The organism is Microbacterium jejuense, assembly GCF_039544225.1.
GTDB classification, from domain to species: domain Bacteria; phylum Actinomycetota; class Actinomycetes; order Actinomycetales; family Microbacteriaceae; genus Microbacterium; species Microbacterium jejuense.
Genome location: NZ_BAABLG010000003.1, coordinates 618,539 through 671,947, shown reverse-complemented (window position 1 = coordinate 671,947; position 53,409 = coordinate 618,539). Strand labels below are relative to the sequence as shown.

The 53,409-nt window shown below is 71.9% G+C and carries 47 protein-coding genes and 1 tRNA gene (1 of these 48 running past the window's edge); 24 read left to right on the top strand and 24 right to left on the bottom strand.

Features of this window, described 5'->3' with window-relative positions:
* Positions 1-125 precede the first annotated feature (125 nt).
* The 3 genes from dapE to ABEA46_RS07610 all read left to right on the top strand — a co-directional run bounded on the left by dapE (position 126) and on the right by ABEA46_RS07610 (position 2,704).
* Positions 126-1,202 (top strand): succinyl-diaminopimelate desuccinylase, encoded by a 1,077-nt coding sequence (dapE, locus tag ABEA46_RS07620; RefSeq protein WP_345543779.1) that lies wholly within the window; start codon positions 126-128, stop codon positions 1,200-1,202.
* 6 nt (positions 1,203-1,208) lie between these two features.
* Positions 1,209-2,435 carry a hypothetical protein gene (locus ABEA46_RS07615; RefSeq protein WP_345543778.1) on the top strand — a complete coding sequence of 409 codons (1,227 nt, stop codon included), beginning with the start codon at positions 1,209-1,211 and terminating at the stop codon, positions 2,433-2,435.
* A 95-nt stretch (positions 2,436-2,530) separates the two neighbouring features.
* Entirely contained in the window at positions 2,531-2,704 is a 174-nt protein-coding gene (locus tag ABEA46_RS07610) for a DUF3117 domain-containing protein (RefSeq protein ID WP_019179788.1), read from the top strand.
* A gap of 81 nt (positions 2,705-2,785) precedes the next feature.
* Here ABEA46_RS07610 and ABEA46_RS07605 read toward each other — a convergent pair whose 3' ends face one another.
* Positions 2,786-3,421, bottom strand: a complete 636-nt coding sequence (locus tag ABEA46_RS07605; protein WP_345543777.1) for an O-methyltransferase — start codon at positions 3,419-3,421, stop codon at positions 2,786-2,788.
* Between the two features lie 73 nt (positions 3,422-3,494).
* Here ABEA46_RS07605 and ABEA46_RS07600 point away from each other — a divergent pair, with 73 nt between their 5' ends.
* Positions 3,495-3,881 carry a twin-arginine translocase TatA/TatE family subunit gene (locus tag ABEA46_RS07600; RefSeq protein WP_345543776.1) on the top strand — a complete coding sequence of 129 codons (387 nt, stop codon included), beginning with the start codon at positions 3,495-3,497 and terminating at the stop codon, positions 3,879-3,881.
* 23 nt (positions 3,882-3,904) lie between these two features.
* Here the strand turns inward: ABEA46_RS07600 and ABEA46_RS07595 are convergent, their stop codons facing one another.
* The 3 genes from ABEA46_RS07595 to ABEA46_RS07585 are packed head-to-tail and all read right to left on the bottom strand — an operon-like array spanning position 3,905 to position 6,896.
* Positions 3,905-5,071: an Mrp/NBP35 family ATP-binding protein gene (locus ABEA46_RS07595; protein ID WP_345543775.1), complete on the bottom strand. Its 1,167-nt coding sequence runs from the start codon at positions 5,069-5,071 to the stop codon at positions 3,905-3,907.
* The gene (locus ABEA46_RS07590) at positions 5,068-5,598 is read right to left on the bottom strand and encodes a DUF1003 domain-containing protein (protein WP_345543774.1); all 531 of its coding nucleotides are present in this window, start codon (positions 5,596-5,598) and stop codon (positions 5,068-5,070) included. Before ABEA46_RS07590 ends, ABEA46_RS07595 begins: the two co-directional genes overlap by 4 nt.
* Positions 5,598-6,896 carry a magnesium transporter MgtE N-terminal domain-containing protein gene (locus tag ABEA46_RS07585; protein WP_345543773.1) on the bottom strand — a complete coding sequence of 433 codons (1,299 nt, stop codon included), beginning with the start codon at positions 6,894-6,896 and terminating at the stop codon, positions 5,598-5,600. The genes ABEA46_RS07590 and ABEA46_RS07585 overlap by 1 nt, the downstream gene beginning before the upstream one ends.
* Positions 6,897-6,936: 40 nt before the next feature.
* On the opposite strand from ABEA46_RS07585, the gene ABEA46_RS07580 reads away from it, so the two are divergent.
* Genes ABEA46_RS07580 through ABEA46_RS07560 form a run of 5 tightly spaced genes read left to right on the top strand, consistent with a single transcriptional unit; the run spans position 6,937 to position 10,929 of the window.
* Complete coding sequence (locus ABEA46_RS07580; protein ID WP_345543772.1) at positions 6,937-7,662, top strand: YflT domain-containing protein; 726 nt, start codon at positions 6,937-6,939, stop codon at positions 7,660-7,662.
* Positions 7,659-8,633, top strand: a complete 975-nt coding sequence (locus tag ABEA46_RS07575) for an ABC transporter ATP-binding protein (protein WP_345543771.1) — start codon at positions 7,659-7,661, stop codon at positions 8,631-8,633. The genes ABEA46_RS07580 and ABEA46_RS07575 overlap by 4 nt, the downstream gene beginning before the upstream one ends.
* Positions 8,634-8,638: 5 nt before the next feature.
* Positions 8,639-9,415: an ABC transporter permease gene (locus tag ABEA46_RS07570; RefSeq protein ID WP_345543770.1), complete on the top strand. Its 777-nt coding sequence runs from the start codon at positions 8,639-8,641 to the stop codon at positions 9,413-9,415.
* A complete protein-coding gene (locus tag ABEA46_RS07565) occupies positions 9,402-10,229 on the top strand; it encodes an ABC transporter permease (protein ID WP_345543769.1) in 828 nt (275 codons plus the stop codon). The genes ABEA46_RS07570 and ABEA46_RS07565 overlap by 14 nt, the downstream gene beginning before the upstream one ends.
* Positions 10,230-10,248: 19 nt before the next feature.
* The gene (locus tag ABEA46_RS07560) at positions 10,249-10,929 is read left to right on the top strand and encodes an alpha/beta hydrolase family protein (protein WP_345543768.1); all 681 of its coding nucleotides are present in this window, start codon (positions 10,249-10,251) and stop codon (positions 10,927-10,929) included.
* Positions 10,930-10,945: 16 nt separating this feature from the next.
* Here the strand turns inward: ABEA46_RS07560 and ABEA46_RS07555 are convergent, their stop codons facing one another.
* Positions 10,946-12,151, bottom strand: coding sequence for a citrate/2-methylcitrate synthase (locus ABEA46_RS07555; protein ID WP_345543767.1), 1,206 nt, complete (start codon positions 12,149-12,151; stop codon positions 10,946-10,948).
* A gap of 102 nt (positions 12,152-12,253) precedes the next feature.
* On the opposite strand from ABEA46_RS07555, the gene ABEA46_RS07550 reads away from it, so the two are divergent.
* Positions 12,254-13,399, top strand: a complete 1,146-nt coding sequence (locus ABEA46_RS07550; protein ID WP_345543766.1) for a citrate synthase — start codon at positions 12,254-12,256, stop codon at positions 13,397-13,399.
* Positions 13,400-13,431: 32 nt separating this feature from the next.
* Here the strand turns inward: ABEA46_RS07550 and ABEA46_RS07545 are convergent, their stop codons facing one another.
* Genes ABEA46_RS07545 through ABEA46_RS07535 form a run of 3 tightly spaced genes read right to left on the bottom strand, consistent with a single transcriptional unit; the run spans position 13,432 to position 17,741 of the window.
* Positions 13,432-15,228 carry a gamma-glutamyltransferase family protein gene (locus ABEA46_RS07545; protein WP_345543765.1) on the bottom strand — a complete coding sequence of 599 codons (1,797 nt, stop codon included), beginning with the start codon at positions 15,226-15,228 and terminating at the stop codon, positions 13,432-13,434.
* 5 nt (positions 15,229-15,233) lie between these two features.
* Positions 15,234-16,670 (bottom strand): aminopeptidase P family protein, encoded by a 1,437-nt coding sequence (locus tag ABEA46_RS07540; protein ID WP_345543764.1) that lies wholly within the window; start codon positions 16,668-16,670, stop codon positions 15,234-15,236.
* 48 nt (positions 16,671-16,718) lie between these two features.
* Positions 16,719-17,741: an endonuclease/exonuclease/phosphatase family protein gene (locus ABEA46_RS07535; protein WP_345543763.1), complete on the bottom strand. Its 1,023-nt coding sequence runs from the start codon at positions 17,739-17,741 to the stop codon at positions 16,719-16,721.
* 84 nt (positions 17,742-17,825) lie between these two features.
* Here ABEA46_RS07535 and ABEA46_RS07530 point away from each other — a divergent pair, with 84 nt between their 5' ends.
* Positions 17,826-18,689, top strand: coding sequence for a PHP domain-containing protein (locus ABEA46_RS07530; protein ID WP_345543762.1), 864 nt, complete (start codon positions 17,826-17,828; stop codon positions 18,687-18,689).
* Positions 18,690-18,749: 60 nt separating this feature from the next.
* Here the strand turns inward: ABEA46_RS07530 and ABEA46_RS07525 are convergent, their stop codons facing one another.
* Positions 18,750-19,187 carry an SHOCT domain-containing protein gene (locus ABEA46_RS07525; RefSeq protein WP_345543761.1) on the bottom strand — a complete coding sequence of 146 codons (438 nt, stop codon included), beginning with the start codon at positions 19,185-19,187 and terminating at the stop codon, positions 18,750-18,752.
* Positions 19,188-19,290: 103 nt separating this feature from the next.
* Positions 19,291-20,808, bottom strand: coding sequence for a DEAD/DEAH box helicase (locus tag ABEA46_RS07520; RefSeq protein WP_345543759.1), 1,518 nt, complete (start codon positions 20,806-20,808; stop codon positions 19,291-19,293).
* 195 nt (positions 20,809-21,003) lie between these two features.
* Between ABEA46_RS07520 and ABEA46_RS07515 the strand changes: the two genes are divergently transcribed.
* Positions 21,004-21,717 carry a ferritin-like fold-containing protein gene (locus ABEA46_RS07515; protein WP_345543758.1) on the top strand — a complete coding sequence of 238 codons (714 nt, stop codon included), beginning with the start codon at positions 21,004-21,006 and terminating at the stop codon, positions 21,715-21,717.
* Positions 21,718-21,781: 64 nt separating this feature from the next.
* On the opposite strand, the gene ABEA46_RS07510 is transcribed toward ABEA46_RS07515, so the two are convergent.
* Both ABEA46_RS07510 and ABEA46_RS07505 read right to left on the bottom strand, forming a co-directional pair.
* Positions 21,782-22,072 (bottom strand): hypothetical protein, encoded by a 291-nt coding sequence (locus ABEA46_RS07510; protein ID WP_345543757.1) that lies wholly within the window; start codon positions 22,070-22,072, stop codon positions 21,782-21,784.
* Positions 22,073-22,092: 20 nt separating this feature from the next.
* Positions 22,093-22,317, bottom strand: a complete 225-nt coding sequence (locus tag ABEA46_RS07505; RefSeq protein WP_018171265.1) for a DUF3107 domain-containing protein — start codon at positions 22,315-22,317, stop codon at positions 22,093-22,095.
* A 156-nt stretch (positions 22,318-22,473) separates the two neighbouring features.
* Between ABEA46_RS07505 and ABEA46_RS07500 the strand changes: the two genes are divergently transcribed.
* Together ABEA46_RS07500 and ABEA46_RS07495 are read left to right on the top strand one after the other, a co-directional pair.
* On the top strand, positions 22,474-25,698 hold the full coding sequence (locus ABEA46_RS07500; protein WP_345543756.1) for an ATP-dependent helicase: 3,225 nt from the start codon (positions 22,474-22,476) through the stop codon (positions 25,696-25,698).
* 5 nt (positions 25,699-25,703) lie between these two features.
* Positions 25,704-29,045: an ATP-dependent DNA helicase gene (locus ABEA46_RS07495; RefSeq protein WP_345543809.1), complete on the top strand. Its 3,342-nt coding sequence runs from the start codon at positions 25,704-25,706 to the stop codon at positions 29,043-29,045.
* Between the two features lie 18 nt (positions 29,046-29,063).
* On the opposite strand, the gene ABEA46_RS07490 is transcribed toward ABEA46_RS07495, so the two are convergent.
* Entirely contained in the window at positions 29,064-30,383 is a 1,320-nt protein-coding gene (locus ABEA46_RS07490) for a phosphotransferase (protein WP_345543755.1), read from the bottom strand.
* A gap of 76 nt (positions 30,384-30,459) precedes the next feature.
* Between ABEA46_RS07490 and nudC the strand changes: the two genes are divergently transcribed.
* Together nudC and ABEA46_RS07480 are read left to right on the top strand one after the other, a co-directional pair.
* The gene (nudC, locus tag ABEA46_RS07485) at positions 30,460-31,374 is read left to right on the top strand and encodes an NAD(+) diphosphatase (protein WP_345543754.1); all 915 of its coding nucleotides are present in this window, start codon (positions 30,460-30,462) and stop codon (positions 31,372-31,374) included.
* Entirely contained in the window at positions 31,371-33,146 is a 1,776-nt protein-coding gene (locus ABEA46_RS07480) for an ATP-dependent helicase (protein WP_345543753.1), read from the top strand. Before nudC ends, ABEA46_RS07480 begins: the two co-directional genes overlap by 4 nt.
* A gap of 768 nt (positions 33,147-33,914) precedes the next feature.
* Here ABEA46_RS07480 and ABEA46_RS07475 read toward each other — a convergent pair.
* Complete coding sequence (locus tag ABEA46_RS07475) at positions 33,915-35,354, bottom strand: zinc-dependent metalloprotease (RefSeq protein ID WP_345543752.1); 1,440 nt, start codon at positions 35,352-35,354, stop codon at positions 33,915-33,917.
* 144 nt (positions 35,355-35,498) lie between these two features.
* On the opposite strand from ABEA46_RS07475, the gene ABEA46_RS07470 reads away from it, so the two are divergent.
* Positions 35,499-36,623, top strand: coding sequence for a YlbL family protein (locus tag ABEA46_RS07470; RefSeq protein ID WP_345543750.1), 1,125 nt, complete (start codon positions 35,499-35,501; stop codon positions 36,621-36,623).
* Between the two features lie 82 nt (positions 36,624-36,705).
* On the top strand, positions 36,706-39,618 hold the full coding sequence (locus ABEA46_RS07465) for a UPF0182 family membrane protein (RefSeq protein WP_345543749.1): 2,913 nt from the start codon (positions 36,706-36,708) through the stop codon (positions 39,616-39,618).
* Positions 39,619-39,688: 70 nt separating this feature from the next.
* Here ABEA46_RS07465 and ABEA46_RS07460 read toward each other — a convergent pair whose 3' ends face one another.
* The 7 genes from ABEA46_RS07460 to idi are packed head-to-tail and all read right to left on the bottom strand — an operon-like array spanning position 39,689 to position 45,275.
* Positions 39,689-40,582: a prenyltransferase gene (locus ABEA46_RS07460; protein ID WP_345543748.1), complete on the bottom strand. Its 894-nt coding sequence runs from the start codon at positions 40,580-40,582 to the stop codon at positions 39,689-39,691.
* A complete protein-coding gene (locus ABEA46_RS07455) occupies positions 40,579-40,890 on the bottom strand; it encodes a lycopene cyclase domain-containing protein (protein ID WP_345543747.1) in 312 nt (103 codons plus the stop codon). The genes ABEA46_RS07460 and ABEA46_RS07455 overlap by 4 nt, the downstream gene beginning before the upstream one ends.
* Positions 40,887-41,240 carry a lycopene cyclase domain-containing protein gene (locus ABEA46_RS07450; RefSeq protein ID WP_345543746.1) on the bottom strand — a complete coding sequence of 118 codons (354 nt, stop codon included), beginning with the start codon at positions 41,238-41,240 and terminating at the stop codon, positions 40,887-40,889. The genes ABEA46_RS07455 and ABEA46_RS07450 overlap by 4 nt, the downstream gene beginning before the upstream one ends.
* A gap of 3 nt (positions 41,241-41,243) precedes the next feature.
* Entirely contained in the window at positions 41,244-42,806 is a 1,563-nt protein-coding gene (gene crtI / locus ABEA46_RS07445; RefSeq protein ID WP_345543745.1) for a phytoene desaturase family protein, read from the bottom strand.
* Positions 42,803-43,681: a phytoene/squalene synthase family protein gene (locus tag ABEA46_RS07440; protein ID WP_345543744.1), complete on the bottom strand. Its 879-nt coding sequence runs from the start codon at positions 43,679-43,681 to the stop codon at positions 42,803-42,805. Before ABEA46_RS07440 ends, crtI begins: the two co-directional genes overlap by 4 nt.
* Positions 43,678-44,727 (bottom strand): polyprenyl synthetase family protein, encoded by a 1,050-nt coding sequence (locus ABEA46_RS07435; RefSeq protein WP_345543743.1) that lies wholly within the window; start codon positions 44,725-44,727, stop codon positions 43,678-43,680. Before ABEA46_RS07435 ends, ABEA46_RS07440 begins: the two co-directional genes overlap by 4 nt.
* Positions 44,724-45,275: an isopentenyl-diphosphate Delta-isomerase gene (gene idi, locus ABEA46_RS07430; RefSeq protein WP_345543742.1), complete on the bottom strand. Its 552-nt coding sequence runs from the start codon at positions 45,273-45,275 to the stop codon at positions 44,724-44,726. The genes ABEA46_RS07435 and idi overlap by 4 nt, the downstream gene beginning before the upstream one ends.
* Before the next feature lie 82 nt (positions 45,276-45,357).
* On the opposite strand from idi, the gene ABEA46_RS07425 reads away from it, so the two are divergent.
* Positions 45,358-45,831, top strand: a complete 474-nt coding sequence (locus ABEA46_RS07425) for a MarR family winged helix-turn-helix transcriptional regulator (protein ID WP_345543741.1) — start codon at positions 45,358-45,360, stop codon at positions 45,829-45,831.
* Between the two features lie 20 nt (positions 45,832-45,851).
* On the opposite strand, the gene ABEA46_RS07420 is transcribed toward ABEA46_RS07425, so the two are convergent.
* Both ABEA46_RS07420 and ABEA46_RS07415 read right to left on the bottom strand, forming a co-directional pair.
* Positions 45,852-46,595, bottom strand: a complete 744-nt coding sequence (locus ABEA46_RS07420; RefSeq protein ID WP_345543740.1) for an SAM-dependent methyltransferase — start codon at positions 46,593-46,595, stop codon at positions 45,852-45,854.
* A gap of 106 nt (positions 46,596-46,701) precedes the next feature.
* Positions 46,702-46,775: transfer RNA gene (locus ABEA46_RS07415), tRNA-Met, on the bottom strand.
* A gap of 93 nt (positions 46,776-46,868) precedes the next feature.
* On the opposite strand from ABEA46_RS07415, the gene ABEA46_RS07410 reads away from it, so the two are divergent.
* Together ABEA46_RS07410 and ABEA46_RS07405 are read left to right on the top strand one after the other, a co-directional pair.
* Positions 46,869-47,387 carry a DUF6328 family protein gene (locus ABEA46_RS07410; protein ID WP_345543739.1) on the top strand — a complete coding sequence of 173 codons (519 nt, stop codon included), beginning with the start codon at positions 46,869-46,871 and terminating at the stop codon, positions 47,385-47,387.
* Positions 47,384-48,187 (top strand): carbon-nitrogen hydrolase family protein, encoded by an 804-nt coding sequence (locus ABEA46_RS07405; RefSeq protein WP_345543738.1) that lies wholly within the window; start codon positions 47,384-47,386, stop codon positions 48,185-48,187. Before ABEA46_RS07410 ends, ABEA46_RS07405 begins: the two co-directional genes overlap by 4 nt.
* An 18-nt stretch (positions 48,188-48,205) precedes the next feature.
* On the opposite strand, the gene ABEA46_RS07400 is transcribed toward ABEA46_RS07405, so the two are convergent.
* Positions 48,206-49,405, bottom strand: a complete 1,200-nt coding sequence (locus ABEA46_RS07400; protein ID WP_345543737.1) for an aminotransferase class I/II-fold pyridoxal phosphate-dependent enzyme — start codon at positions 49,403-49,405, stop codon at positions 48,206-48,208.
* A 115-nt stretch (positions 49,406-49,520) separates the two neighbouring features.
* On the opposite strand from ABEA46_RS07400, the gene ABEA46_RS07395 reads away from it, so the two are divergent.
* The 3 genes in view from ABEA46_RS07395 to ABEA46_RS07385 are tightly spaced (at most 48 nt apart) and all read left to right on the top strand, a layout consistent with a single transcriptional unit that may run on beyond the window.
* Positions 49,521-51,287: a S1C family serine protease gene (locus ABEA46_RS07395; RefSeq protein WP_345543736.1), complete on the top strand. Its 1,767-nt coding sequence runs from the start codon at positions 49,521-49,523 to the stop codon at positions 51,285-51,287.
* Positions 51,288-51,335: 48 nt separating this feature from the next.
* Complete coding sequence (locus ABEA46_RS07390; RefSeq protein ID WP_345543734.1) at positions 51,336-52,610, top strand: CDP-glycerol glycerophosphotransferase family protein; 1,275 nt, start codon at positions 51,336-51,338, stop codon at positions 52,608-52,610.
* Positions 52,607-53,409: the 5' portion of a CDP-glycerol glycerophosphotransferase family protein gene (locus ABEA46_RS07385; protein ID WP_345543733.1), read on the top strand. Its footprint extends 649 nt past the window's final position; 803 of the gene's 1,452 nt are visible here — the first part of the coding sequence; the start codon lies at positions 52,607-52,609; its stop codon lies beyond the right edge, outside the window. Before ABEA46_RS07390 ends, ABEA46_RS07385 begins: the two co-directional genes overlap by 4 nt.

Below are 53,409 nucleotides of genomic sequence, written 5' to 3'. Positions count from 1 at the left end.
CCTGTGGGAGAGTAGGACACCGCCGGACACCCATTCACGGAATGGCCACCCACACCCTGGGTGGCCATTCCGCGTTAACAGCATCTCCGTCAGAGGCGCACGACAGCCCTGGGTAGACTCGAGCAATGGCGTCGCTCGATCTCTCCGTCTCCTCTGTCGAACTCACGCGGAACATCTGCGACATCCCGAGCGTCTCCGGCGACGAGCGCGTGCTCGCCGACGCCATCTACGACGCGATCACGGCATTGCCGCACCTCGACGTCTACCGCGACGGCGACACCATCGTCGCGCGCACGAACCTCGGCCGCGCTCAGCGCGTCGTGATCGCCGGCCATATCGACACGGTTCCGATCAACGAGAACCTGCCGACCCGCGATCTGGAGGTCGACGGCGTCCCGATGATCTGGGGACGTGGCACTGTCGACATGAAGGCCGGCACTGCCGTGCAGCTGAAGCTGGCGGCGGAGCTCGTCGAGCCTCGCGTCGACATCACGTGGATGTGGTACGACCATGAAGAGGTCGATGCCGATCTGAACGGACTGACGCGGCTCGCCCGCACGCGTCCCGATCTGTTCCAGGGGGACTTCGCGATCCTCGGCGAACCGTCCAACGGCGCCGTCGAAGGCGGCTGCAACGGCAACCTCCGCGCCATCGTGCGCACGCATGGCGTGCGCGCGCACAGCGCCCGCGCCTGGGTCGGCGACAACGCCATCCACAAGGCCGCACCCGTGCTCGCCCGCCTCGCCGAGTACACTCCGCGCGAGGTCCCGGTCGAAGGCCTCGTCTACCGCGAGGGCCTCAACGCGGTGCGCATCCGCGGTGGGGTCGCGGGCAACGTGATCCCCGACCTGTGCGAGGTCGAGGTCAATTACCGCTTCGCTCCGAGCCGGAGCCTCGAGGAGGCGGAGCAGCATGTGCGCGACGTCTTCACCGGGTTCGAGGTGGAGGTCGTGGATGGTGCGGCCGGCGCGCGTCCCGGTCTCGACGCGCCCCTCGCGCAGGAGTTCCTCGCCGCTGTGAACGCGGAGCCACGTCCCAAGTACGGCTGGACGGACGTCGCCCGCTTCAGCGCCCTCGGCGTGCCCGCGGTGAACTACGGACCCGGCGACCCGAGCCTCGCACACCATGACGAGGAGCGGGTTCCTGTCGCCCAGATCGAGGCGATCGAACAGGGCCTGCGTGCGTGGCTCGCAGGCAGCTGAGCGCACGTGACTGACGGGCAGCTCGCCGCCGAGGCTCCTGCTGCGCCGGTGCGCCGCGGCGGTGCGGCCGTGCGCATCGCTGTGATCTACGTCGCCGCACGGCTCGCGACGACCCTGTTGCTGCTGCTTGCGGCGCAGCTGTCGGGGTTCGGCACGCGCATGGGCGCTGACGCCGACCTCGGCTCGACGATCGTGGCGTGGGACGGCACCTGGTACTGGCTGATCGCGTACTCGGGCTATCCGTCGCAGCTGCCGCTCACCGATGCGGGGCAGATCGCCGAGAACGCGTGGGCGTTCCTGCCGATCTTCCCCTACCTCGCACAATGGGTGTCGCTGCCGTTCGGCCAGTGGGCGATCGGCGCGCTGATCGTTTCGCTGGTGGCCGGGTATGCGGCATCCCTGGTCCTGTACCGGCTGCTGCGCCTGCGTCTCGACGAATCCGCGGCGCTGTGGGCAGTGGTCTTCTTCGCCAGCGGGCCGTTGGCCGCCCTCTTCCAGGTGGGGTACGCCGAGACGCTGAACCTGCTGTGGCTGTTCTGCGCGCTGTGGTGCGTCATGCGGCGGAAGTACGGCTGGCTCTATCTGCTCATCCCGCTGATGGCCTTCACCCGGCCGGGCGTGCTCGCGTTCGCGCTGTTCCTCGCCCTCTTCGGCATCTGGCGCTGGCTGATTCGCCGGCGCGAGCACCTCGGTGCACGCGAGATCGTCCACATCATCGTCCTGGGGCTGCTCGCGGTGGCCGCCGGATTCGCGTGGCAGGCCATCGCGGGATGGGTCACCGGGGATGCCGGGGCGTATCTGTCGACCGAGCTGGCGTGGCGGCGCAACTGGATCCTGGGTGATGCGAGCTTCGCGCCCTTCGAGGCGTTCGACGCCGGCATCCGATTCTGGTTCGTCACCATGTGGCAGCTTCCGCTCGTCTGGGGCTACATCGCGGTGGGCGCGGGGATCGTCGCGATCGCGGCTGCACTGCTGTTCCTTCCGCAGGTGAGGCGTCTGGGCGTCGAGATCCGGCTGTGGAGCGCGAGCTACCTGTTCTATCTGGTGCTCGTGTTCTTCCCGCAGTCCAGCGTCTTCCGCCTGCTGGTGCCGTTGTCGCCGCTGTGGGGCGCTGTCGCCGTGCCTCGGTCGCGCGTGTGGCGCGTGGGTGTGCTCGTCGCGTGCCTCGTGGGGCAGTGGTGGTGGATCTACAACATGTACGCGCTGGGGAACACGGCCTGGCAGGTTCCCTGATCGAGAAACAGGATGCCGCTTTCCACAGGCGTACCCCGGGGCGTGTGCCCTCACGATAAACTTGTCTGGCAGACCATCGATGTAAAGGAGCCGCAATGGCAGCCATGAAGCCGAGAACCGGAGACGGGCCGATGGAGGCCGTGAAGGAAGGTCGACTCATCATCGTGCGGGTACCGCTCGAGGGTGGCGGCCGTCTGGTCGTCTCTGTGAACGACGCTGAGGCAAAAGAGCTCTACGACGTTCTGGGTGGCGTCGTCAACGCCGCGTAAGTCGCATCGTCCGTGAAAGGCCGGTCTTCGGACCGGCCTTTCGCATGTCCGGCGCTGCCGGGGCGCCGCGGGTGGCGGGAATCAGGACGAGGGGACAGTGGTCAGCTGGAGCAGTCCCTCGCCGGTGATCGACAGCGCGCCGATGACGGCCGGGGAGCCCTGCGTCTCCTGGATCAGCGATCGGTACGCCGTGGTGACCGCATCACGCCGGACCGGATCGGCGACCGCGCCGCCGGCGAGCACACGGGGGACGAGCACCGTGCCGCCGGCACGCACCAGCCGCAGGCCGTGCTCCACGTACTCGATGACGCCCTCGGGGTCGGCATCCACGAGCACGATGTCGTACGACGCCTCGTTCATGCGGGGCAGGACCTCGGATGCGCGTCCGGTGATGAACCGAGCGCGTGCGGCCGGGATGCGCGCGTCCGCGAACGCCTGGCGCGCCGCCCCGAGATGCTCGGGCTCCTTGTCGATCGTGGTCAGCGTCGCGCGAGGCGAGCCGTGCAGCAGCCACAGACCGGACACACCTGCGCCGGTGCCGATCTCGACGATGCTGAGCGCCTGCGACGCCGCGGCGATCACGGCGCATTGCGCGCCGATCGCCGGGCTCACCGGAGCGGCGCCGAGCTCGAGCGCGTGCGCGCGCGCGGCCGCGATGTGATCGGGTTCACTCGTAGCTTCGTCGACGAACCGCTGGTTCGCGTTCTGCTCTCCCATGCGAATTCCTCCGCCCGCCAGCCTACGCGGCCGCGCGGCGCTGACTGAGCAGGCACGGCGGTAACCTGAAGTCATGATCTTCGGCCTCACGATCGAGAAGCTTCTGCTGATCGGCGTCGTCGCTGCGCTCATCCTGGGGCCCGAGCGTCTTCCCCGGTACGCCGAGTCCTTGGCGGCGCTGACCAAGCGCGCGCGAGCGTGGGTGTCGACGGCGCGCACGCGTGTGCGCGACGAGATGGGCGAGGACTTCGACGACGTCGACTGGCGGACGCTCGATCCGCGTCAGTACGACCCTCGGCGCATCATCCGCGAGGCGCTGCTCGACGACGCACCGGTGGCCCCTCGTGCCGCACCCGCCGCGACGGCGACGGCGGTGACGACGGCGCTCGAGCCGTCGGCACGCGAGACGTTCCGCGGCGCCGGCGACGGACCGCCGCCGTTCGACACCGAGGCCACCTGACCTGCAGTCGGCGGAGTCGCGCGTCAGCGCGGACGGAACGGCAGGCTGCGACCCGCGAGTCCCCGGGGCACGCGCGCGAGCGCGTCGGCGACCCCGGCGATGGCCTGCGCCGCCGGGTCTTCGGGGTGGGCCAGGACGGCCGGGATGCCGGCATCCGCGTCCTTCCGCAGCACCGGGCTGAGCGGTACCGAGCCGAGAAGCGGCACGGTGCCGCCCGCCTCGCCGGTGGTGCTCAAGGCAGCAGCGACCGCTTCTCCGCCGCCGTCGCCGAACAGATCGAGGAGCGTGCCGTCGGGGAGGGCCATCGCCGCCATGTTCTCGACGACGCCGATGACCTGCTGCCCGGTCTGCCGCGCGACGAGTCCGCTGCGGACCGCGACATCGGACGCGGCGGCCTGGGGCGTCGTGACGACGAGCACCTCGGCGTTCGGCAGCAGCTGGCCGACCGAGATCGCCACGTCGCCGGTGCCGGGCGGCATGTCGAGCAGCAGGACGTCGAGATCCCCGAAGTAGACGTCGGTGAGGAACTGCTGCACGGTGCGGTGGAGCATCGGGCCACGCCAGGCGACCGCGCCGAGCGGCGCGCCGTCACCCTCCGAGCGCCGCAGGAACATGCCGATCGAGATGACCTTCACGCCGTGCGCCACCGGGGGCAGCATGAGGTCGTCGACGCGGGTGGGCTGGGGGACGCTGCCGTCGGGACCGACGAGCCCCAGCTGGCCGGGGATCGAGAATCCGTGAACGTCGGCGTCGATGAGTCCCACCGCGAGCCCGCGCGCGGCGAGCGCCGCGGCGAGGTTCGCGGTGACCGTCGACTTGCCGACACCCCCCTTGCCGCTGGTCACCGCGATGACGCGGGTCAGGGTCCCGGGGCCGAAGGGCATCTCGCGGGACCGTCCGCCGCGAAGGCGATCGGTGAGCGCGTGACGCTCGGCGGGCGTCATGACGCCCACCTCGAGGGAGACCTCGTCGATTCCGGTGACGGATGCTGCGGCCGCCGTCACATCGGCGGCGATGTGATCGGCCGCGGGGCAGCCGACGATCGTCAGTGCGATGGCGACGTGCGCGACGCCGTCGGCGACGGAGATGTCGCGCACCATGTCGAGTTCGCCGATGGGGCGGCGCAGTTCGGGGTCGGAGACCGCGCCGACGGCGGCGCGGACGGCGTCCGCGGGGGAGAGGGCGTTCATCGTGCGGTGCCGCTCTCGGCCTCGGCGGCCGCGTCGAGACGGTCCAGCAGCGCCCGCAGCTCGGTGCGCAGCACCTCGCGGGTCAGCACCTGCTCGGAGTAGTCGCTCACCGCCATGCGCAGGGCGACGACCTCGCGGGCGAGGTACTCGGTGTCGGCGAGATTGCGTTCGGCGCGCTGGCGGTCCTGCTCGATCTGCACGCGGTCGCGGTCGTCCTGGCGGTTCTGCGCCAACAGGATGAGCGGGGCGGCATACGACGCCTGCAGCGACAGGATCAGCGTCAGCAGCGTGAAGTTCGTGGCCGCCGGGTCGAACTGGAGCTGGGGCGGCATGAAGATGTTCCAGCACAGCCACACCGCGACGAACACCGTCATGCCGATGAGGAAGCCGGAGGTGCCCATCGCGCGCGCGAACGCCTCGGAGAAGCGGCCGAACCGGTCGCTGGACTGCTGTTGCGGGGCGCGCTGCAGCATCCCCGAGCGACCGCGGGGGGCATCGAGCGACGGCTGGCGGGTCGTGCGTGCCATCAGCGCCTCCTGGGGATGCTCGCGGTCGTCGTGGGAACGGGGTCGGGGGACGGATGCTCATCGGCGGCATCCTGAGATCGCCAGTCCTCGGGGAGGAGATAGTCGAGCACGTCGTCGACGCTGACCGCGCCGACGAGGCGATGCGCGGGGTCCACGACGGGGAGCGACACGAGGTTGTACGAGGCCAGGAGACGTGCGACCTCAGCGGCCGACGCCGTCGCCGGAACCGGGTCGAGCGTGTCGTCGATGATCGCGCCGAGACGCTCGTGCGGCGGATACCGCAGCATGCGCTGGAAGTGGACGGTGCCCAGCAGCCGGCCGGTCGGCGTCTCGTACGGCGGCAGGGTGACGAACACCGCCGCGGCGAGGGCGGGATGCAGCTCGTGACGACGGATCAGGGCCAGCGCCTCGGCGATCGTCGCGTCGGCCGACAGCACGATCGGCTCGCTGGTCATGAGGCCGCCGGCGGTGTCGGGGCCGTACTTGAGCAGCGCACGGACGTCTTCGGCCTCTTCGGGCTCCATGAGGTCTAGCAGCTCTTCGCGCTGGTCCTCGGGGAGCTGGCCGAGGACGTCGGCCGCGTCGTCGGGCTCCATGGCGTCGAGGATGTCGGCGGCGCGCTCATCGTCGAGAGCCTCGAGGATGTGCACCTGCTCCTCTTCGGGCATCTCTTCGAGGGCGTCGGCGAGCCGGTCGTCGGGAAGCTCCTCGACGACCTCGAGCAGGCGCTCCTCAGGAAGGTCCAGGAGCGTGTTCGCGAGGTCAGCGGGCCGCAGTTCGGAATACGTCGCGACGAGCTGCTCGGCGGACTGGGCCTCGCCGGGCACCTGGCTCTCGCGCACGTCGTCCCACGCGGCGAACGTCGTCGGCCCCTTGGCGAACGGCGACGCGCTGGTCTTGGGCTTGCGGAGGAACAGCTGACCCACGTCCCATTCGCCCAACCGGTTGCGCTCGATCGCGACATCCTCGATGACCGCCGTGCCCGAGCCGTCGGCGAGGAACACCTTGCGTCCGATCATCTCGGCCATGACGCGCACCTCACCGCCGCGCTGCTGGAAGCGTCGCACGTTGATGAGGCCGGTCGTGATGACCTGACCCGTGGCGATCGAGGTGACGCGCCCGATGGAGACGAAGACGTTGCGGCGGCCGGGGATCTCGACGACGAGTCCGATCACGCGCGGCGGATCGTCTTTTCGGTAGATGACGACGACGTCGCGGACCTTGCCGAGACGGTCGCCGGCGGGGTCGAAGACCGAGCACCCGGAAAGGCGCGCGACGAAAACCCTCTGCGTGCTCACACGTCCCAGCGTAGTCCGCGTGCCGTGGGAGGATGGGGAGATGACCATGATGGGAGGGCGCCTCCCGCAGGGTTCGGAGGCCGTCGGCGAGACGGTGGCGAACTTCCCGACGTACGAGGCGGCGCAGAAGGCGGTGTCGTCGCTGATCGCGGCCGACATCCCCGCGCGCGACATCGCGATCGTCGGGCTGGGACTGCGCTCGATCGAACGCATCACCGGCCGCCTGGGCTACGCCTCGGCGGCACGATCGGGGGCGGTGAACGGCGTCCTGCTCGGCCTGCTGTTCTCGGCGATCCTCGTGATCGGGTCACCCTCAGTGCCGATCCAGGCGTTCGTCGGGGTGCTGTTCGTGGGCATCGCGATCGGCATGCTGATGAGCATCGTCGCATACTCCTTCGTCCGCCGCCGCCGCGATTACGCGTCGGTCATGCAGGTGCTCGCCGACCACTACGAGGTCACCGTCGCGGCGAACAGCGTGCAGCGCGCCCGCCAGGTGCTCGGCCCGCAGGCCGCTGCCGCCCGTCCGCAGCCGGTGGCGCCGCCGGTGGCTGCGGCCGAACCCGTCGCTCCGCCGTCGTCCGAGCCCCCGAAGTACGGCGAGCGGGTGACGCGGTCAACGGATCACGCTCCCGTGGCCGCCCCGGCCGGTCCGGATGCGGAAGCTCCCGACGCGTCCCCCGCGCCCGACGGCGACGACCCCGCCGGGGAGCCGGTCCCGGCCGCTGACACGACCGACGAGACCGCGAAGGACGACGACCCGCGATGACGTCGGCCGCCGCGCCCGCCATCGAGGTCCGCGAGCTGCGGCGAGAGTATCGGGTGCGCGGGGCGCTGAGGCGCGTGACGGCTCTCGACGGGCTCTCACTCACTGTCGCACCGGGCACCGTCCACGGCCTCCTCGGCCCGAACGGCGCCGGCAAGACAACCCTGTGCAAGATCCTCGCGACCGTCCTGGTCCCGACGAACGGGTCGGCCCGGGTCGCCGGATTCGACGTGGAGCGCGACGCGCTCGAGGTGCGCCGTCGCATCGGGCTCGTGCTCGGCGGCGATCGCGGCCTCTACGCCAAGCTCAGTGCGCGACAGAACCTCGAGTTCTGGGCGGCGATGTACGGGATGCCTCGGGACGCGGCATCCCTGCGCATCGACACCGTGATCGACCAGGTCGGGCTCGGCGGAGTGGAGCTGGCGGTCGAACGCTTCAGCCGCGGCATGAAGCAGCGGCTGCACCTGGCGCGCGGACTGCTGCCTGCGCCCGAGGTGCTGCTGCTCGATGAGCCGACCACGGGCATGGACCCGGTGTCGGCGCACGCCTTCCGCGACCTTGTACGCGGCGTCGTCGCCGCCGGCTCCACCGTGCTGCTCACGACGCACGACATGGCGGAGGCCGAGGCGCTGTGCACCGAGGTGTCGATGATCGACGGCGGCCGCCTGCTCGCGACGAGCACCCCTCGCGGGCTCGGTGAGCTGCTGACGACCTACGAGCGCATCGACGTGAAGACCCCGGACCCGGCCACGGCGGAGCGCGTGCGCGCCGAGCTCGAGGCGCGGGACGACGTCGTGTCGGCGGCGGTGCGCGATGGCGCCACTGTCCGCGTCGAGACGCAGGGCAGGGACGCTGTCGGCAGGGTGCTGTCGGCGCTCGTCGCGCAGGGCCTCACCCAGGTGGCGGTCACCTCGCCGAGCCTCGACGAGGTCTACGTCCACGTCATCGGCGATCGCGGGATGGACGTGCGGTGAGACGCGTGCGCGCGTCCCACGTGATCGGCGCCGCGGCGCTGCTCGAGGGTCGCATGCTGCGGCGCTCGCCCGCGGAGCTGTTCGCGGTGTGGCTGGTGCCGCTGCAGACGCTGGGGTACCTCGCGATCTTCCGCTTCAGCGGCCGCGCCGACCTCGACGCCTACGCCGTGCTCGCGCCGGCGATCATCGCGCTGTGGGCTCTCGCCCTGCTGCGATCGGGCGAGGTCATCGCGAACGAGCGCGACAACCAGTCGCTCGAGGCGATCGCCGCGGCCCCGGCGAGGCTCGAGCTCGTGATGGTCGGGCGGGTCGCGGTCATCACGCTCGCGTCGTGGGCCGCGCTGCCGCTGTCGGCGTTCACCGGCTGGGTGTTCTTCGGCGTGGTGCCGGTGGTCGCCGATCCCGCGGTGTTCGTGCTGACCTACGTGGCCATGTCGCTGGCGACCGTCGCCACGGCGCTGCTGTTCGCGGTGTTCTTCGTCAACTCGCGGTCGCCCCGCATCTTCCAGAACAGCCTGAGCTACCCGTTCTACGTGCTCGGCGGCGTGCTGGTGCCGATCGCGCTGTACCCGGAGTGGGTCCAGGTGCTCTCGCGCGGCGTGTACCTGTCGTGGTCGGCAGATCTGCTGCGGGCCTCGGCGACCGGCATCGGACTGCAGGGCTGGCCGTGGCGCCTCGCGGTGGTACTCGGCCTCGCCGCGGTGACCTTCGCGGTGGCCCGGGTGCTGCTCGGGCTCACGATGCGCAACGCCAGGCGGGAGGGCAAGCTTGGCCTCACGTGACGTGCTCCTGCCCGTGCGACCCTCGAGCGCGCGGATCTTCGCCGGTGCCGTTCGCACCGGGCTGGGAGACCTGCGCACCAACTACACGTGGTGGTCGTGGTCGAGCGGCTGGCTGCTGCGCTGCCTCATGGAAGTCGCGTTCTTCGGCCTGATCGGACTGCTGCTGCAGAGCCGGGAGGCCACCTACTTCCTCCTCATCGGACGCGGCCTGTTCGTCGGCGTGGCCGAGACCATGTGGGTGATCCAGTCGACGGCGTGGGAGCGGGGGACCGGCACCCTGCCGCTGCTCGTGTCGGCGCCCGGCAGGGCGTGGCCGGCGTTCGCCGGGCGCAGCACGCAGTGGCTGCCGAGCGCCGTCACCACGTCGCTTGTGTCATTGCTCGTCGTGCCGCCGCTGTTCGGATTCGGCGTGACGCCCGAGGGCATCGCCGCATCCGCGCTCGCGGCGGTGGTGAGCGTGGTCGCGAGCTACGGCTTCGCGCTGCCGCTGGCCGCCGTCGTGCTGCGCCGTCCGGCGTGGCGCAACGCCGCGTCCAACGTCACGCACAACGTGATGGGGCTCGTCTGCGGCGCACTCGTGCCGGTGGTCTTCTGGCCCGCTCCGGTGCAATGGTTCGCCCAGATCTTCCCCGTCACGCATTCGCTGCGCGGCCTGCGGGCGGTTCTCGACGGCGAGCCGGACGCGTGGGGAGCACTCGCCGCGGGTCTCGGGCTCGCCCTGGCGCTGGGCGCCGCGTGGTTCGCGATCGGAGCGTGGCTGCTAGAGCGCTTCGCCGAAGCGGCCCGGCACGGCACGATCGACATCGACTCTTGACCGGAACGGGGGCGGACAGATGACGACGAACGAGGGCAGGATCGCCGTCAGGCTGCCGCCCGGCGCGGTCGAGGTGTCGGCCGAGTACGAGACGCCCGCCGGCGCCTGGGCGTTCGCGGCGGTGGCGCACGGGGCCGGCGCCGGGTTCCGGCATCCCTTCCTCCTGGGATTCGCGACGGGACTCGCGCGCGAGGGGATCGCGACGCTGCGGTTCAACTTCCCGTACGTCGAGCAGGGTCGACGGATGCCGGGGCCCGCGGCGCACGCGATCGCCACGTGGGAGGCGGTGCAGGCTGAACTGTCGGCGCGCGCGGGCGGCGCGCCGGTCTTCGCGATGGGCAAGTCGTACGGCGGACGCATGGCGTCGATGGCAGCGGCCGAGGGCGTCATCGATCCCGCCGGGCTGGTCTACCTCGGCTACCCGCTGCACCCGCCCGGGCGGCCTGACAAGCCACGCGTCGACCATCTGCCCGCGGTGCCGCAGCCGCAGCTGTTCGTCGAGGGCACCAACGACCCGTTCGTCGACCCGCACACGCAGCTCGAAGCTGCCGTCGCGTCGTGCCGCGCCGCTGAGATCGCGTGGATCGAGGGGGGCGGGCACTCATTCGAGGTGAAGGGGCGCAAGCGTCCGCCGGCCGAGCTCGCGGCCGAGCTCGCGACCGGCGTCGCGGTCTGGATGCGCGGCGTCTGCGGTCGATGACACGCCGCGGCGGCGGTCACTCCGCCGCGGGCGGACCGACGTACCGCCCGCGCGGCCGGAGCCGCATGGGCTTCTGCGCGTACTCGTCGACCGCGTGCGTGATCCAGCCGGCGAGGCGGCCGATCGCGAAGACGACCGCGCCGGCGTCCTCGTCCAGATCGCCCCACAGCTCCAGCGCGGCCAGGGCGAGATCGAGGTTGGGGCGAGTGGCGGCGTGGCGGGCGACCTCGGCGGCCGTCGCATCCATCACGTCCGCGATCTCGTCGCCGCCGCGGACGCCGCGGAGCATCTCCTGCAGGACGACGGCGCGCATGTCTGCGCCGGCATACAACGGCTGGCCGAAGCCGGGGATGCCTCGTCCGCCGTCGCGCACGGCCCGGGCGATCGCGGTCGCCGGCGCGTCGCCCGAGCGGATGGAGCGCAGCATGCGGGCGGCCTCGCGGCTGGCCTGTCCGTGAAGCGGTGCGTCGAACGCGCCCAGCGCGGCCGTGACGATCGCGTAGCCCGACGCACGCGCAGAGGCCGCGACCCGGGCCGCCAGCGTCGACACCGCGAGATCGTGGTCGATGACGAGGATGAGCGCGGCGTCCAGCAGTCGGGGACCGTCATCGGTGTCGCGCCCGCCGAGAGCGCGCCACAGCGTGCCGGCCACGGCCGCCTCGGGCGCGGCGGCCGGTGCCAGCGCCGGGGGAAGCCCGGTGAGCAGCCGCGCGCCCACGCGGGTCAGCTGAGCGGTGGTCGCGTCGTCTCGCAGCGGATCCGTGCTCGCGAACGCTGTCACCGCCACCGAGAGGCGGTCCAGGGGCGTCGCCGCATCTGCGAGCGTGGCGACGGCACGGCGCGCAACCTCCAGGTCGGCCGCGTCAGGCGCCCGCAGGACGGGGGCGTCCCACAGCCAGCGCACGACCTCTTCGAACGAGGACTCGTGCGCGAGCCGGGCGACCGAGCGGTCGCGGTAGAACAGCTCGTCGTCCTCGATGTGCGCGAGCGAGGTGTCGAGCACCATGAGCGGCATGCCGCCTCCGGAGGGCTCCACGCCTCGCGGGAGGACGCGCCGACGCCGCAGCGCGAACGCCTCGACCTCGAGCGGATCGAACGACGACCCGCTCGCATCGCGCTCACGCGAGAGGAGCCCGCGTGACACGTAGGCGTACAGCGACTCCGGCTTGACGCCGAGCCGTGCTGCGGCCTGCGCAGCGCTGAGGCGGGGAAGGTCTGTCATAAGTTGATCCGATCAAGATTGACGAAATGAGGATCAAGTTCCGACACTGACTGTAGCGCGCCGGCGCAACTGGACCACGCGGCGCAGGACGGAGACGGGACGATGCACGCGACGATTTCAACCATCGAGGTGCCGCGAGGACTTTCGGGCGTGGTCGTGGCCGAGACGACGATCGGCGACGTCCGCGGCGCCGAGGGCTTCTATCAGTACCGCGACCGCTCGGCGGTGGAGCTCGCGGCGACCGTCGACTTCGAAGCCGCGTGGCAGCTGCTCGTGACCGGGCAGGCGCCGACCGGCGAGGCGACCGCGGCCTTCACGGCTCGTGTCGGTGCGGCGCTGGCCGGCATCCGGGATGATCTCGACGACATCGCGGACCTGGTCTCGCGCGCGACGCCCGATGTGCTCGCCGGGCTCGCGGCCGCCTGGCCGTTGCTGGGGGCGCGGTGCGGCATCCACCCCCTCTACGACCTCGACCCCGCGGGACGGCTCGACGAGGCGATCGTGATGGCGGCGGCCACCCCGGTGCTGGTCGGCGCGCTGTGGCGCCGGTCTCGTGGCGAGGAGCCGCTGTCGCCGGTCTCGGGCGGCGGGGTGGTGGCGGACTACCTGCGCGCGGTGACCGGGCAGGAGCCCACCGCGGCGGCCCAGCGGGCGCTCACCGCCTACCTGATCTCGGTGATGGACCACGGCTTCAACGCCTCGACGTTCGCAGCCCGCGTCATCGCCTCGACCGGTGCCGACGTGGCCGCATGTCTGACCGGCGCGCTCGGCGCACTCACCGGTCCGCTCCACGGCGGGGCGCCCGCCCGCGCGCTGGACGGCCTGGACGCCGTGGGCACCGTGGACGGGATCGCGCCATGGATCCGCGCAGAGCTGGCGGCGGGGCGCCGGCTGATGGGGTTCGGCCACGCGGTCTACCGCACGGCGGACCCGCGGGCCGAGCTGATGAAGCGCGTCGCGCAGGAGCTCGGCGGCTCACGGGTCGCACTCGCCCTCGAGTTCGAGCGGACCGCCGAGCGCCTGCTCGCCGAGGCCAAGCCGGGCCGGGACCTGCACGCCAATGTCGAGTTCTGGGCGGCGATCGTGATGGAGGAGTGCGGCATCCCGCGCTCGATGTTCACTCCCACCTTCGCGATCGCCCGCACGATCGGCTGGACCGCGCACCTCCTCGAGCAGGCCGCCGACCCGAAGATCATCCGACCGTCCGCGAGGTACGTCGGTCCTCCGGTTCAGCAGCCGGCAGCCTGAGCGCTCGTCAGCGACCTGCGGCGCAGCCCTGCTCAGCGACCTGCGGCGTAGCCCTGCATGCCGCGCGGGTTGGCGGCCGCCCACAGCACTCCTGCCTCGTCCCTGCCTGCGGCAGAGACCCGGCCGAGAGCCCAGTCGCCCGCGCGGGTGACGACGTGCCCGCGGCGCTCGAGCCCCGCGATCACGTCCTCGCCGAGGCGGTTCTCGACCACGGCGCCGGCCGGCGTCCAGGTGCGGGGCCAGAACGACTCGGGGAGCGCGCTGGTGTGCAGGGCCGGCGCGTCGATCGCCTGCTGCGGCGTGTAGCCGCCGACGATGACGCGCAGCAGAGCGAGCAGCTGCCACTGGTCCTGCTGGTCGCCGCCGGGGGAGCCGATGGCGAACTCCGGTGTGCCGCCCTGCAGGACGAGCGTCGGGGTGAGTGTGGTGCGAGGCCGCTTGCCGGGCACCAGCGACGACGGGTGGCCGGGCTCGAGCCACGTCATCTGCAGGCGCGTTCCGAGACAGAACCCGAGCGCCGGGATCGTCGGCGAGGACTGCAGCCAGCCGCCCGAGGGCGTGGCCGAAACGATGTTGCCCCAGCGGTCGATGACATCGATGTGGCAGGTGTCGCCGCGGGTCTCTCCGGTCTTGGCGACCGTCGGCTCGCCCGTGCCCACGGCAGGAGCGTCGTACGAGGTACGCAGCGGCGGGCGCAACGGCGTGCGCCCGCCGGGGGATCCCGGCCGGAACTCGGTCGACGCGGTCTGGCCGATGAGCGCCCGTCGCTCGGCGAGGTACTCGGCGCCGAGCAGGGTCTCGAGATCGACGTCTGCGTCGCCGAACCATGCGTCGCGGTCGGCGTACGCGAGCTTCTGCGCCTCGAGGATGGTGTGCGCGCCCGCTTCCTGCGAAGGATCGAGCAGGTCGTCGTCGAGGGGTTCGAGCAGGCCGAGGGTCTGCAACAGCGCAGGGCCCTGCGTCCACGCGCCGGCCTTCGCTATCGTGTGCCCGCGGAACTCGCGCATGACCGGCGGCTCGTAGCCCGCCTCGAAGGCGGCGAAGTCCTCCGGCGTGATCACCGCGGCGTGCGTTCCGCCGCCCGAGTGGCGGTGCGGCTGCGCGAGGAAGGCGGATGCCTCCTGCGCGACGATCCCGGTGCGCCACTCCGTGCGCGCGGCATCGATTCGTGCGGCGCGACCCACCGGGCCGTCGTCGCGCACCGTGCACGACGCGTGCACGAGCGAGTCGAGCACGTTCGCGTACGCCGGGTTGCGCACCACCTGTCCTGCCGAGGGCAGCTCGCCGGCAGGCATCCACAGCGCGGCCGACGTCGTCCAGTCCTCGCGGAACAGATCCGCGACGCGGGCGATCGTCGCGGCCGCGCCGGCGACGAGAGGGTGACCGTCGCGCGCGTAGCCGATGGCATAGGCGAGCACGTCCGCGAGCTCCCACGTGCCGTGGTCGCGCAGCAGCAGCAGCCACGCGTCCACCGCACCGGGAACGGCGGCGGCGAGGCCGCCGGCGCCGGGGACGAGCTCGAGCCCCTCGCTGCAGTAGTGCTCGATCGTCGCACCGGCGGGCGCGGGACCCTGACCCATCAGGACCGTCGGGGTCGCGGCATCCGCCGTCTGAAAGATGCCGACGAGGTCGCCGCCGGGGCCGTTCAGGTGCGGCTCGACGATGTGCAGCACGAACGCGGCGGCGACCGACGCGTCGAACGCGTTGCCGCCGCGCTCGAGCACGGCCTGCGCCGTGGCGGTGGCGAGCCAGTGCGTGGACGCGGACATGCCGAACGTGCCCGTCAGCGTGGGGCGCGTCGTGAAGGACGGCGCGGGCGTGTACGTCACGGTGCTCAGCGCGACGAGAGGTCGCTGCGTGCGATCCAGGCCTCGACCTCGTCGGCCGTTCGCGGGATGCCGGCCGACAGGTTGACGGGGCCGTCGGCGGTCATGAGGATGTCGTCCTCGATGCGCACGCCGATGCCGCGGTACTCCTCGGGCACCGTCACATCGTCGATCTGGAAGTACAGGCCGGGCTCGATCGTGAACACCATGCCGGGCTCGAGCGCGCCGTCGTAGTACATGTCGCGTCGCGCCTGCGCGCAGTCGTGCACGTCGATGCCGAGGTGGTGGCTGGTGCCGTGCACCATGTAGCGGCGGTGCTGGCCGCCGCGGTCGGCGTCCAGCGCCTCTTCGGCGGTGACCGGCAGCAGGCCCCACTCCGCGACGCGCGACGCGATGACCTGCATGGCGGCCTCGTGGACCGAGCGGAACCGGACGCCCGGCTTCGCCGCGGCGAACGCCGCATCGGCGGCCTCGCGCACCGTCTCGTACACCTTGCGCTGGATGTCGGTGAACCTGCCGCTCACCGGCAGTGTGCGCGTGATGTCGGCGGTGTAGAGGCTGTCGACCTCGACGCCCGCGTCGATGAGGATGAGGTCGCCGGGGACGACGGCGCCGTCGTTGCGCGTCCAGTGCAGATAGCACGCGTGCGGGCCCGACGCGGCGATGGTGTCGTAGCCGACCGTGTTGCCGTCGCTGCGGGCGCGCTGGTGGAAGACGCCCTCGACGACCCGCTCACCGCGCGGGTGCTCGATGATCGCCGGGAGGTTCGCGACGATGTCGTCGAACCCGCTCGCCGTCACCTGGACGGCGAGCTCCATCTGGGCGACCTCGTACGAGTCCTTCACCAGACGCAGCTCCGACACGAAGCGCGTCAGGTCGTCGTCCTCGTCGAGCACGACGTCCCCGTCTCGCGCCTCGAACTCGTCGACGTGGGCGGTCGCGACGCCGAGGTCGGCGGCGACGCCGGCGAGCGCGGGGCGCGGGCCGATCCAGAACTCGCCGATCGACGCGTCGGAGTAGAACTCGCTCGTCGTGCGGTCGGCGCGCTCGCGGAAGTACAGCGTGACCTCATGGCCGCCTGCGGCGAGCGGCTCGAACACCAGCACCGAGCCGGGCTCGCCGTCGGAGGCCCAGCCGGTCAGGTGCGCGAAGGCGGAGTGCGCGCGGAAGGGGTAGTCGGTGTCGTTGCTGCGCTGCTTGAGCTCGCCGGCGGGCACCACCAGCCGCTTGCCGGGGAACGCGGCCGACACGGCGTCGCGGCGCGCAGCGGCGAACGGCGCCTGATCGCGCGCGGGCGGCGCCTGGTCGGGACGATCGGCCCAGCCGGTCGAGATCGTGTCGAGGAATCCGTGACCGAACGGCTGACGGCGGTTCGTGCTGGTCGAGGTGTGGGTCTCAGCGGTGCTCGTGGCCCCCGCGGACGTCTCGTTGGCTGCGGTGCTCATGCGTCCAGTCTCGCACGGGTCCGGTGCCAGCGCGCGGCCGGTCGCGGCTCAGCCGACCGGTTCGTACTGGACGATCAGCGGACGGTGGTCCGAACCCGATCCGTCCAGCGACCGCAGCACGAGCGAGCCGGTCGCGCGCCAGTGCGACGAGGCCATGATGTGGTCGATCGGAGCGCCCAGGATCGCCGGCACGTCGGTCGCCCAGGTGCCGAGCGCCCCGTTGCCGGTCTCGACCGCGGCGTCGGTGCAGTGGCCGAGCGTCGCGCCGTCGACGCCGAGGCCCGACATGTGGTCGACCGTCGCGTTGAAATCGCCGGCCATGATGACGTTGCCGTCGCCGCACTGATCGGCCAGCCACTGCAGGTCGTCGCGCCAGTCGTCCATGTACTCCTCGCGCGGCGCGACGGCATGCGCGGCGACGACGATCGGTCCGTCGCCCGAGACCGGCATCGCGACGGCGCTCGGCACTGTCGACGTATTGCTCGTGCCGTCGGAGGACGACTCGATCACCGAGTAATCGCCGAGCTCAGGCGAGATGAGGAGCGTGGTGGAGCCGGCATCCCATTCCGTCGACGGGTCTTCGGCGTGGTGCGCCCACATGCGGTGTCCGAGATCGCGCATCGCGACGGCTACCGCGGCGCCCGTCTCGATCGTCGTCTCGGGGAGCGCGACGATGTCGGCGTCCATCGCCACCGCGATCTTCGCGATCGTCTCGGGCGACGTGGCCGGACCCGCGGTGTTCCAGGTCATGACCCGTATGCTCGCCTCGGTCTTGGCGGGGAGCGGGTCGGTGCCCAGCCCGCCGCGCGAGGCGACGATCGCGCCGTTGGCGACGGTCGCGAGGATCGCGACCACCGCGAGCGACAGCGCGAACAGGCGGATCGGACGCACGATCGCCAGGAGCAGCGTCAGCACTGCGGCCACCGCGAACGCCAGCACCATCACGCCGCGGAACGACACGAGCTGCGCGATCGGATAGGTGCGCTCGACGTGGAAGAAGCCGGGCCAGGTGAGGACGGCGGCGCCGATGGCGCACAGTACCGTCACCAGGATCCCGAGCAGGCGCAGCACGTCCGCGACTCTATGCCGCCAGGCTGGGAGATCCGTCAGCACGACGCCGCGTGGCGCGTGCTTTCGCCGCGCTACGCTCGGAGGATGCCGACGACGCAGCGCTTCGAGGGACCGAGCGATCTGCACCTGCATTCGGCGCATTCCGACGGCACCCAGCCGCCCGCCGAGGTGATGGCCTCGGCCCACCGGCACGGTGTGCGCACCGCCGCCCTCACGGACCACGACACGACCTCGGGCTGGGCCGAAGCGGCCGAGGCCGCGGCATCCCTCGCGATGACGTTCATCCCCGGGATGGAGCTGTCGGCCCGCCACGAATGGCGCAGCGTGCACGTGCTGGCATATCTCGTCGACCCTGACGACCCCGGGCTGCGGGCGATGACCGAGCGGATCCGCTCGTCACGTCTCGACCGTGCGCGCATCATGGCCGACCGCATCGCGCGCGACTACGACCTGGTGTGGGACGACATCCTCGCCCAGACCACCGACGGGGCGACGGTCGGCCGCCCGCACATCGCCGACGCGCTGGTCGCGCGCGGGCTCGTGCGCGACCGCGCCGAAGCGTTCTCGGGCATCCTCAGCCCCGGCGGCGACTACTACGTGGCGCTGTACGCCCCGGACCCCGTCACGGCGGTCGGGCTGGTCGCCGGGGCCGGGGGAGTGCCGGTCATCGCGCACCCCGCGGGGCGCGCCGGGCTGCTCCCGGCCACGCTCATGGACCGGATGCTGCACGCGGGCCTGGCCGGGTTCGAGCTCGGCCACCGCGAGAACCGCGAGCCCGGTCTGCAGACGCTGCGCGACCTGTGCCGCGAGCGCGACCTCATCGTCACCGGCTCGAGCGACTACCACGGGCTCGGCAAGCCGAACCAGCCGGGCGAGCACACCACGGCCGATGCCATGGTCGCCCGCATCATCGACCGCGCAACAGGAAGCGCCCCCGTCTACCCCTGAGGGTGGACGAGGGCGCTCGCGCGGACGCGGATGCCGCGTCTCAGGCGATCAGCGGACTGATCAGCCCAGCGCCTTGGCCTTGAGCGCGTCGTACTCGGCCTGCGTGATGGTGCCGGCGTCGAGCAGCGACTTCGCCTTCGCGATCTCGTCGGCCGGGCTGGAGGCACCGCTGCCGGCGACGGACTTGATGTAGGCGTCCTGGGCGCTCTGGATCTCGGAGGCCTCCTTCGCACTGCGCTTGGCCATGCCGTTGCCGCGTGCGATGAGGTAGACCAGCAGCGTCAGGAAGGGCACGAAGATCAGGAAGATGATCCAGACGGCCTTCCACCAGCCGTTCAGCTTGTGATCGCGGAAGAGATCGGCGATCACGGCGAACAGCGCGAACAGGTACGCCATGAAGAAGAAGATCCAGAGGAACCACCAGATGATGTCCCAGAACGAGCCCCAGAAACCCTGGTACTCGTAACTGATGGGCACGGCGTTTTCGATGAATCGCACGTTATGCCTTTCTTAGATGCGAGGTCGCGGCATCCCGCCGCGTGGCCTCACCCTAGCGGTGAAAGAACGCTGAGTGTGGGCGCCGCGACCGCGCATGACACAGTCAGGCGCCGGCGGGGGCCGCGCCGCCGCCCGCACCGCCGCGGCGACGGCGCCGGCGACGCGGCGCCGGGTGCCCGTCGTGGTGCTCCTTGCCGCCGCCGTCGTGGGTTCCGCCGCCGTCCGCGTCGCGCTCGCCGTCAGACGGCGCCGCGTGGTCGCCCGCGGGCTTCGCGCCGCCCTCGGCGGCCTCGAACGTCGAGCCCACGCGCTCGGCCGATCCGCCCGAGCGCCGGCGACGACGCCGGCGGCTGGGGGACTGACCGTCCGTCTCGGCGGCGGCAGCGGCATCCGCGGCCTTCTCAGGCTGGACGCGCACGGCCTGCGTCTTGGGAGCCGTGGTGATGCGGCCCTTCGTCCCGGCCGGGATGTCGAGGTCGGCGTACAGGTGCGGGCTCGACGAGTACGTCTCGACGGGCTCGGGCTGGCCGAACTCGAGGGCGCGGTTGATGAGGGCCCACTTGTGCAGGTCCTCCCAGTCGACGAACGTGACCGCGATGCCGGTCTTGCCGGCGCGGCCGGTGCGCCCGGCGCGGTGGAGGTACGTCTTCTCGTCGTCGGGGATCGTGTGGTTGATGACGTGCGTGACGTCGTCGACGTCGATGCCGCGCGCGGCGACGTCGGTCGCGATCAGCACATCCTTCTTGCCCGCCTTGAAGCCCGCCATCGAACGCTCGCGCGCCTCCTGGCTCATGTCGCCGTGGACGGCGCCGGCGTTGAAGCCGCGGTCGCTCAGCTCGTCGACGAGCTTCTGTGCGGCGCGCTTGGTGCGCGTGAAGATGACCGTCTTGCCGCGGCCCTCGGCCTGCAGGATGCGCGAGATCACCTCGTCCTTGTCGAGCGAATGCGCGCGGTAGACGAGGTGCTTGATGTTCGCCTGGGTGAGGCCCTCGTCGGGGTCGGTGGCGCGGATGTGGATCGGGTTCGACATGAACCGGCGCGCAAGGGCGACGATCGGGCCGGGCATCGTGGCCGAGAACAGCTGCGTGTGGCGGATCGCCGGCACCTTCGAGAAGATCTTCTCGATGTCGGGGAGGAACCCGAGGTCGAGCATCTTGTCGGCCTCGTCGAGCACGACCTCGGCCGCGTGCGAGAGGTCGAGCAGTCGCTGGTTGTTGAGGTCGATCAGGCGGCCCGGCGTGCCGACGACGATCTGCGCACCGGCTTTGAGCTGGTCGATCTGGCCCTCGTACGCCTTGCCGCCGTAGATGGCGACGACGCTCGTGGAGCGGTTCGAGGTCAGCATGTCCATGTCCTCGTAGACCTGCACCGCGAGCTCACGGGTGGGCACCACGATGAGCGCCTGCACGCCGGGCGCCGGGTCGAGGCCGAGTCGCTGGACGACGGGGATGCCGAAGCCGAAGGTCTTGCCGGTTCCGGTCTTGGCCTGCCCGATGATGTCCTGGCCCGGCAGGCCGAGCGGGATCGTCTGCTCCTGGATGGGGAAGGCGTCGACGATCCCCTTGGCCGCAAGGGCCTCGGCGATGTCCTGGTCGACGCCGAGGTCGGCGAAGGTCGTCACGATGTGTGCCTGTCCGGCAGTGGGATGCTGCCTGGGTTCGTGCCCGGGCGCAGGAACCGGCCTTCCTGGGCCGTCCGCGCGGGCGGAAGTGCGATCCACGCCCTTCTTTCCCACAGGCGCGGGCGCCCCGATCCGACGCCGGGGCCGAGACCACGATACCGGAGGACGCCCTGACCAGCACTTAGGCTTTCGTACATGGTCACCTGGTTCTGGCAGCGCCGCGGCGCGGAGCGCAAGCTCCAGCTGCGCTCGCGCGACGACCTCGGCGGTGCCGACCGCGTCGATTTCGCCGAGCTCGCGCCCGAGGTCGACACGTTCCTCGGCCAGGCCGCGTACCTGCAGCTGGGGTACTTCGAGACCCTGACCGAGCTGATCCAGACGGTCCCCGAGCTGTCCGAGAAGGAGGCGGTGGCCCGTGCCGCGGGCGCCGCGCTCACCAAGCATGAGGCGCTCGTGGCGCTCGTCCGCGAGCGCGGCGACGACCCGACCGAGCTGATGAGGCCGTTCCGCGAGCCGCTGGACGCGTTCCGTGCCGCGACCCACGGCGTCCGCCCGCAGGAGACGATGCTGTCGGTGCACATCACGGCGGGGATGCTCGACGACTTCTATCTGGCGCTGTCCTCCAGCTACGCCGAGACCGGCGGCCGGGTCGCCCGCATCCTGCAGGCCGACTCCGATCGCCAGGCGATCGTCGAGATCCTCGCCGACACGATCGCGAGCGATCCGGAGTGGAAGTCGCTGCTGGCGCTCTGGGGCCGGCGGCTGGTCGGCGACACGCTGCTCATCGCGCGTGCCGCGCTGCGGCCCATGGGGGTCGGCTCCGCCGACGAGGAGAAGGTCGAGCCCGTGTTCACCGAGCTGATGGCCGCGCACTCACGGCGCATGGATGCCATGGGGCTGGCCGCCTGAGACGAAGAGATCCGGGAAGCCGCGCCAGCGGCATCCCGGATCTCTTCGTTCGGCGGGACCGGCGTCAGCCGATGCCGAGACGCACCTTCTCGCGGGCGTCGTGGGCGACGCGCACGCGGGACGTGATGATGATCGCCGGGTAGGTGACGACGATCGGGACGATGAGAGCCGCCAGCCACGGCCACGGCGTGTCGACGCCGACGCCGAGCCAGGTGAGCAGGGCCCACGCGGCTCCTGCCGACACCGCCCCGATCATCGGCGCGAGTGCGACGCCGCGCGTCAGCCGCTGGTGCAGCTGGAAGTGGATGCCGATGCCGATGACCGCGCCGACGATGAACGCGATGAGGATCTGCATGTCGCTGTCTCGGACGCGGCTCAGGCGACGAAGCCGACGCGGCGCGACTCTTCGGAGCCGAGCTCGACGTAGGCCAGGCCCGCGGTCGGGACGATGTACGAGTTGCCCTTGGCATCGGCGAACGTCACGTGCGTGGCGCCGGCGTCCAGCGCGGCGGCGATGGACTTCTTGACGTCGGCGGCGGGCTCGTTCGTCTCGAAGTTGAGCTCGCGGCCGGTGTTCGCGATGCCGATGCGGATCTCCACGTGACTGACCTCCTGCGCGGGGCGATGGATGCTCGGTTCAAGGCTCAGGCTCCCCGGACGCATGGCCACTCTACGACACCCGCGAGGGGTGCCCGCCCGCCGCCGGAACGCTCTGGGCGAACGGCCGATGTCGTCCGGTCGCGCTAGCTTCGAAGGGTGACCCCGGGGAGCCAGACAGCCGCGCCGTTCGCGCCGGATCCGCACCAGCAGACCGTGCTCGCGCTGCCGGTCGAGGCGTCGGGAGTCGTCGTCGGATCCCCCGGGACGGGCAAGACCGCGACGCTGGTGGCACGGGTCGCGGCACTCGTCGAGGCGGGCGTCGACCCCGACTCCGTCCTCGTCCTGACGCCGTCCCGTCAGACCGCGACAGAGCTGCGAGATCGCCTGGGGCTCGCGGTGCGCGCCGCGACCGCCGGGCCGCTCGCGCGGTCGGTGGCGTCGTACGCGTTCCAGCTCGTGCGCGCGCACGCCGTCGCGGTGGACGCGGACCCGCCGCAGCTGCTCACCGGCGGCGACGAGGACCAGATCATCCGCGACCTGCTCGATGGCGATGCCGAGGATGAAGAGAGCGGACAGTCCCGGTGGCCCGAGTGGCTGGGCTCCGCGATCCGCGGCACGGCCGGCTTCCGCACCGAGGTGCGCACCTTCCTCGCCGAGTGCACGACGCTCGGCATCGGGCCGCGGCGCCTGCGCGAGCTCGGCGAGCGGCACGACCTGCCGGCCTGGGTGTCGCTCGCGTCGTTCGCCGCCGAGTATCTGGAGGTCCGCGGTGCCATGCGCGGTGCGCATCGGGATGCCGCGGGCCTCGTCCGCGAGGCCGTCGGGCTGCTGCGCACCGGCGTCGTGGCGGAGCGCGCCGGCGGTGCCGGCATCCCTGCGATCGACCGCGTGCGCCACGTGCTCGTCGACGACGCGCAGGAGCTCACCCTCGGCGGGGTCGAACTGGTCGAGGCGATCCACGGCCGGGGTGCCGCGGTGCTCGCGTTCGGCGATCCGGACGTGGGGTCGGGGTCGTTCCGCGGAGCGACGCCCGAGAACTTCGCGCGGCTCGCGGCGTCGCTCGGCACGGTGCACGTGCTGGCAGAGGGGCACCGGGGGAGCGCGTGGCAGCGGGAGCTGGTCGGGCGCGTCACGCAGCGCATCGGGGCCGTCGGGGTGGTCGCCCATCGCGCGGCGGGCGCCGGCGCCGAGCCGGACGACACGGTGCGCGCCCTGACGCTGCGCTCGCCCGCCGAGGAGTACGACGCCGTGGCGCGGCTGTTGCGTGAGCGGCATGTGCACGACGGCGTCCCGTGGCATGCGTGCGCGGTGATCGCACACGACACGCGGCAGGTCGCGGCGCTCGAGGCGGAGCTGTCGGCGCGCGAGGTGCCGGCGCGGTCGAGCGGACCCGGCCGGGCGCTCGGAGCGGTGCGACCGGTGGCCGACCTGCTGCGGCTGGTCGAACTCGCCTCGCGCGAGGACTGGACCTTCGACGACGCGCAGGCCGCGCTGGTCGGCACGTACGGGCGGCTCGATGTCATCGAGCTGCGGCGCCTGCGGTCTGCGCTGCGCCACGCCGAACTGCGGCAGACGCTCGGCGATGGGGCGGACGAGGGCGCCGCAGCGGTCATCGAACGCTCCGGACGCGACCTCGTGCTGTCGGCCATGGCGCAGCCGCTCGAATTCGACCTGATCGACACACGGGAGGCACGCCGCGCCGCCGCGCTCGCGCGCACGCTGGCCGTGCTGCGCGAGGACCTGGAGCGCGGCGCCACGGCGCATGAACTGCTGTGGACGGCGTGGGACCGCAGCGGGCTGCAGCGCGCCTGGTCCGAGCTCGCCCGCGGGAACGGGCCGCTCGCGGAGCAGGCGAACCGCGACCTCGACGCGCTCGTGGCGCTGTTCCAGGCGGCCAAGCGCTTCGTCGAGCGCTCGCTGGACGCCGATCCCCGGGTGTTCGTCCGCTCGATCCTCGACAGCGGCGTCGCCGAGGACCGCCTCGAAGCACCCTCGCGCGACGACCGCGTGCGCATCCTCACGCCCGCGGGCGCGCTCGGCCTCGAGTTCGACACTGTGGTGGTGGCCGGTGTGCAGGACGCCGTCTGGCCGAACACCCGCCTGCGCGGCAGCCTGCTCGATACGTGGCGTCTGATGGATGCCGCCACCCGTGCCGATGGCGAGGTCACTGGTGCGTTCGACAGGCGCCGCGCCGCCATGCACGACGAGCTGCGCCTGCTCGCGCGTGCGCTGTCGCGCGCCACCGCCCGGGTCGTCGTGACGGCGGTCGACGACGACGACACCGGCCCGAGCGTCTTCTTCGAGATGCTGCCCGACCCCGAGCCGTTCGAGCTCGACCACCCCGTCTCGCTCCGCGGCCTCGTGGCCCGCCACCGGCGGACGCTGACGGCGACCGCACCGCGCGCCGGCGCGCCCGAACGCGTCGCCACGGCGGCCGGACGCGCGGCCGCGCAGCAGCTCGCACTGCTCGCCGACGCGGGCGTGCCGGGCGCGGCGCCGGTCGAGTGGTACGGCGTCGTGCCGCCCACCTCGACAGGGCCGCTGCGGGACCTCGAGCGGGAGGACGTGCGCGTGTCGCCCTCGCGGCTTCATGCGCTGGAGGAGTGCGAGCTCAACTGGGTCATCGCCGACCTCGGCGGGGATCCGGGTGGCACGACCGCGGGTCTCGGCACGATCATCCACGCCGCCCTGGAGCATGCTGCAGGGCACGACGAGGCGGCTCTGTGGTCCGAGGTCGAGTCGAGGTGGGGCGAACTCACGTTCGAGGCCGAGTGGCGTGACCGCGCGGAGCAGGCGCGGGCGCGCGACCTCGTCCGGCGGCTGCACCTGTACCTGCGGCGGTTCGACGATGCGGGGGGCACGCTGATCGGCGCAGAACCGCATTTCGAGGTGGTGATCCCGCTTGACGGGTCGGTCGCGGATGCGGTTGGGGCCGAGCCGCCGGCGGATGGCGAGCACCGCGTGATCCTGTCGGGCTACATCGACCGCGTCGAGCTCGCCGCCGACGGCACCGTCGTGATCATGGACCTCAAGACCGGCAAGCGCGAGCCGCAGACCGATGCCAAAGTGCTCGACAACCCGCAGCTCGCCGCCTACCAGCTCGCATTCGAGTCCGGCGCGATCCCCGAGGCGAAGGGGCATGCACCCGGCGGGGCCAAGCTGCTCGTGCTGCGCCCGACGGCTGCGCGCTCGGATTATGTGACGCCATGGCAGCCCCCGTTCGACGACGAGCGCCGCGCGGCGTTCGTCGGCCGCATCCATACCGCCGTCGCCGTCATGCGCGGCGAATCGTTCACCGCACCCTATGAGGAGCACTGCCGCGATGAGCACTCGTACGGACTGTGCCGGATCCACACAATCGGCGCGGTGAGCGCCTCGTGACCATCGTGCAGAACCAGCCGGGCGCCGCTGCGCGTGCCGATGCGCCGCCGCTCCCGGCTCGTGTCATCGCGGCCGCGCTCGGGCAGTTCCCGCCCACCGCGGAGCAGACCGAGGTCATCGAGGCGCCGCTGTCGCCTGCGCTCGTCGTCGCCGGTGCGGGCAGCGGCAAGACCGAGACGATGTCGGCCCGTGTCGTCTGGCTCGTGGCGAACGGCATCGTGCGCCGCGACGAGGTGCTCGGCCTCACCTTCACGCGCAAGGCCGCAGGCGAGCTCGCCGAGCGCATCCAGAAGCGGCTCTCGCGTCTGGCCGAGTTCGAGCGGCGCGGGCTGCTCCCCGCTCTTCCTGCGCTCGCCGAGGCCGGACGCCTCGACATCTTCGGCGAGCTCGAGCGCTCGGGCGCGGACGGCGCGCGGTCGACCGCCGAGCGGCACCGCATCCTCGATGCGCTCGCGGCCGAGATCGGCGCGTCCGCGCAGGAGTCCACCGACGACGCGCTGCTGCATCGTCCGACGGTCTCGACCTACAACAGCTTCGCGGACCAGATCGTCCGGGAGCACGCGCTGCGGATCGGGAGGGATGCCGAGGCCGCCGTGCTCTCGGAATCCGCGGCGTGGCTGCTCATGCGGCGCGTGGTGTTCGCCTCCGACGACCTGCGCCTGGAGGCGCGCGGCGAGGCCGTGCGCAGCATCGTGGATGCCGCGCTGCGGATCGCGCGCGACGGCGTCGACAACCTCGTCGACTTCGACGAACTGGCAGCCTTCCCCGAGCGGTTCCGCGCGGTGACCGAGCTGCCGTCGACGAACCGGCGCACGACCGTCTACAGCGAGGTCGTCGAGGCGGTCGAGAAGGTCGACGCCCTCGCTCTGCTCGCCGACCTCGCCCGCGAGTACGACGCCGAGAAGCGTCGTCTGGGCGTCATCGACTTCTCGGATCAGGTGGCGGGCGCCTTCGAAGTCGTCACCGGCCACCGTTCGGTGGCCGAAGAGCTGCGCGACCGGTACCGCGTCGTGCTGCTCGACGAGTACCAGGACACGTCGGTCGTCCAGACCGACCTGCTCGCCGCGCTGTTCGCCGGCACCGGGGTGATGGCCGTCGGCGATCCCCATCAGGCCATCTACGGATGGCGCGGTGCGAGCGCGGGCAATCTCGGCGGCTTCGCCCACGCGTTCGCGCCCGGTGCCGAGTGCGCGCAGTTCGCCCTCGTCACCAGCTGGCGCAACAGCGCCACGGTGCTCACCGCAGCCAACGCCGTGCTCGCACCGCTCGCGGCATCGGCCGCCGTGCCGGTGCAGGAGCTGCGGGCTCGCCCCGGCGCGCCCGCAGGACTCGTGGAGCTGGGCTTCGACGCCGATCTCGACACCGAGGCCGACCGCGTCGCCGAGTGGTTCGCCAGCGTACGGGCCGATCGCCGCGCCGAGGGACGCATGACCACCGGGGCGATCCTGTTCCGCAGCAAGAAGCACATGGTGCGATTCGGCGACGCGCTGGGCCGGCGCGGCATCCCGCACCGCATCCTCGGACTCGGCGGCCTGCTCTCCACGCCCGAGGTCGTCGACGTGGTCTGCGCGCTGCGGGTGATCAGCGACCCGTCCGCGGGCTCGGCACTGATCCGGCTGCTGTCGGGGCCGCGCTGGGCGATCGGCCTGCCCGACCTGCGGGAGCTCGCGGCGCTCGCGCGACGACTGGCACGGCACGACTCGTCGCTCCAGCCGCTGGCGCCCGAGGTCGTCGAGCGGATCCGCGGGAGCGCGGGCGACGACGACGGGTCGCTGGTCGACGCACTGGACTTCGTGCTGCGGCAGAAGCCCGATCACGGCTGGCTCGCCGGATTCACCCTTGACGCGCGTGAACGGCTGCGCGAGGCGGGATCGGTCTTCGCCGCTCTCCGCCAGGCGAGCGGGATGCCGATCCCCGAACTCGTGCGGCTGATCGAGCTTGAGCTGCGGCTTGACATCGAGCTCGCCGCGAACGAGTCCCGTGGTCCGGCGCGTGTCGCCTCCGCGCAGTTGCGCGCGTTCGTCGACGAGGTGCACGCGTTCCTCGCGGCCGACGAGACCGGCTCGCTGTCGAGCCTGCTGGCCTGGCTCGAGCACGCCGAGCAGCTCGACGAGTTCGCCCCGCGCACCGAGCCGCCCGAGGACGACGTCGTGCAGCTGCTCACGATCCACGGCTCGAAGGGCCTCGAGTGGGACGCCGTCGCGGTCGTGCGCCTGGTCAAGGATGAGCTGCCCAGCGCCCCCCGCGACACGAAGGCCTGGCTCGGCTTCGGCGTGCTGCCCTACGCCTTCCGCGGGGATGCGACCTGGCTGCCGCTGCTCGCGTGGCAGTCGGCGCAGACGCAGCAGGACCTCAAAGACGCCTTCGCGGCGTTCGTCGAGGCGAACCGCGCGCGCCAGCTCGAAGAGGACCGCCGGCTCGCCTACGTCGCCGTGACGCGGGCGCGCGATCACCTGCTGCTCACCGGGGCGACCTGGTCGGGCACCAAGCGGCCTCGCAGCCGCAGCGTCTTCTTCGCCGAGATCGCCGAGGCGCTCGGCGTCGACCTCCCCGAGGACGAGCCCGGCGAGGACCCCTACCAGGGTGAGCGCCGCGTCCTGCAGTGGCCGATCGACCCGCTGGGCTCGCGGCGAGGAGCTGTCGCGCACGCCGCCGATGCGGTCCTCACCGCGGCCGGCGAGGCCCGTGCCGACCTCGATCCGCAGGCGGCGCTCCTGCTTGCGGAGCGCGATGCGCGCCGGGCGCGACCGGTTCACACCGCGCCGACCCGCATCCCGGCCTCCCGCTACAAGGAATACGCGGCCGACCTCGAGGGCACTCTTGCGCGCATCGCCCGCCCGATGCCCGAACGGCCCTTCCGGCAGACGCGCCTGGGGACCCTCTTCCACGCGTGGGTCGAGCAGCGGTCCGGTCAGGCGGGGCTGGGCGGCTCGCTCGACGATTCGCTGTGGGAGCTGGACGACGATGCCGCCGGCACCGACGCCTCGGTGGAGGATGCCGCAGCCCTCGCCGCGCTCCGCGAGCGTTTCTTGCGGTCAGAGTGGGCGCACCTGCAGCCGATCGAGGTCGAGACCGAGATCGACTTCACGACGACCGGACCTGACGGGCTGCCCCACATCGTCATCTGCAAGCTCGATGCCGTGTATCGCCGCGAGGACCGGGGCGGACGCATCGAGATCGTCGACTGGAAGACCGGAGCGGCTCCGCGCACCCCCGCAGAGAAGGACGAGCGGATGCTGCAGCTCGAGCTCTATCGCCAGGCCTACCACGCGAAGCACGGCGTCGCGCTGGAAGACATCGACGTGGCCCTCTACTACGTGGCGGAGGACGCCATCCTGCGGAACTGATCGGCCGCGCCGACGGGCTCAGTCCGACAACCAGCGACGGAGCGCGGCCTCGGACGCGCGCTCGGCGTCGGCCGCGGCATCCGTCCCGTCCTCCCGGCGCGTGCCGCCGTCGGGCGGCGTGGCGCCGGGCAGCGGGATCGGCGATGTCGAGACGTCGTCGCCGGCGGGCGGCGTGGGCTCACTCTGCGGCGCTTCTGCGGGGTCGTCGATCGGGTCGAGCAGGGGAGCCTCGTCGCCGGTTTCGTCCACGACGCCGGTGTCTGACGGGGGCTCCTCATCGGCCACCCAGCGCGCGAGCTCGTCGGGGTCGTAGGCGTCGGTCTGCATCGACGTGTCGACAGTGGCCGCAGCGGACTCCGGCATCCGGTCGAGCAGCGCGATCGCGTCTTCGACGTCGAGGGAGCCGTCGCCGACGAAATCGTCGCCCGTCACCCCGGCTGCGAGGGACTCCAGCAGCTCGACCGCATCGGCGACGATGTCGTCGCGCGCCTCGTCGTGCCCGTGGATCAGCCATTTCGCGAACTCGAGCTCGGCGTACAGGCGTGCGCGCTCGCGTACCCGCGCGTCGGGGGCACGGCCGCTGCCCGCCACATACGCGGCGAAGACGTCGTCGGCGGCATCGGGCGCCGAGGCGAGCCACTGCAGGTCCGTAGCGGGGTCGCCGACCGACAGACCGTGCCAGTCGAGCAGCCCGGTGACCGTGGGGACGCCGTCGAGGTCTTCGAGCAGGAACGCTCCGGTTCCCACGCCGTCGAGCACCACGGCCGACTCGAACCGCCACAGTTCCTCGGCGTCGACGGCGCGCTGCCAGCGGTCCTGAAGCTGCAGGGGGAGCCGTCGCGTGGCGACCGCTCTGTCGATGAGCCGCGTCACGTCGGCGCGGACCTGCTGCGGGGTGCGCGCCGGCAGCCCTTCGGATTTGACCACCGAATGGGGGAGCGCGTGCACCGCTGCGAGCGAGGCGCCCAGCGACGTCGCGACGCCGCGACCGGGCGGGAGATGGGCGGCGTCGACACGGTAACCGGACAGGAAGCCGACCACGACGGCGCGGGCGTCTCCGACGGCCGCCTCGCCGAGCAGCTCTGGCGCACGGAAGGGGAGGAGGCTGCGCACGCCCGGGGTGAGCGCGTTGAGCGCGCGCACCTCGGCGGCGAGTTCGGTGGCGGAGTCCTCGTCGGCGGGGACACGCACGACGACCCGGCGTCCGTCGTCGAGATCGGCGATCGCCGCGTCGTAGCGCCCGGTGGTCCCCTCGGTCAGCACACCGACCCCGACGACCCCTGCCCCCGGAAGAGCCGAGGTGACGGACGCGGCTAGAGTGAGGGGTGAGCGTGCCATGTGCCCAGGGTAGGTCGGGCACGCGTGACAGTCCCCGCGCCACGCCCGGCCCTATCGACGAAGCGGAGCATCCTCGATGACGGCCACAGGCACCGCCGGAGAACCGCCGCTCGCACGCACCGGCTTCGGCCGGGCGGCCGAGGAGCGGGCGATTCCCGACGTGGTCGACGTGGCCCGAGCGGATGCCGCCACCCGCGTCCTCGTGGTGGCCGGCGATGCCGCGCCGCTCGCCGGCGCCGATGCGTTGGAGTGGATCCCCGCCGACGCCGTACCGGACGGCGCGGAGTGGGCGCTGCTCGGCCGCGACGACGAAGGGCGAGCGCTGCTGACCGCGGTCTTCCCTGCCGGCGATGACACGCCGTTCGCGGCGGCCGCCGGGTGGGCGGGTCTGCGCAGTGTCGGGGGAACCCTCGACGCCTTCGACTCCAGCGCGTTCGTCGAGGCGCTGAGCCTGGGCCGCTGGCTGCTCGACTCCCGGTTCTGCCCGGCGTGCGGGGCGCTCACCGAGCTCGGCGACGCGGGCTGGTCGCGCCGGTGCCCCGTGTGCGGACGGCAGCACTTCCCGCGCACCGACCCCGCCGTGATCGTCGCGATCACCAGTGCGACCGATCCCGACTTGCTGCTGCTCGGGTCCAACGCCCTGTGGGGCGCCGACCGCTTCTCGTGCTTCGCCGGGTTCGTCGAGGCCGGTGAGTCGCTCGAGACCGCGGTGCGGCGCGAGGTCGCCGAGGAGTCCGGCATCGACGTCGGGACCGTGACCTATCGCGGATCGCAGGCATGGCCCTACCCGCGCTCGCTGATGCTCGGGTTCTTCGCCGAGGCCCGCGATGACGCGGCGGCCCGCGCCGACGGCGAAGAGATCGCGGCCGTGCGCTGGTTCACGCGCGACGAGATCGGTCGCTCGCTTGAGGGTGCGTCCGACATCGTGCTGCCGGGCCGCGCCTCGATCGCCCACCGCCTGATCGCCGACTGGCACGCGGGGGTGCGATGAGCGGCGGCGCTCTCGCCGGTCTCGACGAGCACCAGCTCGAAGCGGTCCGCGCGCTGCGCGGCCCCGTCGTCGTGCTCGCCGGTGCGGGTACCGGAAAGACGCGGGTGATCACACACCGCATCGCCCACGGCGTCGACACCGGCGCCTACTCGCCGGGCCGGGTGATGGCGGTGACCTTCACCGCCAAAGCCGCGGGCGAGATGCGCGGAAGGCTGCGGGCGCTCGGCGTCGGCGGGGTCTCGGCGCGCACCTTCCACGCGGCAGCGCTGGCGCAGCTGAACTTCTTCTGGCCGACGCTGGCCGGCGACACGGCGCCCGGCATCATCGACAACAAGGTCAAGCTCCTCGCCCATGCCGCCGACGGCGTGGGGCTCTCGCCCGACGTCGCGACGCTGCGCGACGTGGCGTCCGAGATCGAGTGGCGAAAGGTCTCGATGCTGAGCATCGACGAATACGCGGCAGTCCGCCCGAACGGTGTCGGACGACTCGGCACCGAGCGCGTCGTCGCGCTGCAGCACGCGTACGAGCGTCTGAAGGACGAGCGCCGACAGCTCGACTTCGAAGACGTGCTGCTGGCGTGCGCCGGCATGCTCGAGGCGGAGCCGCAGGTGGCGAAGGCCGTGCGCGAACAGTACCGGCACTTCACTGTCGACGAGTTCCAGGACGTCTCGCCGCTGCAGAACCGGCTGCTGGAGCTGTGGCTGGGCGACCGCCGCGATCTGTGCGTCGTGGGCGACGCGAGCCAGACGATCTACTCGTTCGCGGGCGCCGACGCCGGCTTCCTGCTCGATTTCGACAAGCGCTTCGAGGGCGCCCGCGTGGTGCGCCTGGAGACCAATTACCGCTCGGACGCCGCTGTCCTCGGGGTCGCGAACGAGCTGATGCGGGGGCGCCCGGGCGCGCTGCATCTGACTCCTGCCGAGCACCGCGCCAGCACGGCGGCCGACGAGACGCTTCCCACCGTGACGGCGTTCGAGGACGACCGCGACGAGGCGCGGACCGTCGCTGCCCGCATCGTCGCGCAGATCGCCGCCGGCGCCGACCCTCGCCACATCGCGGTGCTCTACCGTGCGCACGCGCAGTCGGCCGAGCTCGTCGCGGCGCTGGCAGACGCCGGGGTCGCGACGACCGTGCTCGGCGGGCGCCGCTTCTTCGACATGCCGGAGGTGCGCCAGGCTGTCATGGAGTTGCGCGCCGCCGCCGTGGCACCCCTGGAGAGCGGGCTCGTCGACACCGTGCGCGACATCCTGCGCTCCCGCGGGCTGACCGACGACCCGCCCGAGGCCGGGGGAGCCCTGCGCGACGCGTGGGAGGCGCGCGCTGCCCTGCTGCGTCTGGCGGAGGAGGCGCCGGCGGGCACCACGCTGCGCTCGTTCACCGACGAGCTGACCGCTCGCGCGAAGGTGCACGACGAACCGGCGCTGCGGACGGTCACCCTCGCGACGCTGCACGCCGCGAAGGGTCTGGAGTGGGAGCACGTCCACCTGGTCGGCGTGGCCGAGGGGCTGCTGCCGATCTCGTACGCGACGACCTTCGAGCAGGTCGACGAGGAGCGTCGCCTCGCCTACGTCGGCATCACGCGGGCCGGGCGAACGCTGTCGGTGACGTGGGCTCGAGGTGTACGGGAACGGCAGCCGTCGCGGTTCCTGCGAGAGATCGGCAGCGGCACTCTGCGTGCGGTCGGTGCGTCCGGACGTCCCGGTGCAGCGACCCGGAGCGCAGCGCGACCGAGCGGGCCCGCGCGAGACGCCGGTGGCCGCGTTCGTCGATGAGACGGCCCGCCACGATCCCGGCCTCCCAGAGCACCGCCGTCCCCACGTCGACGGCGCGTCCGATCAGCTGGGCGGCCACCGTCGGCCACGACGGATCAGCATCCCGGCGATGCGCCGCCACGCACGCGAGGCACGCCGTCTCACCGGGGATCACCAACGGGCCGATCTCGGCGCCGGATCCGGTCAGGACGACGGGCAGGTGCGGCACGTCGGAGGCCATGAGTGCCGCAGCAGTCCCGGGCGGGACGACACGGGGCACGACGAAGACGACGGCTGCGGGATCCGGCGTCGTCTGATCGATCGCGTCGAACGGATGCCGCACGTCGACGTCGAACCCCGCGGCCGCGAGTCCGCGGGCCACGAGGTCGCGCTGCGCGTCGTCGACCGCGGCGTCACGGTGGAGCGAGACGGTGCGGCGGGGTGCGGCGCCGGCGACGAGTGCGCGGCGGATCAGCGCGAGCAGACGTGTCGCGCCATCGTCCGCCGGCGCGCCCAGTGCGCGGGCGAACGTGACGAACGAACCGTCGGGGATGCCGCGCTCCAGCTCTCGCAGCACCCGCAGCTGCCACGGCTGCGGGTCGTCGAGCACCGCCACCGCTTCGGCGCCGAATTGCAGGGCCGTGGCGGTCCGCCACACCGCCGGATACGCGGGATCGAGGCTCAGCATGCCCCGATCCTGCCGGAGCAGGCGTGGGCGCCGGCCGTTATCCACAGCTCAGCACGCGCGCCGTTCGGGTGAACCGCCTGGGGAGGAGCCCGTTGGACGGGCTACACCGGCCGGTGGTCGTCCGGCGCTCCGCTGTCGTCGCCCGGATCCCCGTCCGTCTCCGCGTCGCCCTCCGCGACGTCGCCGGACGCGTCCTCCGGCGCACCCGACTCGGGGAACTCGCCGGCCAGCAGTCGCGCCAGCGCGTCGTCGAGCTCATCGGGAGCGGGCTCTTCGCCGCGTGCCCGTGCCTCCAGGCGGGCGACCAGCGCCGCCGGATCGTCGATGTCGGACGCGGCCGGCATGAGGTCGGGGTAGTCCCACAGGGCATCCCGCGCGGCCGGGCCGACGGCATCCGTCACCGCACGCCACATCGCGGCGGCCTCGCGCATTCGTCGTGGCCGGATCTCGAGGCCCACGAGGGAGGCGAGCGCGCGCTCGGCGGGACCGCCGACGGCGCGGCGACGCCGGACGGCCTCGGCGATGCGCGGTGCCGAGGGCAGGCGAGAGGTCGCATCCTCGGTCACGACCTCGACCCAGCCCTCGATCGTCGCGAGGAGGTTCTCCAGCCGCGCGAGCGCGGCGTTCTGCGCCTCGGAGCGCGGCGGCAGCAGCGCGCCGCTCTCGAGCGCGGCGCGCAGCTCCTCGGGCTGCGACGGGTCGAAGCGCGAGGCCATGTCTTCGAGCATGTCGGTGTCGACATGGACACCGCGTGCGAAGTCGGTGACCTGCGAGATGACGTGCAGGCGCAGCCACCTGGCGTGACGGAAGAGGCGCGCGTGGGCGAGCTCGCGCGTCGCGATGTAGAGCGCGAGCTGGTCCTCGGGGACTTCGAGGTCACGGCCGAAGTCGGCGAAGTTCTGGGGGAGGATCGCTGCCTGGCCGTCGGGCATCAGGGGGATGCCGACGTCGCCGCCGCTCACGACCTCCTTCGAGAGGCTGCCGATGACCTGACCGAGCTGCGTCGCGAACAGCGAGCCGCCGATCGTGCGCATCAGGCGTCCGGCGCCCTGGACGAGCTCCTGCATGTCTTCGGGGGTCTGTTCGCTCAGCGCCGCGGTGAGCGCATCGGCGATGCTCGTCGCCACGGGTTCGGCGAGCTCCTGCCACACCGGGAGCGTCGCCTCGACCCACGAGCCGCGCGTGATCACGGTGGGCGCCGTCGCGAGCTCGGAGATGCTGGTCGCCTCGCTCAGCCACAGCGTCGCGAGGGAGAACGCCTGGTCGAGATCGGTGCGCTGGCCGGCGGTGACCCCGAGCCCCTCCTGGTTGGCGATGTGGAGGGCCTGGCGCTTGGCCATGTCCCAGGACACGCCGCTGTCGCCGGCGTTCGCGAACACGCCCTGGAGCTGGCGCATGATCTGCTGCATCATCGCCGGGTCGATGTCCATGCCCGACATCCGCGAGAGCTGCTCGGGATCGATGCCGCCCGCGCCGCCCCCGAAGAGCTGCCGCATGAGCTCTTGGAAGTCGTCCTCAGGACTGCGGTCGTCGTCTGCCACTTCAGCCGCCTTTCAGCCGGTCGATGACGTTGCGTTCTACGCTAGTCGCAGCATCCGTCGCACTCCCCGGCCGGGACCTGGAACCCTTACGCCGGTCGCGAACGACCAGGCACTCAGCAACGGCACGGAAGAGAGAGGTCCCGCGTGGCCCTGTTCGACGAGGACACCACCATCCAGCGCGCACCGCGGGAGCCGCTGTCGCGCCGCACCGTCGTGGGCATCTGGGCGCTCGTCGTGGCGATGGTGATCCTGCTCGTCATCACCTTCCTGCCGACGTCGTACGTCATCCAGCAGCCCGGGCCGGTGTACAACACGCTCGGGACCGCGCTGAACTCGGACGGCGAGGAGGTGCCGCTGATCTCGGTCGACGGCGCCGAGACCTACCCGACGGACGGGTCGCTGGACCTGCTCACCGTGCAAGTGCAGGGCAACCGCGAGCACACGCCGTCGTGGTTCGAGCTCGCGATGGCGTGGTTCGATCCGAGCAAGGCGGTGCTGCCGATCGACGCCGTGTTCCCGGCCGGCCAGACCACCGAGCAGCGCAACGAGGAGAGCGCGGCGATGATGGTGGACTCGCAGCAGGAGGCGACCGCCGCGGCGCTCACCGAGCTCGGGTACGACGTCGGCGCGAAGCTCTCGGTGCACTCGGTCATCGACGGCGCGGCCGCGGAGGGCGTGCTCGAAGACGGCGATCTGATCCTCAGCGCCGACGGCCAGAGCGTGACCGACGCGAACGCGCTCCGGACGGTCATCAACGACGGCGGGGGCGCGCCCGTCGAGCTGGTGATCGAGCGCGACGGCGCACAGCAGACCGTCTCGGTGACGCCGAAGGAGTCCACCGCCGACGGCGAGACGACCTGGCTCATCGGGGTGACGCTGATCACCGACTACGACTTCCCGATCGACGTGACGATCCAGCTGAACAACGTGGGCGGCCCGAGCGCCGGCATGATGTTCGCGCTCGGCATCATCGACACGCTGACGCCGGGCGAGCTCAACGGCGGCGAGCAGGTCGCCGGCACGGGGACCATCACCGCCGACGGCACGGTGGGCCCGATCGGCGGCATCCGTCAGAAGATGTGGGGCGCGCTGGATGCCGGCGCCGACTGGTTCCTGGCACCCGACTCGAACTGCGACGAAGTCCTGGGGCACATCCCCGGTGATCTGCAGGTCTTCTCGGTCAAGACGCTCGACGACTCGCTGAAGGTGCTCGAGACGATCAACGACGGCGGGGACCTCGACGCCCTGCCGACCTGCACCGCCCGCTGAGGGCATGCGCGCCGCGGAATTCTGGGGGTTCGCCCAGCGCGGACAAAGCATCGGCCATGAGTGGCCCGCCTAGGATGGGACCGTGACCACGACCTCAGCGCCGACCCCGGCCACACCGTCCCGCACCCGACGCGTCATCGCCATCACCCTGGTGGTCATCGCTGCGCTCGTGGTGGCCTTCTTCGTGTTCGCGAGTCTGTACGCGGACTGGCTCTGGTTCGATCAGCTGGGCTTCCAGTCGGTGCTGACGACCCAGTGGATCGCACGGGTCGTGATGTTCCTGGTCGGCTTCCTCGGCATGGCGGTCCCGGTGTGGCTGTCGATCCAGCTCGCCTACCGCCTGCGCCCCGTGTACGCGCGACTGAGCTCTCAGCTCGATCGCTACCAGGAGGTCGTGGAGCCGCTGCGCCGCCTCGCGATGTGGGGCATCCCGATCTTCTTCGGCTTCTTCGCCGGGTTCGCGGCGTCCGCCCAGTGGGAGACCACGTGGCTGTGGTTCAACGGCGTCAAGACCGACACGACGGACCCGCAGTTCCACCTCGACACCGGGTTCTACATGTTCGCGCTGCCGTTCTGGACGTCGCTGGTCGGCTTCCTGTCGGCCGTGCTGCTGGTGTGCCTGCTGGTCACGGCGCTGGTGTCGTACCTGTACGGCTCGGTGCGGATCGGCCAGCGCGAGCTGCGCATCTCGAAGTCCGCCCGCATCCAGCTCGCCGTCATCGCCGGCCTCTACCTGCTGGTGCAGGGGGTCAGCCTCTGGCTCGACCGCTACCGGACCCTCGTCGAGTCCGGTGCGGACGGGCGCATCACCGGTCCGGGCTACACCGGCGTGAACGCGATCATCCCCGGCCAGACGATCCTCGCCTTCGCCGCCGTGATCGTGGCGATCCTCTTCTTCATCACCGCGATCATCGGCCGCTGGCGCTACCCCCTCGTGGCCACCGCGCTGCTGGTCGTCTCGGCCATCGTGCTCGGCGTGGGATACCCGTGGGTCGTCAACACGTTCAACGTCCAGCCGAACCGGTTCTCGCTCGAGCAGGACTACTACCAGCGCAACGTCGACATGACCAAGACGGCATACGGCATCGACGGGCTCGACAAGCAGGACTTCGAGGCCGTCACCGATGTCGAGGCCGGACAGCTGCGCGAGGACGCGGGCACGACGGCCCAGATCCGCGTGATGGACCCGGCGATCGTGTCGCCGACGGTGCGTCAGCTCGAGCAGTACCGCTCGTACTACCAGTTCGCCGATCCGCTCGACGTGGACCGCTACGACATCGACGGCACCTCGCAGGACACGGTGGTGTCGGTCCGCGAGCTCAACCTAGAGCAGCTCGGGGCCGCCAACGACTGGCAGAACAGCGCGGTCGTGTACACCCACGGCTACGGCATCGTCGCGGCCAAGGGCAACGACCGCACGGTCGACGGCAACCCGGTGTTCCTGGAGCGCGGCATCCCGGCATCCGGCTTCCTCTCGAATGAAGAGGACTTCCAGCCGCGCGTGTACTTCGGCGAGTACTCGCCCACGTACTCGATCGTCGGCGGCCCGAAGGACTCCGAGCCCATCGAGCTGGACTACCCGTCGGGTCAGGACGACACGTCCAACGAGACGAAGACCACGTTCGAGGGCAACGGCGGACCGAGCCTGGGCAACGTCTTCAACCGGCTCATCTATGCGCTGAAGTTCCAGGCCGAGCAGATCCTGTTCTCGGACTACGTCAACGAGGACTCGCAGATCCTCTACGACCGCAGCCCGCTCGAGCGCGTCCAGAAGGTCGCGCCGTACCTGACGCTCGACAACGACCCGTACCCGTCGGTGGTCGACGGCCGGATCGTCTGGATCGTCGACGGCTACACGCTGAGCGCGAACTACCCGTACTCGTCGACGGTGAGCCTCACCTCGGCGATCTCGGACTCCAGCAATCCTGCGCCGCGCTTCGCGCTGGACGACATCAACTACATCCGCAACTCGGTCAAGGCCACCGTCGACGCGTACGACGGAAAGGTCACCCTGTACGCGTGGGATGACCAGGACCCGGTGCTGAAGTCGTGGCAGAAGGTCTACCCGTCGACGGTCAAGCCGATCAGCGACATGTCGGCCGAGCTCATGAGCCACGTCCGCTACCCGACAGACCTGTTCAAGGTGCAGCGCACGATCCTGGGCGTCTACCACGTCGACGACGCACGTTCGTTCTACCAGAGCGACAACCGCTGGAAGACGCCGAACGACCCCCAGGCCGACACGCAGCTGCAGCCGCCGTACTACCTGACGATGCAGATGCCGGGGCAGACGGCGCCGACGTACTCGATGTTCACCTCGTTCATCCCGTCCGGTGAGGGCCGGAACGTCCTCATGGGCTATCTCGCCGTCGACTCGAACGCGGGCAATGAGGCGGGTAAGAAGAGCTCCGACTACGGCAAGCTCCGAATGCTCGAGATCAGCGCCAAGACGACGGTGCCCGGCCCCGGCCAGGTGCAGAACAACTTCGACGCGCAACCCGAGGTCTCGTCGTTCGTCAACCTGCTCAAACAGGGCGACTCGAACGTGCTGAAGGGCAACCTGCTGACGCTCCCCGTCGGCGGCGGACTCCTCTATGTGCAGCCGGTCTTCGTGCAGTCGTCGGGGGCGACGAGCTTCCCGTCGCTGCAGAAGGTGCTGGTCTCGTTCGGCAACGAGGTCGCCTTCGAAGACACGCTGAACGAGGCGCTCGACGTGCTGTTCGGCGGCGATTCGGGAGCGGACGCCGGTGACACCGACGTCCCGACCGATCCGAATGCGACGCCCACGCCGCAGCCGACTCCCGAGCCGACGCCCGAGCCCACCACGCCGACGCAGCCGACGAGCGAGTACGACCAGGCGCTGCAGGACGCGAACCAGGCCCTGATCGACCGTGAGGCGGCGCTGCAGAAGGGCGACTGGACGGCGTACGGCGAGGCCGACGCGCGGCTGACCGCCGCGATCCGCACGCTCATCGAGCTCGGCGACCAGAAGTAGCGCCGGCGCGACGAAGGGCCGCTCGTCTTCGGACGGGCGGCCCTTCTCGGTCGCCGGGCCGCGGGCTCCGTCAGGCGGTGAGCGCGGCGTACCAGATGAGCAGCAGCGTCACCACGAAGCCGGAGAACTGGTTGAGCCACAGGAATCGTCGCCACCCGGCGGTCGCCGCTGCGGCGTCGGCATCCGTGATCCGCCGAAACGGCCACACCGTCACCAGGTACGGCACGGCGAGCAGGGCGGCGAGCGGCCCCGGCCAGGCGGTCAGCAGCATCGCGGCCCCGGCGGCGGCGTAGCAGACGAGGGCGAACCGCACGGTCCACCGTGCACCGCGCACGGTCGCGATCGAGGCGATGCCGGCCTCGCGGTCCGCCACGACGTCCTGTACGGCTCCGAACGCGTGAGAGCCGACGCCCCACAAGGCGAAGGCGACGACGATCATCGCGAGCTGCCACGTCCACGCGGCGCCGGCGAGCACGAGGCCGTACACGGCCGGCGAGAAGAAGTGGATGCTGCTGGTCAGCGAGTCGAGGAAGGGCCGCTCCTTCAGGCGCAGCGGGGGAGCACTGTAGAACACGACGAAGAAGAGGCTCGCGGCCAGTACCGCCCACGACGCCGGGTCGCCCGCCGCGACGAGGTACACGACGAACGGCAGGCACACGAGCGCGGCGGTCACGATGGTCACGCGATGAAGCCGCTGGTCGAGCACCGCGCCGTGCGCCCCGCCCTTGCGGGGATTGCGCAGATCGGACTCGTAGTCGAACACGTCGTTGATCCCGTACATCGTGAGGTTGTAGGGGATCAGGAAGAACAGCGTGCCCGTGACGAGCGTGAGGTCGATCCCGCGCGTGGTCATCAGGTAGGCCGCGGCGAACGGGTACGCCGTGTTGATCCAGCTCACCGGCCGTGAAGACACCAGCAGCCGGCGCGCCACGGCACCGAGGCGCAGCGGCTCCGCGACGGTCACGCGTCAGCCTCCGGTGCGCGTGCGGCCAGCGTGAACACGGCCGGGACCAGGAACGCCGCGCAGAGCGGATACGCGAGGTCCTCCACCGGCGCGAGCCCGATCCGCAGGCCGGAGATCAAGTGGGCAGGGTAGGTGAAGAGCCCGACGGCGATCATGACGTTGTCGAAGATCGCCGTGAGGACGATGAGGATGCCGGCGGCCACGGCCGACGCCGCCATCCGCCCGGCGAACCGGGGACGTCGCGCGGTCAGCAGCACGACCACTGCGGTCAGCAGCAGGAAGGGTACGAGGGCGAGGGCGTAGGTCACGGGTGCTCCTCCGGCCGGGAGGCGACGGCATCCATTCTCCGACGGGCCATCACGCGGGAGGCGCCGGCCCACGCGACGAGCGCGAGGTAGCTCAGGAAGGCGAGGAACACCGGCTCCTCGACGGGCAGATGCGGCGCGAGGTCGAGGCCGAGCAGCAGCGGGCTGTCCCCTTTCACGAACACGCCCAGCGCGATGCCCAGGGCGTCGCACGCGAGGAAGAACGCCGTTCCCGCCGCGACGGCGACGGCGGTGGGCGTGGGGGCCGCCCACGCCGCCAGACGCCAGCGGCGGTCGAGCAGCGCCACGCCGGCAGCGCTCACGAGGATCGCGAGAAGGTAGACGCCAGGCATGTCTCATACCCTCGCAGGCTCGGCGAGCGGTCCGGGGGAGCGATCGCCGCGCGAGCGCTTGAGGACGAGCTCGGCCGAGATGAGGCACATCGGCAGGCCGATCCCCGGCAGGGTCGACGCACCGACATAGGCGAGGCCGTCGACCTTGCGCGAGGCGTTGCGGGGCCGGAACACCGCGCTCTGCCGCAGCGTGTGCGCCAGGCCGAGCGCGTTGCCGCGCCACGCGCCGAACTCGTGCGCGAAGTCGCCCGGGGCCACGGTGCGGCGCACGACGATGCGGCGCGCGAGGTCGGGGATGCCGCACCACTGCGACAGCTGCGCGATGACGCGGTCCGCGGCCGCCTCGACCGCCGGGTCGCCGGTCCCGTCCACCCCGCCGCGGCCGATCCCGGGATCAGCGGGGACCGGCACGAGGGCGAAGAGGTTCTCGTGCCCCGCGGGCGCGACCTCGGGATCGGTCGCACTCGGCCGGCACACGTAGAGCGAGGCCGGATCGGGGATGCTCGGGCGCCGGCCGAAGATGCTGTCGAATCCGGCCCGCCAGTCCTGGGAGAACAGCAGGGTGTGGTGCGCGAGTTCGGGGAGTGCGCCCTTCACCCCGAGCATCAGCAGCAGGGCGCCGGGACTCGGGGTGCGCGACCGCCACCATCGCTCCGGGTACGTCTGCAGGTCACGCGGCAGCAGGTCGGTCTCAGTGGCGTGCAGATCCGCCCCCGATACCACGAGGTCGGCGGCGATCTGGCTTCCGTCCGACAGCTGGACCCCGCTCGCCCGCCTCGCGGCGGTGAGGATCGCGGCCACCCGCGCGCGGGTGCGGATGCGGACCCCGGATGCCTCGGCCAGGCGGCTGACCGCGCGGATGATCTCAGAGAATCCGCCGCGGGGGTACAGCACGTGCTCGTCGAGATCGAGATGGCTCATCAGGTGGTAGAGGCTCGGCACGCCGTACGGCGAGCCGCCGAGGAACACCGCGGGGTACTGCAGGATCTGACGCAGCCGCGGATCGGTGAACCTGCTCTCGACGTGGCGCGCGAGGCTCCGGGTGAGCAGCGGCGCCAGCTGCGGCATCCGGCGCAGCAGTTCCGGGTCGCGAAGGCCCGATGTGGTCTCGTACGTGTCGTAGAGGAAGCGCGAGACCGCGAGGCCGTACGCGTCGGCAGCCGAGTCGAGATAGGCGTCCAGCCGTGCCCCGGCCCCGGGTTCGACGGTGTCGAACAGGGCCGTCGCCCGAGCGCGCCCCGAACGCACGTCGAGCGGAGCCAGCCCGGTCGACGGGTCCGAGTACACCCGGTAGGCGGGGTCCAGGCGCACGAGGTCGAGCTCCTGAGCGGCAGACGTGCCGAGCAGGCCGAAATAGTGGTCGAACACCTCGGGCATGAGGTACCAGCTGGGCCCGGTGTCGAAGCGGAATCCGTCGCGCTCCCACGTGCCCGCCCGGCCGCCGAGCTGGGCGCGGGCTTCGAGCACCGTCACATCCCAGTCGTCTCGCGCGAGCAGTGCCGCCGCGGCCAGTCCCGCGATCCCGCCGCCGACGACGACGGCGCGGCGGCCGTCGCGCGCGCTCACGCCCCGGCTCCGCGCGGCGCGAAGCCCAGCATCGCTCGCGCGGCCAGCCCGGCCTTGACCGCGTCGGGCACGCGTACCCGGACGTCGTCGGCCGACGCGGACCGCAGCCGTGCGGCGAGCGCGGCGAACAGGTCGTGGGCGGCGGTGACGGCCCTGCGGCAGTCCGCCGGCAGCTCCGGGACGACCCGCGCCGCGGCGGCGAGGTCGCGGTCGATGCGGTCGAGCACCACGAACCTGTCTTCGGGCGCGGCGAGGCCGAGGTAGTCACGCCCGAGGCGCACTCGGTCGTCCTGCAGGTCGCGCAGGAAGTTGACCTCCTGGAACGCGGCGCCGAGACGTCGGGCGCCGTCGACGAGTTCGGGCGCGGGCGCGACGGGATGCGACGCCCCGGCGTTCACGAACACCTGCAGGCACATGAGCCCGATGACCTCCGCAGAACCGTAGATGTAGACGTCGTGAGAAGCGGCGTCGTGACGGCTCACGCGCAGGTCGGCGCGCATCGACGCGAAGAACGGTTCGATGAGGTCAGGGCCGATCCCGCACTCGCGTGCCGTGTGCGCGAACGCATGCAGGACGAGGTTGCTGCTGAAGCCGAGCGTGACCGCTGCGAGGCACTCCTCCTCCAGCCGGTCGAGCACCGCTTCGGCCTCGACCGGCGTGAGGCCCGCCTCCAGCGCCGGACCGTCGACGATCTCGTCGGCCACGCGTGCGAGCGCGTACACGTTGCGCACGTGCGGTCGCGGCCGGGGGCCCAGCAGCCGGCACGCCAGGCCGAACGAGGTCGAGTACCGCGCGATGACCGCGGCGGCGGCATCCACCGCCGTCCGGTCGTAGAGGGCGAGCCCGGTGGCAGCCTGCGTCGTGGGCGCGTTCACGGGATCCTCCGTTCGATCTCGTCTGCGAGGGTGCGCAGCAGGACCCCTGCGCGGAGCGGGAGCGAGGCGTCCTGCGCGCTGACGCGGACCTCGTCGAGCATCCCGGCGACCATGCCGGCCAGGCGCTCGCGCGCACCGCTGCTGGCGAGGACGGCTTGCGCCTCGCGGACAGCGATCGGGCCGGTGGCCGCATTCGCCAGCGCAGTATCGACCCCGGGCGCTGCGCCCGATTCGCGTGCCAGGGCGATCAGCGGCGTCTGCTTGGTCTCGCGCAGATCCGGCCCGCTGTCGCGGCCGGTCTGCGCGGCGGTGCCGAACGCTCCGATCAGGTCGTCCACGAGCTGGAAGGCGAGACCGAGCCGCCCGCCGACGTCGCCGAGCAGGCGCACGGCGGCCGGATCGGCGCCGGCCAGCAGCGCACCCGCCTGCAACGGTGCCCGGAACGAGTAGACGGCCGTCTTCTGGAACGCGGTGCGCAAGGTGGTGGTCCGCGAAGGACGTGTCGACGAGACCGCGTTCTCGACATCGGCGAGCTCGCCCGCCGCAGAGACCAGGACGGCATCGTCCAGCAGCGCGAACAGCCGATCCTTGACGACCGGTCCGGCGGGGGCCATCGCGACGAGCCGGAACGCCTCGTGCAGGAGCAGATCGCCGGCGAGGATGGCGGCCGCGTCGCCGAGCGTCGCCGCGCCGGCCGCGTCGGCGCCGGCGGCACGTGCACGTGCGCGGAACTCTCCGCCCACGTTGGGGACTCCCCGGCGCTCGATGTCGTGGTCGATCACGTCGTCGTGCACGACGAAGGCGGTGTGGAGCAGCTCGAAGGCGGCGGCCACCGAGAGCACGGCGGGGCGCTCCGCCTCGGCGCCGTGGAACGCGGCGAACGCCGCCGTGACCAGCGCGGGGCGCAGGCCCTTTCCGCCGTGCGCCGCGCGGCCGATGGCATCGGCGAGCGCGCCGAAGCCGGCGCCCAGCTCGTCGGCCCGGTCCCTGATGCGGGCGAGCGAACCGTCGATCGCCGTCGCGACGGCGGGATCGGCGGCGATCATGACGCCCTCCGACGGGGAACGGCGCCGTCGAAGAGGTGAAGGCGCTGGGCCTGCAGCACGAGCCACGGCGAGAACGCCCACGGCGTCGCCTCGAGCGATACGGCGAGATCCTCGGGGTCGACCCAGCGCGCGTCGAGCACTTCCCGTGGGTTGAGGATGGGCTCGTCGTCGGTGCGCGCGATGTACACCGGGCAGACCTCGTGCTCGACGATCCCTGCCGCGTCGGTGGCACGGTAGCGGAACAGCGGAAGCGCGACCTCGAGGTCGTGCAGGGTCAGGCCGAGCTCGAGGTCGGCGTGGCGGCGCACCGCCGCCACGACCGGCTCCGCCGGCCGCGGGTGACCGCAGAAGGAGTTGGTCCACACCCCGGGCCAGGTGCGCTTGCTGAGCGCACGCCGTGTGATGAGCACCTGGCCGTCGCCGTTGACGACATGGCACGAGAAGGCCAGGTGAAGCGCCGTCTCGGCGCCGTGGACCGTCGACTTCGGCGCGGTGCCTATCGCCCGGCCGTCGTCATCGAGCAGTACCACCAGTTCGGCCTCGGTCATCGGACGCCTCCTCCACCAATCGCTAGTTTAGCTAGCAATTCCTTTTGTGCGATGCTACAACGGGTTGGAGGGAACGTCCACGATGTCGGAGAGATGGCTGCCGCAGACGGATCACGAGCGCGCGGTGATGCGCGTGCTGACGTCGATCCGTGGCATGAGCGATGCCATGGAGCGCATGCACAGCGGCATGAAGGGCGACATGGACATGAACGCGACGGACGTCGCGGCGCTGCGCCTGCTCATCATCCGTGAGCAGCAGAAGCGCTCCGTCAGTCCTCATGACATCGCGCGGCACCTGCGCATCTCGACGGCGTCCACGACGAAGCTGCTGGACCGGCTGGAGGCATCGGGGCACGTGGAGCGCCTTGCGCATCCGACGGACCGCCGTGGACGCGTCGTGGTGCTCACTGACGAGTCGCGGGCCGCGTTCTTCCGCATCTTCGGCGTGCGGCTGCGGGCGATGCGCGAGATGGCGCTGCGCTTCGACGAGGACGAGCTGGCGATCGTCGGGCGCTTCCTGGACGATCTCGCGGGAGCGATGGATCCGTCGGACTGACGGCCGGATGCGTCCCGGCGCTACGCGAGGACGAAGGTGACGAAGCCCAGGCTGCGTCGGTGACCGCGCAGCCACGAGGTCCAGGCGCGATCGAGATCCGCACGGACTGGATGCTGCCGGCGCACCGCTTCCGGCTGGGCGGCGAGCCACAGCTCCCTCTCGCGGAAGTGCCCGACCTCGTAGGCGTCCCACTCGGTGCGCGTGGTGTCGTGCAGATCGAGGATGCGCCAGCCCGCGGCATGCAGTTCGTCCACCAGGTCTGCGAGCGTGGCGCAGTCATCCAGGGAGGCGCCGGGCCACATGTGCGCCAACTCGTCGGCCGTCGGCGTCCGCGCCCAGTACTCCAGGCCGAGCACCGCACGGCCGCCCGGACGGACGTCCTCCCGCAGCGCCCGCATCGCCTCGGCCGGGCCGCCCAGCGCGTGGTGGGCGCCCATGCTGATCAGCAGGTCGGCCGGTTCGCGATGCTCGGCCGCTCGGCCGGCGACGAATGTCACGCGATCCGCGAGCCCCCGGTCCGCGGCGGCCTCCCGGGCGCGGACGAGATCGGTGGCGTCGATGTCGTCGCCCGCACCGGTCGCGCCGGGTGACGCCGCGAGCGCCTGCAGCAGCGCCTCGCCCCAGCCGCAGCCGTGGTCGACGATGCGCTGCGGGCCGTGCTCGGTCGCGCGGGCGAGCAGGCGCGACAGCGCGTCCTGCGAGAGCGGGGAGTTGATCGTCAGGTGGGCGCCGGTCCCGGCGGGCGGGGGCATGTCATCGGCCATCCGGCGAGTCAATCAGCGCAGCGCAATCGAGGCAACTGCGGCTGATGTCGGGCGCGCAAGTGAAAGGCCCCCTGATCAGATTTCCCTGATCAGGGGGCCTTCTTTGTTGCGGGGACAGGATTTGAACCTGCGACCTCTGGGTTATGAGCCCAGCGAGCTACCGAGCTGCTCCACCCCGCGGCACAAGGAATAGCCTAGCACGCGTTTTGAGTGCCGCCGACCACACGGCGGGATGGGTTGCCCCGCCCGCTCCGTCCGCGTCAGGATGAACCCATGCCGGAGGACCCCCGTCACCATCCCGAAGACGACCGCATCGACGGTCGCGACGAGAGCCCGGCGGAGCGTGCCGACCGCAACTGGAGCGAGGTTCTGCAGGAGCTGCGCGTGCTGCAGACCGGCACGCAGATCCTGACCGGCTTCCTGCTCGCGCTGGCCTTCCAGCCCGCGTTCTCCGAGCTGACCGGTCCGCAGCGGACCGCGTATCTGGCGCTCGTCGTTCTCGCGGCGCTCAGCTCGATCGTGGCACTGGCTCCGGTGGCGCTGCACCGCGCGGTGTTCCAGCACGGTGTGAAGCCCGCCGTCGTCCGCTACGGCCACCTGGCGCTCGTGACGGCACTCATCACTGTCGCCGTGCTCGTCGTGGGCGTCGTGGCGTTCGTGTTCGATGTCGTGGTGGGCGGCTACACGTTCTGGTGGGCGATCGTGCTGCTCTCGGCGATCATCATCACGCTGTGGCTGGTGGTTCCCGGGATCATCCGCGTCCGGGCGCGCGGGATCGGAGAGAGGCGATGACCGACACCTTCGCGATCGCGGTGGCACAGTTCGCGCCGACGGCCGACGCTGCCGCCAACCTCGACGCCGTCGCGCAGCTCGTCGCGACGGCATGCCGTCGCGGGGCGCGGCTGGTCGTGCTGCCCGAGTACTCCAGCTACTTCGTCGACCCCTTCGACACGTCGCTGGCCGAGAACGCGCAGGAGCTCGACGGGCCGTTCGTGCAGCGGCTGACCGCGATCGCGGGCGAGCACGACGTGGTCGTGGTCGCGGGCCTCCTGGAGAAGGCGGGCGACGGGCGTCGCGTACGCAACACCGTCGTCGCTGTCGGCGCCGGCGGGCTGATCGCGCACTATCGCAAGCTGCACCTGTACGACGCATTCGGCCAGCGCGAGTCGGACTGGGTCGAGCCGGGCGATCTCGCACCGCCGCTGACGTTCGCGCTCGGCGGTCTGCGCTTCGGGCTGATGACGTGCTACGACCTGCGGTTCCCCGAGGTCGGACGACAGCTCGTGGATGCCGGCGCCGACGTGCTGCTGGTGCCCGCCGAGTGGGTGCGCGGGCCGCTCAAGGAGCACCACTGGCGGACTCTCCTGCACGCGCGAGCGATCGAGAACACGGTCTTCGTGGCGGCGGCGGACCATCCGCCGCCCCTGGGCGTGGGCAATTCGCTGATCGTCGATCCGCAGGGCGTCGAGCTCGCGGCCGTCGGCACGGCGACCGACGTGGCGGTGGCGCACCTCGATGTCGGGGCGATCGCGCGCGTCAGGCGGGTCAACCCGGCGCTGACGCTGCGCCGGTTCCGCGTAGAGCCCGCCTGAGATGGCCCGAGGCGCCGCTCAGGTCAGGAGGGAGAGACGGGATGCCGCCTCTTCGAGCACCTCGACCCGCTTGCAGGCCGCGAACCGGACGAGCGTGGCGTACTCGCCGCGGCGCTCCGGCGTCACGAACGCCGTGAGCGGGATGGCGACGACTCCAGCGCGCTCGGGGAGAGCGCGGCAGAAGTCGGCTGCATCCACCGCTCCCAAGGCGGCGGCGTCGACGACCGTGAAGTACGAACCCGCGGGCGTCGACACCTCGAAACCCGCGGCGCGCAGCCCCGTGCCCAGCAGATCGCGTTTGGCGCGGAGCGTGTCGGCGATGGCGCGGAAGAAGGCGTCGCCCAGACGCAGCCCGGTGGCGATCGCGGGCTGGAACGCGCTGCCGTTCACGTAGGTGAGGAACTGCTTGACGGCGAGCACGGCGTCCACGAGCGGCGCGGGTCCGCTGATCCAGCCGATCTTCCAGCCGGTGGTCGAGAAGGTCTTGCCGCCCGACGAGATCGTGAGCGTGCGCTCCCACGCGCCGGGCACTGTCGCGATCGGCACGTGGGGTGCCTCGAACACCAGGTGCTCGTACACCTCGTCGGTGAGGATGATCGCGTCGTGCTGCTCGGCCAGGCGCACGACCTCGTCGCGCGCCTCGGCCGAGAACACCGCACCGGTCGGGTTGTGCGGGTCGTTCACGAGGATCACTCGTGTGCGGTCGGTGACCGCACGACGCAGGTCGTCGAGGTCGGGCTGGAAGTCCGGCCAGCGCAGCGGCACCGTGACCAAGCGTGCGCCGGCGAGGGCGACGACCGCCGCGTAGGAGTCATAGTACGGCTCGAACACCACGACCTCATCGTCGGGACCGTCGATGAGCGCCAGCAGCGCCGCCGCGAGCGCCTCGGTCGCCCCCGCCGTGACGATCACGTCGCGTGCCGGGTCGAGGCGGATCCCATAGAAGCGCTCCTGATGCTCGGCGATCGCCGAGAGCAGATCGGGGATGCCGCGTCCCGGCGGGTACTGGTTGACCCCGTTCGCGATAGCCGCACGGGCCGCTTCGAGCACCTCGGCGGGGCCGTCCTCGTCGGGGAATCCCTGCCCGAGGTTGATCGCGCCGGTGCCGGCCGCCAGCGCCGACATCTCGGCGAAGATGGTGGGACGGATCGCTCCGTCGTCACCGACGAGTCCGGCGCCGACGGCGGTGCGGTGCCATGCTCCGGGGATCTGTCGCATCGCTTCACCGTACCGGGCGGGCTCATCCCTGTTGCATAGGCGAGTCCCACTCTCGACATAAGAAACACACAGCATCGATGGGCACAGTGGTGAGTGCTTGGCAGAAGGAGCAACCATGAGCGACATCCAGGGCGACCGCCCGGAAGACCAGACCCCCGCAGTCCCGCCCGTTCCTGCGGCTGAGCCCACCCCGGCGGCGCCGTCGCAGCCCGCCGCCGAGGCTGCGGCTCCCCAGGAGGCCCCCGCGGACGCAACGCCGGTGGAGCCGGCACCGCCCGCCGCGCCGGCGCCCGCACCCGTGGCGCCCGCGCAGGCTCAGGCCGTCCCCGTGCAGCCCGCGGCACCCGCGGCGCAGCCGGCAGCCCCGGCGCAGCCGGCGCCGGGAGCCGCCACGGCGCTGCCGCCCGTGCCCCCCACGCAGCCGCAGGCCGCGCCTGCGCAGCCGGTGGCTCACACGCAGCCCGTCCCGCCTGCCGGCTACCCGGCCCACGCGCAGGCCTACGCCCGCCCGCAGGGCTACGCCGGGCAGCCCGCCGCGTACCCGCAGTCCTACGCGGGTCAGCCCGCTCCGGGCACGCCGGGCGCCTCGTTCGGCGCCGCAGCGGCAGCGGACGCGCAGCCGACGCTGCCGATCAACGGCGCGGCTCCCACGGCGACCGCGGCACCCGCGCCGAAGAAGTCCTCCGGCGCAGGCAAGGTCGTCGGGCTCATCGTCGCCGCCGCGATCGTCGGCGGTGCGGCGGGACTCGGCGGCGCCTACGCAGGCGTCAACTGGTTCGCCCCGACGACGTCGTCGACCGCTGCGGCGAGCCCGCAGACCGTCGTCGTCAACGACAGCGGTCGGGTGAACCAGACCACGGGCATCGCCGCGAAGGTCGTGCCGAGCGTCGTGACCATCGAGGCTACGAGCTCGTCGGCCGCCGGCACCGGTTCGGGCGTCGTGCTCACCAAGGACGGCTACATCGCGACCAACACGCACGTGGTCACCCTCGACGGCGCGACCGCCGACGCGACCATCCGGGTCACGACCTCCGACGGCAAGGTGTACGACGCCGAGGTGGTCGGCACCGACCCGACGTACGACCTCGCGGTCATCAAGTTGAAGGACGCGTCGGGCCTCACCCCGATCGAGTTCGGCGACTCGGGCAAGCTCAACGTCGGCGACACGACTGTCGCGGTCGGCGCTCCGCTGGGCCTGGCCAACTCCGTGACCGAGGGCATCGTGAGCGCGCTCAACCGCTCGATCTCGATCGCCTCGTCGGCAGCTCCTGACAGCGGCGACCAGTCCCAGCAGGACCAACAGGACCAGAACGGCCAGGAGGCGCCGTTCCAGTTCGACTTCGGGCAGGGCCAGACCCAGCAGCAGGCGACGGACACGATCTCCATCGCGGTCATCCAGACCGACGCAGCCATCAACCCCGGCAACTCGGGCGGCGCGCTGGTCGACGCGGACGGCAAGCTCATCGGCATCAACGTCGCGATCGCGACCGCGGGCGGCTCGTCGTCCGACGGCTCGGGCTCGATCGGCGTGGGCTTCTCGATCCCGTCCGACATCGTCAAGCGTGTCACCGACGAGATCATCGAGAACGGCCAGGCCACGCACGGCCTGCTGGGCGCGAGCGTCCGCGCTGCGGCATCGGTCGAGGGCGCCACGATCACCGGCGCTTACATCGCGCAGGTGTCCGACGGCGGCGCTGCGGCGGCCGCAGGGCTGCAGGAGGGCGACATCGTCACCTCGTTCAACGGCGTGCCGATCACCGACGCGACCGACCTCACCGCTCAGGTGCGGGCCGCCGCGGCCGGCAGCAAGGCCGAGCTCACGTACGTGCGCGACGGCAAGGCGCAGACCGTCGAGGTCACGCTGGGAACGCTCGAGCAGTAATCCACACCCCTTCAGGACGCCGTCGTGCGAGCAGGATAGGCTCGCACGATGGCGTCCTTCTCGTTCGGCGCGGGGAATGCCCGAAAGCTCGCGACGATCCCGCTGTACGCCGCCGGACGCGTCCTCACCCTCCTCGTCCCGCGTTCGCGCGACGAATGGGTCTTCGGCTGCGCGGTCGGCGTCGCCGACGGCGCGCTCGCGCTGTGGCAGGCGGCGGCGCCAGACGCCCCACGTGCCGTCTGGCTGGTCGCCTCCGACGGTGAGGCCCGGGATGCCGCGGCCCGAGGTATCCCGTCCGTCCGCAAGAACTCCTGGCGGGGACTGTGGCGCACGGCGCGGGCCCGGGTCGTCATCGTCACCCACGGCTTCGGCGACGTCAACCGCTATGCCGTGACGGGCGCCTTCGTCGTGCAGCTGTGGCACGGCATCCCGCTCAAGCGGATCGGACTGGACTCGCCTGAGACGCTGCGCGTCCCGAGCGTGGTGGCGCGGACGCCGCTCGCGGGGCCCGTGCGCGGACTGCTGCGGGTGATGTACCGGGCGGCGGCGCGGCGGATCCGCGTGCTGCCTGCCGCGTCGCACCTCGTGCGCGGGCGCCTGGAGTCCGCCTTCGGACTTCCCGACGCCGCGGTTCCGGTCACGGGAGACCCGCGCGTGGACGTGCTGTCGCGGGGCACCGCCGACGATCGCCGCGTCGTCGCCCGCGCGGGCATCGGGCTGGCCGTGCCTCGCGCCGATCCGTCGACCCGGTTCGTGCTGTACGCGCCCACGTGGCGCGACGGCGCGCCCGATCCCGCGGTGCCCACCGCCGACGAATGGCGCCGCATCGTGGACGTGCTGACGCGTCGCGATGCGACGCTGCTGGTGCGCTCGCACCCGCTCGGCGCGGGGGAGTACCGCCCGCCGTTCGCGACCGATCGGGTGCAGTCGCTCGGCAGCGACCTGGTCGCCGACGTCACGCCGCTGCTTCCCGGGCTCGACGCCCTCGTGACGGACTACTCGTCCCTCGCCTTCGATGCGGCGCTCGTGCCGCTGCCGACACTGTTCCTCGCACCGGATGTCGACGACTACGCGCGACGCCGCGGCTTCTACGGCACGTACCAGGAGGTCGCCGGCGACGACGCGAGTGTCGACTGGACGCAGACCGCCGCTCAGCTGGACGCCGTGCTCGGCGATGATGACGAACGCGAACGGCGCACCGCGCGTGCCCGCGAGCTCAGCGCGCGTGTCCACGCGCACCGCGACGGCCGCAACGCCCAGAGGGTGTACGGTGCCATTCTGGCCGCGGCCGTCGACGCCCGCCCGAGGGAAGGAACCCGATGACCCAGGCGCGCTTCACGACCGACGCTGGTCCGGCGCTGGAGCTCTCGGGCAACGGCGAGCGGCCGTCGTCGGTCGAGCTGGTCGGTGCGCGTGCGCGGGTCGCGGCGCGCATCACCGGCCGGGGCAAGACGTGGCGCGCGGTTCTGCCGCTGCGCGCCGCGCGCTGGGGCGGGCCTGAGCTGCCGCTGCCGTCCGGGTCGTACGAGGTGCGGATCGTGGATGCCGAGGGTCGCGGCATCCACGCGTCCGAACCGCTGCCGCTCACCCAGCTGGGGACGCTGCGCGCCGCGCTCGACGGCGACCGCCTCGAGGTCGGGCCGCCCATCGATCCCGCGTACGACTCCGGTGAGGGGCAGGACGCCCTCGAGCGCCGCTACGCCACGCGGCCGGCCGCCGGGTTCGAGAACGCCGTGTTCTTCGAGAGCTTCTACGGCCGCAACGCCAGCTGCAACCCGCTCGCGATCGACCGGGAGCTCGTGCGCCGGGCACCGGATGTGACGCGGTACTGGAGCGTCGTCGACCTGTCGGTCGTGGTGCCCGACGGCGCGATCCCTGTCGTCGAAGGCAGTCCGGAGTGGTGGCGCGCCCGCGGCGCCGCGCGTCTGCTCGTCGTCAACGACTGGCTGCGCCGCCGGTTCTCGCGTCGCCGTGGCCAGATCGTGCTGCAGACCTGGCACGGCACGCCGCTCAAGCGGCTCGCGCTGCACCGACCCGGCTTCGACCCGCGGCGCATGGCCGCCGTCGTGCGCGAGTCGCGGCGCTGGAACGTCCTGCTCGCGCAGAACCCCTACGCGGCCCG

Excerpts from the sequence above, each read along its gene's own strand:
- ABEA46_RS07515 (WP_345543758.1), top strand. The coding sequence starts at position 21,004 with ATGGTCACCTGGTTCTGGCAGCGCCGCGGCGCGGAGCGCAAGCTCCAG.
- idi (WP_345543742.1), bottom strand. The coding sequence starts at position 45,275 with ATGACCGAGGCCGAACTGGTGGTACTGCTCGATGACGACGGCCGGGCG.
- nudC (WP_345543754.1), top strand. The coding sequence starts at position 30,460 with ATGACGGCCACAGGCACCGCCGGAGAACCGCCGCTCGCACGCACCGGC.
- ABEA46_RS07600 (WP_345543776.1), top strand. The coding sequence starts at position 3,495 with ATGATCTTCGGCCTCACGATCGAGAAGCTTCTGCTGATCGGCGTCGTC.
- ABEA46_RS07530 (WP_345543762.1), top strand. The coding sequence starts at position 17,826 with ATGCCGACGACGCAGCGCTTCGAGGGACCGAGCGATCTGCACCTGCAT.
- ABEA46_RS07595 (WP_345543775.1), bottom strand. The coding sequence starts at position 5,071 with ATGAACGCCCTCTCCCCCGCGGACGCCGTCCGCGCCGCCGTCGGCGCG.
- ABEA46_RS07425 (WP_345543741.1), top strand. The coding sequence starts at position 45,358 with ATGTCGGAGAGATGGCTGCCGCAGACGGATCACGAGCGCGCGGTGATG.
- ABEA46_RS07480 (WP_345543753.1), top strand. The coding sequence starts at position 31,371 with ATGAGCGGCGGCGCTCTCGCCGGTCTCGACGAGCACCAGCTCGAAGCG.
- ABEA46_RS07550 (WP_345543766.1), top strand. The coding sequence starts at position 12,254 with ATGCACGCGACGATTTCAACCATCGAGGTGCCGCGAGGACTTTCGGGC.
- ABEA46_RS07555 (WP_345543767.1), bottom strand. The coding sequence starts at position 12,151 with ATGACAGACCTTCCCCGCCTCAGCGCTGCGCAGGCCGCAGCACGGCTC.
- ABEA46_RS07605 (WP_345543777.1), bottom strand. The coding sequence starts at position 3,421 with ATGGGAGAGCAGAACGCGAACCAGCGGTTCGTCGACGAAGCTACGAGT.
- ABEA46_RS07420 (WP_345543740.1), bottom strand. The coding sequence starts at position 46,595 with ATGGCCGATGACATGCCCCCGCCCGCCGGGACCGGCGCCCACCTGACG.
- ABEA46_RS07580 (WP_345543772.1), top strand. The coding sequence starts at position 6,937 with ATGACCATGATGGGAGGGCGCCTCCCGCAGGGTTCGGAGGCCGTCGGC.
- ABEA46_RS07435 (WP_345543743.1), bottom strand. The coding sequence starts at position 44,727 with ATGATCGCCGCCGATCCCGCCGTCGCGACGGCGATCGACGGTTCGCTC.
- ABEA46_RS07450 (WP_345543746.1), bottom strand. The coding sequence starts at position 41,240 with ATGCCTGGCGTCTACCTTCTCGCGATCCTCGTGAGCGCTGCCGGCGTG.
- ABEA46_RS07560 (WP_345543768.1), top strand. The coding sequence starts at position 10,249 with ATGACGACGAACGAGGGCAGGATCGCCGTCAGGCTGCCGCCCGGCGCG.
- ABEA46_RS07395 (WP_345543736.1), top strand. The coding sequence starts at position 49,521 with ATGAGCGACATCCAGGGCGACCGCCCGGAAGACCAGACCCCCGCAGTC.
- ABEA46_RS07400 (WP_345543737.1), bottom strand. The coding sequence starts at position 49,405 with ATGCGACAGATCCCCGGAGCATGGCACCGCACCGCCGTCGGCGCCGGA.
- ABEA46_RS07540 (WP_345543764.1), bottom strand. The coding sequence starts at position 16,670 with ATGAGCACCGCAGCCAACGAGACGTCCGCGGGGGCCACGAGCACCGCT.
- ABEA46_RS07590 (WP_345543774.1), bottom strand. The coding sequence starts at position 5,598 with ATGGCACGCACGACCCGCCAGCCGTCGCTCGATGCCCCCCGCGGTCGC.
- ABEA46_RS07405 (WP_345543738.1), top strand. The coding sequence starts at position 47,384 with ATGACCGACACCTTCGCGATCGCGGTGGCACAGTTCGCGCCGACGGCC.
- ABEA46_RS07510 (WP_345543757.1), bottom strand. The coding sequence starts at position 22,072 with ATGCAGATCCTCATCGCGTTCATCGTCGGCGCGGTCATCGGCATCGGC.
- dapE (WP_345543779.1), top strand. The coding sequence starts at position 126 with ATGGCGTCGCTCGATCTCTCCGTCTCCTCTGTCGAACTCACGCGGAAC.
- ABEA46_RS07610 (WP_019179788.1), top strand. The coding sequence starts at position 2,531 with ATGGCAGCCATGAAGCCGAGAACCGGAGACGGGCCGATGGAGGCCGTG.
- ABEA46_RS07410 (WP_345543739.1), top strand. The coding sequence starts at position 46,869 with ATGCCGGAGGACCCCCGTCACCATCCCGAAGACGACCGCATCGACGGT.
- ABEA46_RS07390 (WP_345543734.1), top strand. The coding sequence starts at position 51,336 with ATGGCGTCCTTCTCGTTCGGCGCGGGGAATGCCCGAAAGCTCGCGACG.
- ABEA46_RS07490 (WP_345543755.1), bottom strand. The coding sequence starts at position 30,383 with ATGGCACGCTCACCCCTCACTCTAGCCGCGTCCGTCACCTCGGCTCTT.
- ABEA46_RS07575 (WP_345543771.1), top strand. The coding sequence starts at position 7,659 with ATGACGTCGGCCGCCGCGCCCGCCATCGAGGTCCGCGAGCTGCGGCGA.